This is a genomic window from Vibrio sp. 10N.247.311.47 (assembly GCF_041467535.1).
Classification (GTDB): Bacteria; Pseudomonadota; Gammaproteobacteria; order Enterobacterales; family Vibrionaceae; genus Vibrio; species Vibrio crassostreae_C.
The window spans coordinates 1-57,041 of the sequence record NZ_JBFSUR010000030.1 but is presented as its reverse complement, the minus strand read 5'-3'; the positions used below and the strand labels follow the sequence as shown (position 1 = coordinate 57,041).

The following is a 57,041-nucleotide window of genomic DNA, read 5'->3' as shown; positions in this document are numbered from 1 at the left end:
TCTTCCGTACTTACTGAGCCTTCACACATCGCTAAAATTTCAGTGATCTCTTCGTCGCTCAGGTAGCGCCATTTGCCGTTAGGAATACCGTCTAGTGAGATATTCATAATACGAACACGACGCAGTTTAAATACTTCATAACCGAGCGCTTCACACATACGGCGAATTTGGCGGTTAAGGCCTTGTGTTAGCGTAATTCGGAATGAGAACTTAGTCTCTTTCTCTACTTTACATGGCAAAGTGACTGTATCGAGAATGTGAACGCCAGCGCCCATTTGCTTCAAGAATTCCGTCGTAATCGGCTTATCTACACGCACCACGTATTCTTTCTCGTGGTTGTTACCTGCACGTAGGATCTTGTTTACGATGTCGCCGTCATTGGTTAGGAAGATAAGGCCATCAGAAGGCTTATCTAGACGACCAATCGGGAAAATGCGCTTGTGGTGGCCAATAAAGTCGACGATGTTGCCAGGAATATCACGCTCAGTCGTACAGGTGATACCTGTTGGTTTATTGAGAGCAATGTAAATCGGCTTCTCTTTTGAGCGAACAGGCTTATTGTCGATCTCAACATCATCACCTGGCAAGACTTTAGTACCCATTTCAGGGATCTTACCGTTAATAGTAACTCGGCCTGCATCAATCAGTTTATCGGCTTCGCGGCGTGAGCAAAAACCAGTTTCACTGATGTATTTATTAAGGCGTTTAGCTTGGGATTCTTGTGACATGATATTCTCTTAGCGTTTCACAACGGAAATGTAGATAAACAAAAAGCAACCTTTGGATAGTTGCTTTGAGTTGAAATTCGTTAACCGAGGTAATTTTAGCACTTGGTGTGAGTCTAGGCACGAAATATCGATCTTGATGCAAAATCGTTACTAGTCCATTTATCTATCTCAACCTATTAACTGGTGCGTTTTTGATGGCGCTCTCTGTTCTCTAGCTTTTTCTCATTACTCTTTCTGAGCATTACGTAGACTGCGCCCGTACCACCATGAAATTGCTGAGCAGAATGAACACATTGAACGTCGTTGATTTGCGTAAGCCAATTTGCCACGTAGCTTTTCATCATTGCAGGTGGATTCGAACGCTCACCCTTACCATGAACAATGATGGCGGTACGAACATCCATTCTTAAACACTGACGCAAAAATGAAAGCACTTCGTTACGTGCGTCTTTCAGTGTTTTCCTATGAAGGTCGAGCTTGGCTTGAATAGGGTATTTTCCTAGGCGCAGCTTTTTGTATACGCCTTCTTGTACACCGTCTTTTTTATAAGCAACAACATCGTCTGGCTTGATCATTGGCGAATAGTCTAATGATAAGTAGTCTTTCTCGTCGTCAGACAGCCACATAGCGGCTTCACGCTTAGCAAGGTGAGATTCGGTGACTCGGTGTACTTTCTGGTGTTCAGCGGTGTCATGGTCGATACGTTTAACATCGCCCATCATTTCTTGGAATAGATCTAAGTCATCATCATGAGACATAGTGTGTATCTCAAGTTGGAGAAGGATAGGGTAAGTATACCTAAGTTGAGGTTAGGTTTAAAAATGAAAAAACCGGAGAAGACAATAAGTCTGCTCCGGTGCAAAGCGTTTTGACATTTACTTATAAAGTAAAAGAATACTTAAAAGTAAATGATTTAGGCAGAGCGATTCTAGTGAGGAGATTTTTCAGTCATAACTTTGTATATGAAGAAGCCTCCATAAAACATCATGAGACCCAGAGCCCCGAAGATTACTATCATTGAAGATAGTCCCACCGCATTACCAAATAGGAGATCTAGCCAAAAGTCCATGTGTATACCTCAAAGTTATATGACATGGCTTAGTGTATTAACAAGCATTATCAATTCACTGATCTGGATCAATCCTGTTTCATAAGTTAAATACTTGTTGGTAACTGTGTGTTTTTCGTCACATCATGCTCGTTGTTGTATGTCTTTTGTTCGAACGATTCAAAATCGCAATAAATATGAGAAAAAGCCCTTGCGGATAAATTCAGAACCCGTATTATACGCTCCATCGACAGGCAATGAGCCAGTTAGATATCTCGGTGAATAGCGCAGCTTGGTAGCGCATCTGGTTTGGGACCAGAGGGTCGGGGGTTCGAATCCCTCTTCACCGACCACATTAAAGAAAGCCGTAGCAGAGATGCTACGGCTTTTTTGTATTTGGGATTTCTACATTCTAACTGCATTGACTGTTTATGGTTGAGGGCAGAGAGTTAGGTCTATTGGACAAACTCATTTGTCGCAACGTTGTTCTTAACCCAGATCAAAGCTTGTAAGCGATTCTTCACCTTGATCTTTTTGAATGTATTGTGAAGGTGTGCTTTAACTGTATTCTCACTGACATAGAGTGTGTCCGCAATTTGCGTGTTAGATGCGCCATCACCGAGTAGTTTGATGATCTGCTGTTCGCGTTTGGTCAGCTTGAGGTAATAAGGACTGGTTTTCGCGCACTGCCTCTCTCTGTAGAAGCTAATGTACTGGTAAATGAGCTTTCTACTCATCCACATCTCGCCTTGCAAAATGCAGTTAAAGCCGGCCACGAGCTTTTCAAGCGTGTCCGACGTATAAAAAATGCCGACAAGATACTGCCATTTAAGCATTTCAGAGTGCGGGAAATCGCCTGGTGTATTGAGTAGCACTTCATGGACATCACTTGCTACGTCATCTCTGAGCTCCTGGTATTTCTCAATGTATTGCTTACTCATTGTCGGGAAATCAATAATAATCAGAACTAAGTCATCGTTTTTTAGGGATTTAGCACTGAGCCTTTCCGGTGATATGAGTTTTATGTTCAGGTTAACTTTCTGTTCTATAGACTCTTTTAGTAGTATCGATTGTAAATTGTTCTCCGCAAGTAAAATGGCGTTATGAGCCTCCAGTTTAGCCATGTGGAACTCCTTTTCTTAACTCATTACTTGAACTTTAGGTGTTTTAGTTTAAAGCACGTATTGTTATTTTGCTAATTTTTAAAGCTAATTATTCATCAAATTTATGAAATTAATTTAATAGTATTGTCGAAGGTAAAATAATACTTAAGTAGAAAGAGGGAATTACCGAGATTTATGGTTTTATTTTATTGATTGTACAGTCTTTATGAATTTTCCAGATCCCCTTGTTTGGGTGAAGTTTTATAGTGGCAGGAAACTGATTTATATTAATAATCAACGTTGTAATACCACTATTCGTATTCTGGTTGAAATTAGAGTTGGTGTTCGTACTCAACGTTAATGAAGATGCCACACTGTTATTTATGGTCAGAATAAGACTTTTATTTTTTATCAGGCACTGTACTGAATTTAAATCAGAAGAAAATCCATTAAAATGGAAAGAAATAAATAAAACGGCGATCAACGCCGTTTTAATATATGCACTCTTTATCATATTAATTCTGATAAATTATACCGACATTACCAATTGCGCCATTACCTGAAACGAGAGCAGTATCATAAGAGGTTTGTTCAATCATAAATTGGTTTGAACTGCTGTTTGTTAAGCTAACAATGGCATCTGAATGAGATCCTGTTTGTAACGTGAATACTCGGTTATCGCTACTGCTCACGAGATCGATATCGACATAGTTATCGTCGCCACCACCAACATCGGTGTTGACTATCGTTTGAACATAGTTATTATCGCCGCTGATATCGATGTCTACATCATTATTATCAACACTCGCGTTACTAAACTCGGTATAGGTTGTATTGGAGTTACCAGAGACATTCACATCAGCTTCATTGTAGTCAGCACCACCTAGAGCATTGACGACAGAGATGTTCTCGTTACCCACTTGTGTAACTCGTAAATCATTGCTTCGACCATAAGGTTGAACTGTAATTTGGGCTTGGTTACTAACACCATCTTGATCAACCCAGGCGTTGTTGTTTACATAGCGTAACTTAACGTGAGCTTCATTGAGATTGCCATCTTGTTGAACCACTACGTCAGAGTTATAGCTAGCATGTGTGTCAACTAGTGCAACATGCCCATCAGTAACACCAGACGTGTTCTGGTTAATGGTGACATTGGCATTATCGCCACTACCCATTTGCCAAACGGCAGTATTATCCATCGCTAAAGGTTGAATACCGGCTACTGTCGATGATATGCCAAGATCGGTTGTTCCTTCTATTGTCCCCAACGCTGGCTCAGAGGCTGGAAAAGGAGCAGGTAAATTATCTGCGTATGCTGCATTAAAGCCCAGAATAGCACCGACTATAATTCCAATTTGTGTAACTTTCATAAGTTGTATCCTTATACATTTCCATGTCGACTATGTTGTTACTTCATCGAGAAGCAACGGTGAATCAAGCTTTCCATACTGCGCGCTAATTGGCTTGATTGATGTGAATTCTCATTGAGCTAGACGCTTTCACTAAAGCAAAGTCGTTGCCGTCTTGAGAAATTCCTAAATTACTTCTTCCAGAACCAACCAAATAAGCAGTATTGCCATTGCCTTTTTGGTCAATGCTCAGCTGACTACTCTGTCTTGAGAAGTTAGCTTGTCCGATAACTGCTAAATTGTTATTCCCGTCTTGGGAAATAAGCGCTTCAGAATTTACTCCGAGTTGCCCAATTGCGGCATCGTTATTTGAACCATTCTGGTCTATTAAGGCGGTATTATTGCGCCCTGTTTGACCAATGTATGCGGAGTTAGAACTTCCGCTTTGCGTTATCTTCGCTCTGTTGTTCGCGGTAATACCAGGACTGCGTTGCTTTATTATTGCTATTGAATCAGTAGCATTAGATATATTTAATTCTGAATAATTATCTAAATCTCCAGAAGAGAAGCTTTCTAAATAATTATAATCATTGACTATATCTTGATTAACATTATGTAAAAAATCCCCTTCTATATCTGACGCGATAGCATTATTAAAACCTCCTGATAAAAAATATAAACAAGTTAAGCTGATAAGTGATGCTTTCCCAATTACCATCATCTTTACCTTAAAGTGTTCGTGATTATGATCCCTACGAAAATAAACTGCGTAGGGAATGAGTGAACCTTTGTCTTATCGAAATCCTAGGCCTTGAATTTACGAACAGCTATAAACTTAAAGTTGAAAATATTTAGTTGTTCATATGAAATTTAATTAGTATTTGACCGAATCCTACCAACCTTAGTTAATCAATTCCCTTCAGTAATTAATTCGAAAGTTTATATATGCCACTGTAAGCATGAATTACGCTTTATTCAGTTTCAACGAATCACATTCTCATTTTGTAAATAGACTTTGAATGGGAGCACATATGAAAATCAAGCTGCTTACAATAACTCTGCTTTCCTTTGCTCTTCATGCAGAAGAAAAGAGTCATGGTCTTGAAAATGCTGCTCCTTTAGAAAATGGACAAAAACTTGAGGACTCGACAAATAATCTTAAGGAAAAATTCAATGACTTCAGTGAAGTCGATGGAATCATTGTGGACAGAACCATTACGCGGTTGGGAGAGGATTTCTATTTTTTCTTCTCGCAATCGCTCAATGATAGTTATCCCGACCTTAAGGAAAATTTGACGGTAAAAGAAAGGCCAACGGCGTTATCAGGAAGCATCATAGAGGTTCAACACTCTAGAAAACCGATCTTCCGTACGGCGTTGTCCCCTGGTCGTAGACAAGCGAAAGAACGCGCTGCCGATGCAACACGAGTGGTTGGGAATTACATCATCCGATGGCAAGCGGAACGGATCTTTCAGGACACTTACGATCTAGACCATGATGAATTTTAAGGAGCCAAGGATGTCGATATTTTTCAGAAAGGCCGCGCTCATTGCGCTGATAGTTTCGCCTTCGGTTTACTCAAGCGAATTAGTTTATACGCCCGTAAATCCAAGTTTTGGCGGAAACGCTTTAAACAGTTCTCACCTTTTTAATCACGCTAATGCTATCAATGATTATGAAGACCCAAGTGCAAGGGATATCTTTGATGAGCAAGAATCAGCCTTAGATCGTTTAGCGTCTAGTTTAGAGTCCCGTTTAATTAGCCAATTGCTTGCTGACGTGGGTAATGGAAACACGGGGCAGTTGGAAACTGATGATTTTTTCCTGAATATTGTGGATGATTCCGGGACTTTGTTGGTTCAAATCGTCGATAAAGAGACTGGGGAATCAACAGAAATCAGTGTTTCGGGACTAAACCCAGACCTCTAATCACAAGGATTGTGTTATGAAATCGATCATTATCGTCTTCTTGACCTTTGTGTTGGGAGGGTGCACTTACTCTATGCAAATTCCAGAGACTTCTGAAACGCCAAAACTGATGCCGAGAGGATCGACTTATACCGATCTTATCTCATTACCTCAGCCTCGCGGGAAAATATTGGTCTCAGTTTATGACTTTAGAGATCAAACAGGCCAATACAAGCCTCAGCCAAACAGTAACTTTTCCACAGCAGTGCCACAGGGTGGGACGTCTTTATTGACGACAGCACTTATCGACTCTCAGTGGTTTGTACCTCTGGAGCGTGAAGGGCTCCAAAACTTATTGACTGAACGTAAGATCATTCGAGCGGCTCAGAAAAAAGATAAGGTCGTAAATAATCATGGGGCAGACTTGTCGTCTTTGAGTTCCGCTAACATCGTCATCGAAGGCGGGATTGTGGCTTATGACTCGAATATCGTGACAGGCGGTGCGGGTGCTAAGTATCTTGGGATCGGTGGTTCTGGACAATATAGAACGGATCAAGTCACTGTGAATTTAAGAGCCGTTGACGTTAGAACCGGGCAAGTTCTATTGAGTGTCACCACCACTAAAACTATCTCTTCACACGAGATTGGGTTCGGCGCATTTCGATTTGTTGATTACAAAGAACTGTTGGAAGTTGAAATGGGCTATAGCCAAAATGAACCGGTCAATATTGCTGTGATGTCTGCTATTGATGCCGCGGTGATTCATTTGATTGTGAAAGGAATGAAGCGTGGAATGTGGTCGCCGGGCGATCCGAATGCATTAGAAAATCCGATTATCGCACGTTATTCCGAAGCGAGTACAGACATACTTTAAGCTACCGAGTAAGCAGCAAAATAGGGCTATGCGGAAAACGGACCTTTCCCTTAGCCCTGTTTTTTTCTTCAAGCAACTCAATGATCAATTCACATCGCACGTAATATCTTTTATCGGTGTTTCCGAGGTAACAAAACAAACATACGCTTCCGCTGGCTTATTCGGGCCTATTCGAATGTAACCTGCCTTTATTTCATCTTCATCAAACGTCACCGAGTGAGAACTTCCCGTTTGGTTGTCGTAAAAGTTTGCTTCAAAATTGTTGTTCATTTGGCTTGCGATACGGTTTCGTGTTGTAGATGTTGTGAACGTAATATTGGCGCAGCGCATCGGTGGTTTCTCTGTAATGAGAAATTGCCCACTTTCTTTATCTATCACGCCCCCCCTTTGTATCTGGCTGAATGTCGATAGCTTGAAATTGTTCTACCGTACAAGTTTCTTTGGCTGAGGCTATTGAGGGCATCAGCATCGTGAGGGCTAAAGGGAAAGCAAAAAGTACTGGTTTCATTAGAACAACGCCATAGGTAAAAAGAGCGAAAGATAATAGCACTGCAATGGTGCTATTAAATGTAAAGATTCTGTTATTAAGGAAATGCTTTTATAACGAAAACAAAATGAGGTTGAGCATCGTTAGCTTTTTTAGCTAGTCTCAAATTGACATTGGGCTGATTGGCTTTGTGATTGCTGAATGACACTGAAGCCTTTCTTTTCTAATAACTGTATAAGGTTACCTTCTCCAATTAGGTGCAAGGTACCAACTACTATCATGTAGTTCCCTTTAGTCTTAAGCTTCCAATCATTGGAGGATAGTTTGTTTGCCCAGTCTATGTTGCGATCGGTTAAGAATGCTTTCTCAAGTTCAGGCGACATCTCTGACAGTTCTGAGAAGGCTTCCAGCTTCGCTAAATCACCCGCTTTCCAGCTTTCAATCAGGCAATGAACCACGCGATCAGTTTGGTCAAATTCTTCAAGGCTACTGACTAACCACTCTTTACCGTCGTCCTTTTGTTTTGTCATCAGGTCTATTTGGAATTGCAGAGGCTCCAAACTGATAACCGGAACATCTTGGGTAGTCGCTTTGTTCGCTAGCGTCGCATCAACGCCGCTGGCGGAGCCATAACCAAGGTTTTTTAACTGCTGCATTTGTATGGAGAGAGAAGTTGCCCAAGGCGGTGAGCGAAGCAGTTGTTGCGTCGGCATGCCCAATGATTTTGATATGTCGGTTAATAATTGCAGCTGTTCTGTATTGAGTACATCGGCAGTCGTGAGTTTGTTGCGGGGATATACAACGCCATCAGACTTTCTGATATCCGTTTCGATAATTAAGCCATCACTGTTTTTTAGCGCGTCGGTGATCGCCGAAGGAAGGGGGTACATACTCTCGTCTCCAACGTGCACTGAACCTAAGATAGTGAGTGTCAGATCATCCTTTTGTGCTTGCCAATAAAGGGGCTCGGCGACCGCTTGCCTAGCTGAAAAAGCGAGAACGAATAAAACCATGTACCAGAGTGGACGCAAAGGGAGCTCCTTAAGGAAGTATTAAACTCGTTAAAATCGATTTTGACGATGTTTTTTAACGGTTTTTTTTGAGAACAATGTCACGTTGTTTGTACGAAAAGTATAACAATACGCTGAAACTCTAAATCCTTTCTGACTACCAATGACACGATTTTATGAAATCGGTAAAAAAGATTGTGATTCATTTCTCAAATTTTACGTCAAAATTAAAATGACGGAAGTGCCGTTGCTTGTAACTTGATGATTTTATTTAAATTAAATTTATCAATATTTTTGAGATTTGAAGCCGATCACTTTATTAGCTCGATTTAATTCACGGTAAAAAATAAGCCCATATAGTTTATCTAACTTTCGAAGCGCTCCATTTTGCTTCTTACTCAATTTTTAATTTATGGGTGAATACGATGTTGAAGAGAAACTTACTATCTGTAGCGGTATTGGCTGGCCTAACAGGTTGTGCAGTAACGCAAGCACCAGAACAAAAAGTAGTGAATGCACTGGCTGATAATCTTGATGTTCAGTACGAAATTCTAACTAATCATGGTGCGAATGAAGGCTTGGCTTGTCAGGACCTAGGTGCTGAATGGGCGTCATGTAATAAAGTGAACATGACGCTAACCAATGACGGTGAAGCGATTGACTCTAAAGATTGGAGCATCTACTTCCACAGTATTCGTCTTATTTTAGATGTTGATAATGAGCAATTTAAGATCACTCGCGTTACTGGTGACCTTCACAAGCTAGAACCTACTGAAAAATTTGACGGCTTTGCGGCTGGTGAAGAAGTGATTCTTCCATTAACCAGTGAATACTGGCAACTGTTTGAAACTGACTTTATGCCAGGTGCATTCGTGACGGCGCCAAACGCAGAACCTAAGATGATTGCATCATTGAATACAGAAGATGTTGCATCGTTCGTAACTGGTCTAGAGGGTAATAACCTTAAGCGTACGCCTGATGATAATAACGTAATGGCGACAGCGGTGACGCGTTTTGAAAAGAATGCTGATCTAGCAACTCAAGATGTATCAACAACGCTATTGCCAACGCCAATGTCGGTAGAAGCGGGTGAAGGTTCTGTAAGTATTGCTGGTGGTATTGCTTTACCAAACGACGCATTCGACGCTGATCAGTTCGCTGCAATTGAAGAACGTGCAGATGTGGTAAACGTAGATGTGAGTGGTGACCTTCCTGTAAGTGTTGCCGTTGTTCCTACTCAGTTTACGGGTGATTTAGCAAAATCTGGCGCTTATGAACTAAGCATCTCGGAAGAGGGGATTGCAATTAAAGCGTTTGATAAAACGGGTGCTTTCTACGCAGTTCAGTCTATTTTTGGCCTAATAGATAGTCAGAACGCTGAATCATTACCACAACTGTCAATTAAAGATGCGCCGCGCTTTGATTATCGTGGTGTGATGGTGGACGTTGCTCGAAACTTCCACTCAAAAGATGCCATCCTAGCAACGCTAGATCAAATGGCGGCATACAAGATGAATAAACTGCACCTTCACCTAACGGATGATGAAGGTTGGCGTTTAGAAATTCCAGGTTTACCAGAGCTAACGGATGTAGGGTCTAATCGTTGTTTTGATTTGGATGAACAAAGCTGCTTACTGCCTCAGCTAGGTTCTGGTCCAACAACAGACAACTTTGGCTCTGGTTTCTTTAGTAAAGCGGATTACGTCGAGCTCCTAAGCTACGCTAAAGCGCGCAGCATCGAAGTTATCCCTGAAATTGATATGCCAGCACACGCTCGTTCTGCTGTGGTATCAATGGAAGCACGTTACACTCGCCTAATGGCGGAAGGTAAAGAAGCGGAAGCGAACGAATACCGTCTGATGGATCCACAAGATACATCGAACGTGACGACCGTTCAGTTCTACGACAAGCAAAGCTTCATTAACCCATGTATGGAATCGTCGACTCACTTTGTTGATAAAGTGATCTCTGAAGTGGCAGCAATGCACCAAGAAGCGGGTGTTCCGCTAACGACTTGGCACTTTGGTGGCGATGAAGCGAAAAACATTAAGTTAGGCGCTGGCTTACAAGATATTAATGCAGAAGACAAAGTGGCATGGAAAGGTAACATTGATTTATCTAAGCAAGATCAGCCGTTCCAACAATCTCCACAATGTCAGTCATTGATCGCTGATGGTACTGTAAGCGATTTCGGTCATCTACCAAGCCACTTCGCAGAACAGGTTTCTAAGATTGTTGCTGAGAAGGGTATTCCCCACTTCCAAGCATGGCAAGATGGTCTGAAATACAGCGAAGGCGAGGAAGCATTTGCGACCGAAAGTACACGCGTGAACTTCTGGGACGTTCTTTACTGGGGCGGAACTTCATCAGTATACGATTGGTCAGCAAAAGGGTATGACGTTATTGTCTCTAACCCAGACTACGTATACATGGATATGCCATACGAAGTTGATGCAGCTGAGCGTGGTTACTACTGGGCAACACGTGCAACCGATACTCGTAAGATGTTTGGCTTCGCACCAGAAAACATGCCACAAAACGCAGAAACATCATTAGACCGTGATGGCAATGGTTTTACTGGTAAAGGTGAGGTTGAAGCGAAACCTTTCTACGGTCTGTCAGCTCAACTTTGGTCAGAAACAGTACGTACTGACGAGCAATATGAATACATGGTGTTCCCTCGCGTATTGGCAGCAGCAGAGCGCGCATGGCACCGAGCAGATTGGGAAAACGACTACAAGGTTGGTGTTGAATACTCTCAAGAAACTAACTTAGTGAATAAGCAAGCGTTGAACAGCGACTTTAATCGCTTCGCGAATATTCTTGGTCAACGTGAGCTAGCTAAGCTAGAAAAAGCGGGTATTGATTACCGACTACCAGTTCCAGGTGCGAAGGTTGTTGACGGTAAGCTAGCGATGAACGTTCAATTCCCAGGTGTAGAGCTGCAATACTCTGCTGATGGCGAAAACTGGCTAACATACGATGAGCAACAACGTCCATCAGTTTCTGGTGAGACTTACATCCGCTCTATTTCAGAAAGTGGTGAGAAAGTAAGTCGAGTGACCTCAGTTAAATAATCGATAAGCACTATTAGTAGAAGAGCTCCTGACCTTTATCTTATTCAAGATAAAACGGGAGCTCTTTTTGTTTACTGCGAATTAGGTGCATATCCAAAATTGAAACATATAGAAATCGCCTTTGGTCATATCATCAACAATGCACATAAGGTGACTTTAATCCCAAAAGTGACGCGCTTCTCATTATTCTCTTCAAAAAATAAGCCCCCTGTAAAAAACTCTAAATCAGATGTGATTCAACTATCTAGATCTAATTTTTCTTCGTGAAATAACGTGATCCCGATCTGTATATTTTTCCATCTTAAGTTTTTTATCAATTTTTATGTTTTTAAGTTGTTGATTTTAAAGTTTTAAATAACTTGTCTTTTTTTGATAGTGAGAGGGATCACTCTGCTGTCCCTTTTATTTTTAAACGCGAATTAATTCGAGCAACATAGATTTCATGCCAGGGAGGCTACCAACTACTCAAGCGGTGAAGGTGAATGATGTACCGAAGATGTGCCGCTGAAAAAATTAAACTAAGGCAGTTTACTATGAAAAAAATTATCGCTCTAAGTGCTCTTTCTCTTGCTTTCGCTTCTAGTGCTTTTGCTGGTTCTTCTTACGTAACGGGTAACATCCAAATTCATGACGATGGCCGTATCCACGGTTCTGACATGACTTCTACGCTAGAAGCTGGTCACACGTTTGATAACTCTCTAGGCGGTTTCACGGTTTATTCTGAGTTTGATGGTATCCAACTGGGCAAACTTGAATCTGAAAATGGCGGTGCAGGTAATACTACTCCAGGCATCACTGTAGGTGGTGAGCAATCTTTCAACATCACTGACAACCTATGGGTTGCTGCGGGTTACCAACATCTATTCTCTGCGGGTGAAAGCATTCAGTTCCGTCCACTAGTTAAGATCGGTTACAACTTCGACAACGGCATCTCTATTAGTAACCGTACTCGTGCACACATCGATGATACTTCAGCTAATGCTGACACAGACTACCGCATGGATAACCGCATTGCTTACACAGTGAATGCTGACCTAGCGCTTAGCTACAACAACGTATACATGATTGATGCTGAAGCGATGGACCACGAGTTACGTGCAACATGGACTCGTCAAGGCGTTCAACCTTACTTTGAGTTCCGTAGCCAAGCTAACGGTGTAGATTTCGCAAACGGCGATTCTAAGCAGAACAACGCATTCGTATTCGGTGCTTCTTACGGCTTCTAAGCTGATTCGCTTGGTTGCTTAGTCTATTAGATTATTAGCCGAGTGAGCTTCTTCGCTAAATAGCTTGCTAGCTAATTAGCGAGGGGAACATAGCGGTACTAACAGCCCGGTTGGTGCCGCGACAAGATTTGCTTTACTGTCCAAAAGCAAAGAGCCTAGCAAGTAAACCACAGTCTTGGGATTACTGAATGCTAGGCTCTATTTTTATGACTTCTTTTTATTGCTGTGTGTTGGTCTGTTTAGGTTCTATTTCCCGTTGTAGTGACGGTATTCAAACACCTGACCTTTTTCATTAAACGCATACACAGAATACTCGTCTTTCTTATCGCCATATTCCATGCCTGGCGAACCCATTGGCATACCCGGAACCGCTAAACCAATCGCATTACGTGGTGGGTTTTCTAGAAAGGCTTTAATGTCATCTGCTGGAATGTGTCCTTCAAATACGTATCCGTCGATCTCTGCAGTGTGGCAAGAGGCTAGCTCTTGTGTTATCCCTAGTTTCTGCTTGATTGGGTTCATATCATCGTGGAGCTTCTCAGTAACATCGAACCCAGCATCTCGCATATGTTCAGTCCATTCTGTGCAGCAGCCGCAGTATGGAGATTTGTGGTTTAGAACATCAGTAGCTAAAGCTTGTCCTGAGATTGCAGCGAGTGCAGTAAGAGTCATAATTTTACGAATCATGGTTAACCTCATGAATATGGTTTTTATTAATATTAGAATGAGTTGGTTTGAACAATCTCAGCCTGTTGGCATTGCTTACTACAGTAATTGACGACATCGCCATCGCTGCCCCTGCAACTACTGGACTAAGCAGAAATCCGAAAAATGGGTAAAGCACACCGGCCGCGATAGGAATACCAAGCGAGTTGTAGATGAAGGCACCAAATAGGTTTTGCTTCATATTTCTCACGGTCGCTTGAGATAGCTCGATCGCGTTGCTTACTGATAATGGCGATGAGTTGAGTAGCGTCATTTGCGCACTTTCAATCGCGACATCACTGCCACTGCCCATTGCTATGCCTATATCTGCTTGAGCAAGTGCAGGCGCGTCGTTAATACCGTCTCCGACCATGGCAACACTCTTATATTGCTGTTGCAGCTGAACAATGTGTTGAGCTTTCTGCTCTGGAAGCACTTCTGAAATCACTTCGTCGATACCGACGTTTTTACCTATAGCTTGAGCTACAGAGTCGTTGTCGCCCGTTAATAGCACAGTGTGAATTCCGGCGGATTTTAGTTGAGCAATGGCTTGTGTGCTATCTATTTTTAATGCGTCTGAAATGCCTAATATGCCTACCAGTTTTTGGTCGATGACTACGAAGATTGGCGTCCATGCTTGTGTACGGCAAAGTTCGATAAAGTCACGGCCTATTTGAGTATCAACACCAAGTTGGGTTAGGTATTTAAGAGAGCCGACTTGGACGTGTTTTCCGTTAATGTTGGCTTGTACTCCAAGGCCTCGGCGGTTTTCAAAGTCGCTGTGTGGGAGTGCTGAAACTTCTAGGTTTTCGGCATACTGACAAACGGCTTTCGCAAGTGGGTGTTCTGAACCGACTTCAACCGAATAGGCGTAAGCCAGCAGTTCTTGTTCTGATAGGTTGTGATAAAACGCCTGCTGAACGCTTGGTTTGCCTTGGGTTAGAGTGCCTGTTTTATCAAACACGACAGCATCGATTTTGCTGGCTGATTGCAACACATCGGCGTCTTTGATTAGAACACCAAGCTCAGCGGCTTTACCTACGCCGACGGTAATAGAAAGCGGAGTCGCTAGGCCTAAGGCACACGGACAAGCGATGATCAGCACGGTAGTCGATACCACAAGCATATAACTTGCACTTGGTTGTGGGCCAACAAAAAACCAAACTAGGGCGGCAACAGCTGCGATCGCGACCACAACGGGTACGAACACGGCAGAAATAGAGTCGGCTAGTTTCGCAATCGCAGGTTTGCTGCTTTGTGCTTGGCGAACCATTTGAATGATGCGTGCCAACATAGTGCTTGAGCCAATTCCTGTCGCTTCAATAACTAAGCTGCCATCACCATTGATAGTGCCCGCTGAAACGCCATCACTCATCGATTTAACGTTGGGAAGTGGTTCACCGGTCAACATGGATTCATCGATGTAAGACTCACCCGATACCACAACACCATCAACTGGCACTTTCTCACCCGGTTTGACGCGTACTTGCATGCCTACTTGGATAGCTTCTACAGCAATAGTTTGTTCTTTGCCATCGACAATCACCACCGCTTTTTGAGGTTGTAGGTTAATCAAAGCTTGTAGCGATTTTGTAGTGCGAGCTTTGGCTTTGGCCTCGATGTAGTGACCCAAAGAAATAAGGCCAATGATCATCGCGCTCGCCTCAAAGTAGACGTGGCGAGATGGTTCTGGAAACCATGATGGAATCAGCACAACCAACATTGAATAGAACCATGCTGCGCCTGTACCTAGAGCGACTAAGGTATCCATGGTCGCGCGCTTATGCATGAGAGACTGCCAAGCATTGGTGAAGAAGCTACGACCTGAGGTAGCAAGCAGTATCAAACAAACGACACCAACCAAGCCCCAAGCCAGTTGATCGTTAAATGTGGCAATGGTCATGCTGCCACCGAACACACCCCATGCCATCAGCGGCGCACCGATTACCAACGCGCTTACTGAGTTTCTAAGGAAGGCTTGTTGAGTACGAAGTTGCTGTTCTTGTTGTTTTTGCTGTTGAGTCGCTGCATCGTCGACAAACTCAGCGCCATAACCAGCAGCTTTCACCGATTCTATTAGAGCGTTTTCAATGATGTCTCTTGTTTGAGAGGTGAAAACCAAGGCAGTTTGTTCGGCAAGGTTGATCTGAGCTTGGTCGACAAACTCATTCTTTTTCAGTGCTTTCTCTACCGAAGAGACACAACTCGCACAAGTCATCCCCTCAAGAACAAGGTGATAGGTATATTGGCTAGCTGCGGTTTTATCTTCACTCTTTTTATCTGCTTGTTCGTCTTCTAAATCTGAACTCGATGAAAGGTCATTCGTTTCTGAGTAGGGAGCTGCGTGGTAACCCAGGCTTTCGACCAGCTTAATCACCTCAGACTCAGAAAGCAGAGTAACCAGTGATAATTCCTGTTTGCTGACTTCTAGGTTTAAGGCTTGCTCAGTTTGTTCAAGCGCTTTAGTCAGTTTGCTCACACACTTGCCGCAACTCAGACCGGATAGCGAAAGGTGCAGCTGATTACCCATAGAATAGCCAAGCGTTGCTAACTGTTCGTTGAGCTGAATGTAACTAAATGGAGTCGAAATATCGATGTAGGTCGGCGATATGTCATTAATCATCGTGCTGTCGAGATCGCTAAACAGTGTGCGAACTTTCTTCGCGCAACCCATGCAATTTAGGCCGTTGAGCGCCGTTGTGTAGTAGTTCATATCGATACTCCAATTCTCATCTACGCCTAACATAAACCTTCCCGTAAGGGTAAGGTCAAACATAAATTCAAGAATTTGATCTTAGTGGTGCATTAGCTGGTGGATTCAATTTGGGAATGAGAGAGGGGAATAAAGAATGTGCGACTATAACCTACAGGCTAATTAATACCATCGATTTGCTACTTTGAAGACGTAATTAGTCTTTCAATAACAGCTTTCGTACAACAACAGTGCATTAATCATTCACTACTGATTGTAGATTTAAGCGGTGGTGATAAAATAGCGCCCAAAATTTAGTGATATTTTTCTATTACAGACTTTGTATTAGACCCCACTAAAAGAATCACCTACATAATCAAGGTATTTAAATGACGGTTAAAACTCGTTTTGCTCCTAGCCCAACTGGCTATCTTCACGTTGGTGGTGCACGTACTGCACTTTACTCTTGGCTATTCGCTAAGAACCAAGGTGGTGAATTCGTTCTACGTATCGAAGACACGGACCTTGAGCGTAACTCTCAAGAAGCGGTTGATGCAATTCTAGAAGGCATGCAATGGATGGGTATGGAATGGGATGAAGGTCCTTACTACCAATCTAAGCGTTTTGACCGTTACAACGAAATGGTTGATAAGCTACTTGCTGAAGACAAAGCATTCAAATGTTACGCGTCTAAAGAGTTGCTTGACGAAATTCGTACAGAGCAAGAAGAAAACAAGGAAATGGCTCGTTACGATGCGAACCACCCTAAAATTGTTGCAGCAAACAAAGCAGCAAAAGAAGGTGATGCGTGCGTTATCCGTTTCCGTAACCCTAAAGAAGGCAGCGTAGTATTTGATGACCAAATTCGTGGTCGCATTGAAATTTCTAACAGCCAACTTGATGACCTAATCATTCGTCGTACAGACGGCGCTCCAACTTACAACTTCGTAGTTGTAGTGGATGACTGGGATATGGGTATTACACACGTTGTTCGTGGTGAAGATCACATCAACAACACACCTCGTCAAATCAACATCTACGAAGCACTAGGCGCGCCAGTTCCAACTTTCGCTCACTGTGCAATGATTCTTGGTGATGACGGTGCGAAACTTTCTAAGCGTCACGGTGCTGTTTCTGTAATGCAATACCGCGATGAAGGTTACCTACCAAATGCACTGAACAACTACCTAGTTCGTTTAGGTTGGTCTCACGGTGACCAAGAGATCTTCTCTCAAGAAGAGATGATTGAGTTCTTCAGCCTTAAAGCAATCAGCAAGTCTGCATCTGCATTCAACACTGAAAAGCTACTTTGGTTGAACAACCACTACATCAAGACTTCTGAGCCTGAGTACGTTGCAAAATATCTGCAATGGCACCTAGACGCACAGAAGATCGATACAACAAATGGCCCAGCGATCACTGAAGTGATCAAGCTAGTTGGCGAGCGTTGTAACACGCTTATCGAACTTGCTGAGCAATCTCGTTACTTCTACGAAGATTTCTCTGAGTTTGAAGCTGGCGCAGCGAAGAAGCACCTACGTGGTGTTGCTAAAGGCCCACTAGAGCTTGCGCTTGCTAAGGTTGAAGCGCTTGAAGATTTCACGACTGCAAACATCAAAGACGGTGTTATCGCAGCAGTATGTGAAGAGCTAGAGATCGGCATGGGTAAAATCGGTATGCCACTTCGCGTAGCAGTAACAGGCGGCGGTCAGTCTCCTTCTGTTGATGCAGTGATGGAGCTTGTTGGTAAAGAGCGCGTAATCGCTCGTATCAAGATGGCTCTTGAGTTCATCGCTGAGCGTGAAGCTAACGCTTAATTTGAGCGATTGATAGAATCAAAAAAGGGTCAGTAACTTGGTTACTGGCCCTTTTTATTTACTTAGCGTTTTATGTAGCTAAGCTTAGACTTTCTTGAAGATGATAGAGGTGTTGATTCCACCAAAAGCAAAGTTGTTGCTCATCAAGTATTCAACATCCAATTCGCGACCTGAGCCCGTGATGTAATCGAGCTTGCCGCAGCGTTCGTCGATGTTCTCAAGGTTTAAGGTTGGGCTGAACCAGCCGGAATGCATCATCTCCAAGCTTAACCAAGCTTCAATTGCACCACACGCACCAAGCGTATGGCCAAAGTAACTCTTAAGAGAGCTGATTGGTACTTCACCAAAGATATTCGCTGTCGCGTTACTCTCTGCAATATCACCTTTTTCAGTCGCAGTACCGTGCGCAGAAACATAGCCAATCTTCTCAGCTGGAAGTTGTGCGTCTCTCAATGCTTTCTCCATACAGATTTGCATGGTTTCCATCTGAGGTTGAGTCACATGAGCCGCATCACAGTTGCTCGCAAAACCTATGATTTCTGCGTAGATCTTTGCGCCACGAGCAACAGCATGTTCGTACTCTTCAAGGATCAGGGTTCCAGCGCCTTCGCCGATAACCAAGCCATCACGCTCGCTGTCGTATGGGCTAGGGGATTTCTTGGGTGTGTCGTTTTTTAAACTGGTAGCGAAAAGGGTATCGAAAACGGCAGACTCAGTTGGGCATAACTCTTCACCACCACCGGCAACCATTACGGTTTGGTAACCATGCTTGATCGCTTCATAGGCGTAACCAATGGCTTGGCTTCCTGAAGTACAGGCGCTGCTGGTGGGAATCACGCGGCCACGCAGACCAAAGAACAGACCTACGTTTACCGCGGCTGTGTGTGGCATCATCTGAACGTAAGTCGTTGCGGTGATCGCTCGTGTCGACTTCTCGTTCAGCATTACTCCGAAAGCACCAACCGCATCGGTACTGCCAGTTGAAGAGCCGTAAGCGATACCAGTTTCGCCATTGGTCAATACATCGTGACCAATTAAGCCGGCTTGCTCCAATGCATTCTCAGTCGCAACGGTAGCTAGGCGTGATACACGGCCCATGCCACGCACTTGCTTACGCTTGTAGTGTTTAGGCAGTTGGAAGTCATCAATAGGCGCGGCAAGTTTTGTGTTGAGACCATCATATTGCTCGAAGCTTGGCATATATTGAGTCGCATTTTCACAGGCCTTTAGCTTAGGCTCTATCTGTTGCCAGTCGTTACCAAAAGCAGTAACACCAGACATTCCAGTTACAACAACGCGGCGGGTCATACTAAGCCTCCATTTACTGAAATCACTTGGCGAGTTACGTAGCCTGCAATATCAGACATTAGGTAGCTGACTAGGCCGGCTACTTCTTCCGGCTCACCCATACGGCGCAGTGGTACTTGAGGAAGTGCATGATCTTTCACGTGCTCGTCAACCATACCTGTGTCAATTAAGCCAGGAGCGACACAGTTTACCGTGATCTTGCGTTTTGCGAGTTCTAGAGCAAGAGACTTAGTTGCGCCAATCACCCCCGCTTTTGCTGCAGCATAGTTAGTTTGACCACGGTTACCCATAATGCCGGATACCGACGCTAGAGTGACGATACGGCCACCTTTACGCTTTTGAACCATAGGCATTACACAAGGGTGAAGTACGTTGTAGAAGCTATCTAGGTTGGTATGGATCACACCATCCCACTCTTCTTCCGTCATCGCGGGGAATGCAGTGTCACGAGTAATGCCCGCGTTGTTCACTACACCATAGTAAGCACCATGTTCAGCGATATCAGACTCAAGCTTTTCGCGACACTCGCTTCGTTTGCTGATATCAAATTGAATAAGACGTCCAGCGCCACCCAGTTCGGTGATCGACTTTAGCGTCTCTTCAGCACCTTGCTTGTCACCCATGTAATGAACGGCGATTTCAAACCCGTCTTTCGCGAGTTGAATAGCGATCGCTTTACCAATACCTTTACTGGCACCAGTGACTAAAACCTGACGGCTCATGATGGGCTCCTAGTTTTCATTTCTTGTAATTTTTGTTCGGTCGGCACGTAGACGTTGAGTTGGCATTGAGCCACTAACTCACCTCGGTCTTCGACTCTTGCGGTAAACACAGCCATACCGCTGTCTTCCATCATCTGTTCGGCGTAGATATCAAGGGTCTGACCTTGAGTAAACTCATCACACAGTGATTTATAGCGACGAGAGCCGAGTAAGAATCCGATTGGGGGCGTGGTGCCGTTTTTAAGTGCGTGATATCCAGACCATGCCGCTACAGACTGCGCCATAAACTCGATTCCAACATATGCTGGTACCGTTTGAGATTCGGCGTCAAAGAACAGATTATGGTCACCAATATCGACCTGACAGTGGATCGACAACGCCTCTACGCTGATAGCACGATCGATTAATATCATCGGATCATCGTGAGGGAGAAGTTGGTCTACAGAAGGGATATCAGTCATTTACTACACCAAAAATCAGGCTAATGTTGTTGCCACCAAAAGCAAACGAGTTGCTTAAGATGTTCTTTGCTTTAAGTTTCTGTGAACAGTTTACCAAATCAATCTCAATATCTTCAGCTTTATCCTGACATTTTTGTAAGGGAAGCGGTAAGTCATATTTCAAAATATGCCACGCAATTGCAGCCTCAATCGCACTTGCTGCGCCTAGAGTATGCCCGGTCAGCGGTTTGGTAGAACTGACGGGAACCTTGTTTGCAAAAATACGATGAATGGCTTTACTTTCCATCGAGTCATTGAGTGGCGTTGCTGTACCATGTGCATTGATATAACCAATGTCTTCTGCGTTTAACTGTGCAGAATGTAACGCTTTTTTCATTGCTTGTTCAGCACCATTGCCTTCAGGGTGAGGCGCTGAAATGTGGTGTGCATCAGAGCTGTCACCACAGCCCAATAAGGCAATGTTTGACGTGTCTTGTGCTGCATTAACACTGGCTAGTTTTGTTCTGCTGAGCAACATAAATGCCGCCGCTTCGCCGATATTGATACCATCACGAGAGGCGCTAAACGGCTTACAATGTGTTGTTGAGAGTGCTTCTAGGCCATGAAAACCGTTGAGTGTCAGCTTACATAAGGTGTCCACACCACCGACTAATACAGCATCAGCCATGCCTGAATCTAGCAAACGTTGTGCAGTGAGAAACACACGACCACTGGATGAGCAAGCCGTAGATATGACGTAGTTTGGCCCCGTTAATGCGCAATACTGGCTAACGAACTCTGAGGTATCACCAAGCTCTTGTTTTGAGTAATGGTAATCTGCTGGAAACTCGCCGTTTGCCAATTTTTGTTTGAAGACTGCTTCACCATCGGAGATCCCAGATGTGCTGGTGCCAATAACAACAGCAATTCTATCTGCGCCAAACTGAGATTTGGCTTGCTCGATAGAATCTTCAATTTGGTGAAGAGCCGACAGCGCCAGTTGATTGTTGCGAGTGGCGTATTGCGTAAGATCTGAAGGAATCGGTGGTAGTTCACCCGCGATCTGACCAACGACAGTGTGTTTACCATCGTTCAGCATATCGTGCACTTCGACCATATTTGATTCACGCTCGTCTTTTAGACAGCCATGAATATCGGCAATCTCTGAGCCTAGCGCTGAGTGGAAACCACAGTCTTGGATGTAAATAGGCATAGTGTTCAACTCTTACTTGGATTGTCGACAATCGTTGAGTTCAACGTTTGTATGGTGATGTTGTAGCCCAGGGTCAAATGTTTGAAAACAATGTCGCCTGCCGTTTTGTGTGTACCAGGATCTGTTTGGTAATCAATTTGAATGATTGCCTGTTGGTTTTCATCAAATACGGTTCTTGTTTTGTCGGTATCGACTAGGTGCCAACCTATGCTTTGTAAAGGCTGAGCCCATGCTTCAGCCGGCCATAAGGTAAGCATTAAATTAAATAGCACCTGTTCAGGTTGTGGCAAAGTTGCGCCAAGCCCAGACAAAACCTGCGTATCAATTACTTGATTCTGGTATTGCAGCGATAGAATGCGAGTACCCCAAGAGGAGAACCCCGCCAAAACCACTTTACCTGGTGTGACTTCGACTTGAACCGGAAGCTGCTGTGTATCATTTTCCCATGTAGCGCTAATCAACTGACTGGCTGTTAATGAGTATCCCAGTTCAGCTGGCAGTGGTAGTGCTAGATCGGTGTCTTGATCGATAGACACGCTCGCACCACTTGGCTGCTGAGAAACCATCGAGCAGGCACTCATTAGAATGCCCACTAGTATGGCGAAGGTTACCTTTAATGTCTGGATCATCTAAAAGCCTCTCGAGTAATTGGTCCTTCTACGTTTTTACTACTGTTGATCGCGAGTGGAGAAAGCAGCCAAGCGACAAAGATCCCTGTCAGAACCGTCACCCCGAAGCTATGAATAGCATGAGTCTGGCTCAGCGACAGTAAGCCGAATGAAAGTAGTGTTGTGAGACCTGACAAGGTGATCGCTAATAAGGTGCTCAGCGATTTCTTTTGCTCAGCAAAGAACAGGGTGTAGTCTATGCCAATCCCTAAAATCAGAATCAAACCAAGCAGGTTAAATAGGTTCAGTGTCGAGCCTAAAATGCCCGTGACCGCCAAACCTGCTACGCCTGCAATCAATGAAGGCAACAGCATTAACAGGCTTTGCTTCACACCATAGCGCCAGCCTAACAGCATGCCAATAGCTGCCAATGCTATCAATAACAGCTCGGTAATCTTGACGCGGTACTCAGCAAAAAGAGAGGAGATTTCATCCGCTTTATTGAGGTGTTTCACACCTTGCTTCTGAGCAAAATCTGACTCCAACCACTGTGAGAACAGCTCAGCATCAGTGACGTCTTTTATCAAAATGACCGACGCTGCTTGCCCGTCGATAGGTTTTAACCAAAGTGGTCGAACAGGCTCTGAGACTGGAGACTCCAAAAATCCAGATACCGTGATTGGTTCGAATTTTGGTAGTTCTGGAAACGTAGACCAACCGAGAGAGCTTTGTAATATATGGCTTTGTTGACTATAGAGTTGTTCAACCAACTGATAGTTATCATGCTGTTCTTGTTTACTTAACAAGTGTTGATTGATGCTGCGATACCCGGAGATACCTTGGCTATTGACCAGCGAATCTAAGCTTGTGGTGATTTCTGTCAATTTTTTGAGTAGCTTTTGGTCGCTCTGAGCTGTGACCAAAAGCATATTTTGACCACTGCCTAACCCTGATATCTCAGTAATGGCTTGCTCTTGTTGTTTGAGTTGTTCGGGCATAGCCTGAAGCTGGCGAATATCGTCGTCGTAACGAATTTGACTGAGTGACATCAAGCTAACGACAGTCACTGTTAACGGTAAGCCAATTCTAAATTTTTGGTTGCTCCAAAGGCTTAACCAAGTATGCCAAAGTTTCGACAGGGGAAGAGGGCGCTCTTGGCCTGGTTTTACCGCTAAAACGGGGTACCAGCACACCACACTGGCGTAAGCTGCGATCAGTCCAATCGACGAAAACAGAGCCAGTTGCTGCAAGCCTGGGAATGGCGCAACCAGTAGCCCTAAGTATCCGATTAAGCTGGTGATTAAACCTAGAGTGATGGCAATGAAAATATGCTTTAGGCCTTTATCGCTCTGCCAGTGGCTTCCTGCGGCCAAACGGTCAGTGAGATAGTGAAAAGAGTAATCGATGGATACGCCAATCAAGCTAGCGCCAAACACCAAGCTGAATAGATGCACCTTACCAAAGATAGCGACAGTGCTTGCCAGTGCAACCAATAATCCTGTACTGATTGAGAGTAAAGATAAGGCAAGTGGTAGCGCACTACGAAATGTCAGCCACACCAATAAAATAACGCCTGCCAATGAGCCCAAACCAATGGTACTGATTTCTGATTTCGCGCTTTCGGTACCGTAATTGGCGTAGAACACCACACCAGTATGCTGCACCTTGACGCCAAATTGTTTTTCGACCTCGCGCTCAATTGAATCAAGATCTGGAAGTTGTTCTTGAATCGCCAAGCTATAAGGTGAGTCCGCCAGAGTAGCCGTGACTAAAATATGAGTTTGCTCATTCGACTGGGCCGTGAGATAGCCCTCTTTCAGAACAAAGTTACTTGATTGGACGCCAATAGCACTGATGTAGTCGCGAAATAACAAGAATGGGTCGAGAGATAACTCTGCTGCAGTGACGCCTGAGAATGGATTGTACAGAGACTGAATGACATATTGAGCTCGCGAATCAGGCGAGTGTGTCAGCGTCTCTTTTTGTTGTTGGGTCAGCAGTTGAGATCGGTGACGAAAATAGAAATCGCTCCACTGGCTTTGAGTGCTGGCGTTGATTTTACCTTGAACTTGCTTAAACAGAGTTGGCTGACTTGAAAAAGTTCTTTGGTTGAGAGCTTTTTCAAAAGCGTCGGTCGCAACCATGGTTTGTTCGATATCGGGAGCGCTTATGATAAATACCACTTGCTCGCTCATCGAGCTGGATATCTGCTGAAAGGCTTGCTCTACCATTGGGTCTTGCTGGTTTTCGGGCAGTAACTTTAGAATGTTGCTTTCAATCGGTACCGACGAAGAAAAAGCGAATTGTTTGGTCAACAACCCGCTAAACAGCATTACAACAACAAGCCAAACAAGGGCAAGACTAGAGTTGGAATTGTTTCGCTTCAGCATCTGATAATACTTCCGGTAGATGGCTTAACTGACTGAATTCGATCACTGTGCTATCTCCACGAATCTCTTTCAACTCAATACGTTCAATATCGCTGTTGCCTTGCAGCGTGATAGCCTCAAACACCGCATTCATCGGTGCATTTTTGGGCTTTAGAGTCAGTGTCCATGCTTGTACATTTTCATCAGAGCTGGTGTTAGTTGCGGGCTCAAAATTGAGTGCGAACTGTTCCTGAAGTTTTTGCGTGTCCCCATGAAACACTGACAAGAAGATATGGCTGAAATAAAACGCCATTGGATTTTCTTTGTCGGTGATGATTTTTGCGGGTTGATCGGCAAACCTTTGGCTCAGTTTGTTATCGGTGAGCACTAAGTTCACGGGAAACGGAGTGGTTTGTGTCCAGAGTAAGCCACTTGATTTGTCTAACAGAAATGTACCTTGTGACGTTAAAGGCTGGGCGAACATCTCCATATTGCGTGTTTGAGTGAACTCACCACGCACAATACTATTTTCGCTGAGCACCGTCTGCAGCTCTGAAATAGAATTGACAGCAGCAGAGTTTTCTTTGGCGCTTACAAGGCCGCTTGCCATCATCGCAGTAAGTCCAATTAGCGTGATATTGATGTATTTGCGACTGCGTTTAAACAGATTCATGGTTCACCTGCTGTGGGTTAGAGGTTTGTGTTTGATGTTCAGTTGCTAGAGGTAAGCAACCAAATTGGTGCCAGTGTTCGACTTTGTCAGTAAACACTTTGGGTGAGGCAAAGCACATCTCTTGTTCTTCGATGGTGACGGCGACCTGCATTGTGTGCGCTCGAGTCATGCGAGCACCGGTTAGGGCATCATGAATTTCATAATCGACGCGCAGGCGGTTTTCCCACTCAGTCAACTTAGCCGTGACCTTGATCTGATGATTAAATGGTATCGCTTTGATGTACTTTACGCGCGTGTCGATGATAGGCCACATGTAGCCAGAATCCTTCATCTCATGGTAGTTGTACTCAATCTTATCCATCATGATGCGCCTAACTTCTTCAAAGAATCGGAAGTAGTTGCCGTGATAGATCACGCCCATTGGGTCGGCATCTTGGAATGAGGTGATAAGCGTCACCTCAGATTGTAATGGGTGAAGGATTTCAGACATAAATCGCTCTCAACAATATTGCGTAAAGGGTTGGCTACTTTATGAGTAAAGTGACCAGTGCTGACTTTGAATACGAGCAATGAAGTGGCGTAGATCGCCTTCAAGTGGTCGATCTTCTACGATAAATTCAAACTCCTTAAGCACTTCGTCGCGAATGTGCTTGAGGTTCTCACTCATGTGGTGCTCATCAAGCTCATTGTGGCGCTTACGAAGTTCGAGTGCTTGTGTCCCCGCCAGTAGTGACGCTGCTGCCACTTGTTCGGTTAGCTCTAGAACGCGTAAACAGTCACGAGCTGCGATGGTGCCCATACTCACTTTATCTTGGTTGTGACACTCAGTTGAGCGAGAGAATACGCTTGCTGGCATGGTGTGTTTCAATGCTTCTGCTGTCCAAGCTGAAACGCCAATCTGTACTGCTTTAAAGCCGTGGTTGATTGGCTTACGTTCGCCTTCAGCACCCGTTAGGTTGAATGGCAAACCGTTGTTGAACTTGTAGTCCATCAGCTGAGCCATTTGACGGTCAAGCAGATCAGCAAGGTTCGCAACTGCAGTTTTTAACGTATCCATCGCCATTGCAATGTGTCCACCGTAGAAGTGTCCACCGTGCAGTACGCGCTCATTATCACCATCGATAATTGGGTTGTCGTTGGCACTGTTTAGCTCGTTCTCGATCATTTGGCGTAGCCAAGGCAGAGAGTCTTGAACCACGCCGATAACATGTGGAGCACAGCGCAGAGAGTAACGATCTTGGAGGCGATCACTGTTACGTGGCGGGCGATCCGCTTGCAGATCATCACGCAGCCATGCAGCAACTTGTTGTTGACCAGGATGAGGTTTGACTGCAAACAGCGCTTCATCGAAATGGAAGTCATTGCCGTGCATACCGACTGATACCATAGCGGTGATCTTAGTTGATAGCTGAGCTAGATATTCCGCACGCTTGTAAGCGATACAAGCTAATGCCGTCATTACAGACGTACCATTCATCAACGCCAAGCCTTCTTTTGGCTTAAGTTTGATAGGGCTAATTCCTAACTCTTTGTAGACGTCACTGGTTGGGCGCACTTCACCTTTGTAGATTACATCACGCTCACCAATCAGTGCTGCGGCTAAGTAAGACAGAGGTGTTAAGTCGCCACTGGCACCCACCGATCCTTCTTGAGGAATGCGTGGTGAGATGTCTTGGTTGATTAGGGTAACGATCTGGTTGAGTAGATCGTGAGTCACACCAGAGACACCTTGTGATAACGAACAAAGACGAGTTGCAAGGACTGCACGAGCTTGTTCGTGAGACAATATTTCACCTAAACCACAGCCGTGAAAACGTGTTAAATGCAGTGGTAGCTCGTCAACTAGGTTTGGCGGAATCGCAACCGTACATGAGTCACCGTAACCCGTCGTTACACCGTAAATCACACCTTCTTCTTTCAATAGGCGTTCTAAGAAAGCGACACCACGGTCGATCTTAGATGTGAATGCTTCACTTGTGTTCATCGAGGCTTTTGCGCCTTGTGAGATAGCGACAACATCCTCAATCGTGAGGCGCTCGGCACCAAAGGTGATGCTATTTGGATTCTTTTTCGTCATGGTGCTTGCTCAATGTCCAAAAATTAAAAAAGTTGTACCACTGAAGCGGTGCTTGCAGTGTGTAGTGCTGAAGTCGATTTGCGTATTTTTGCACGACTTGCTGTAAAGATTGTTCGCGAGTCTTTCTTGGTAGCTCGATCTTGTTGCTAAAATGCTCGAAATAGACATTAAAATGCGGCTTAGATTGTGAGTCGTCACGTAACCCAAACAGCAAAAATACGGGTGCTTTGAGAACCGAGGCTAACATAAATGGACCTTGAGGGAATGGAGCTTCCTTACCTAAGAACTCAGCCCATACTGAGCGGCTCTCTTTGCTGGTGGAAGTTCGATCGCCAACAATCACGATCCATTCGCCTTGCTCTAGTTTCTGTTGTAACAAGATAGCGGTATCAGGCCCCATCGATGTCACCTGAATCAGATTTAAATCAGACTGCGGGTTAACCGCTTTCATCACGGAATTAAAACGTTCGGCGTGTTCTGTAAAAACCAGGGCGTTGATTTTGATGTTCGAGTGTCTGCGACCTAAAGCTCGGCACAGCTCAATATTGCCAAGGTGAGATCCAAGGATTAGCACACCTTGCTTATTTGCCACCATGCTCTCGAACTGGTCTTGGCCATGAATAGTCAGGTTATCTGCCGAGAAATCACCTTTCCATGCCGCGAGCTTGTCGAGCATGGTATGGCCAAATGAAAGCAGATGGTTGTAACTGGTTAGTTCTCCGGGGAGCTCAATATTTTGCTGTTCCGCATAGGCTTTTAATTGGAATAGATATTGTTCGGAAGCGTTTCGCGCACGCTGGCCCGTCAAGTGGTAGTAACGCATCACACCACGCAGAATGAGGTTGAACACACCGCGACCTAACAAGGTATAAATGGCTAATAACAGCTTAATGCCTAATACTGTGCCGCGTTCTTGAGTGCGGGACCAGTGTGGTTGTTCAGAAGCTTGCGGCTCTGAATCAGTCGATAAATTTGGGTTATTATCAGCTGAATCGGATTTGAAATGGCGAGCAATCAGTTTTGGTGCTCTTGGCAGCATGCTGAAGAATAGACGTGTATGCATCCAACTGATTTTGACGTTATCCCACAACGCATCGAAATGAGAGATGCCGTTCTCAGGATAGATAACGCGCGTTTCAACGAAGTCTATGTCGCAACCTTCCCAATACAGGCGAACCAAAATCTCGATATCGAAGTCCATTCTCGAACCAACATCGTACTTATTCAACACAGTTTGAGTTTGGTTGATAGGATACGCTCTAAAGCCACACATGCTGTCTTTAATTGATAAAGAAAGGGTTTCTATCCATACCCAGATATGTGTCGCGTAGCGCCCATAGAGCCTTGCTTTGGGTACGCTGTCGTCGTAGATAGGCTGGCCTGATATCAGACGTTGTGGCTTAGCTTGTGAGGCCTCAATCAATGTTGGCAAGGCTTCCAGGTCGTGTTGCCCATCAGCATCTATCTGAATAGCGTGGCTAAAGCCTAGTTGCTGCGCTTTTTTGATTCCGGCTTTTACTGCGCCGCCTTTACCTTGGTTCTGTTCAAGCGTCACCAAGGTTACGTTTGAATTCTCTGCTAGGGGAGACAGAAACTGTTTTGTTGTGAGTTCACTGCCATCGTCAACGATGATGATCGGTAACTCAAAATGATGAAGTGACGACACCACAGCCGGCATGGTTGCGCCATGGTTAAAGCACGGGATAAGGAAGCAAGCCTTGTAGCTGCTTTCTTTTGTGTGGTGTTGAGAAGTAGCCTCGACGGGAGCGCTATTCACTTTTTTCTCCCAGCTTCATTTTGCCTGAAGAGTGGGTCTGTTCACCGTTGTTTGATGTGTAACTAAAGCTCAGCTTGTCTTTGTCAGCATCCCATTTGAGTGATAGCTGGATTGTAGCGTCAGGCAGGATAGGCTCTTGGAACTTAATGACTTCCATTCCTTTAAAGAAACCAGGAACGCCTAACTCTTGGACTGCGTAGTGAAGTGCCCAATCAATTTGCGTGACGCCCGGTAGAATAGGGAAGCTCTTGAAGTGCCCATTAAAGTCGGTGATATCTCCGCTAACATGAAGTGTCAGGGTCGATTCATTTTCTACCGTGTCTACAGCAATGATGTTTGGTTTTCTTTTATCCATAGGGCGTGCTTAGAATCCTTGGGCAAATATTGGTTCTTTGACAAAAATATAAAAAGATAATCTCAGTGTAAAATACGATCAGCGGTTTCTATGATTTTATTAGCTGTTCTATGTGAGATGTTAATCGCTTACCTTGGCTGTTGAGGGGGATCTCATCGACAACACGGTATTTTCTCGGGATTGCGATTGGCTCTAACCACTTTCTGAGTTCTGTACGCAGCATCAACCAGAATTTACCTTTGCTCATGGTCGATAGAGCGGCTTGGCCTTCATCTGATAATACCAAAACAGAGGCTAATATTAATCGCTCAGGCTCCTCAAATGGAATAACCACGCACTCACTTATCCAAGGCAGTTGCTCCAGTCGCTTTTCCACTTCAACCAGTGATACTCGCTTTTCTTCTATCTTGATCACTCGGTCCGTTCGGCCCTTCAATATGAATTGATTCTCCGAGACCATCTCGCACTCATCAGAGGTTTGATACCAGTTATTCTTATCGATGTACGGCGACAATAACTTAATGCAATTCTCACTGTTGAGACTAGCCTCAATACAGGCAAAAAGTTGCCAAGGCGTTTGAGCGCTCTCTTGCTGACGAAATGCGATGCCACCGGTTTCTGTGCTACCAAAGACTTCAATCGGTAAATGACCAAGCAGATCTCGTGACTGGTGAGCCGACTCGGTAGGCAATGGACCACCCGAAGAGAAGATTCCTGCAAGTTGTACCTTGTTGGTCTCATGTTTTAATCGTTTAAGTAGCGCTGGGCTGCTGATCAGTACACAGTTTTTATTGGCATGAGACAGAATTTGTTCTGGGTACTCAAGGTTGTTTCGAGCAAATGGCACACCAGAACAGAGCGGCCATAAGATTCTAAACAGCAGGCCATAGATGTGTTGGTGGGAAACGGTGCTTTGGATTCGGTTTCCCTTGAGTAAAGCATCCCAGTTCTTGTGTAACTGAGCGGTCTCAATATCGAGGTGCTCTAACGTTTTATCTATCGCTTTTGGCGTGCCACTTGAACCTGAAGTGAACAGAGTTAATGGGACTGTTGCCAAATCAATGGTCGTAAGATTCTCGGTTAGAGGTTTTTGTGCTTCAGTGTTTGAATCCAATAAGGTTTGGATATTACGAACGTCATTCACCTCAACTTCGCCAATCGAGTTATCAACTAGCAGGCAAGCAAACTGCTTACTTAACTCAGCAAGCGCACATGGCTGGTAGTTGCCCGGTAAGATGATGTGTTTGTTGACTGCTGCACATGCCAAAAAGGCCACCGTAAATAGGTAGCTGTCTTGGGTACAAATCGCGATTCGTTGAAAAGGGGATAAAGACAAAAATTGTACGAGTTGAGATAAGTCGTCGTTAAATGTTTGCCACGTAATCTCGCTATTGTCGTCAAAGCAGACAATAGATTCAGGGGTTCTGTCCTGGCTGAGAAGCTCAGACAACGAGGTGTAAGATACGGTTTGGGTCATAACAATTTAACTCTGACGAATGCGCTGTCTTACTACCCACTCTCCTGCAAAGAGTAACCCTGCAAACAGATAGCTGAGTAAGCCATTGTATAGGGTCCATACTTCTAGCGGTTGGAAGCAGGTGTAAAGGGCTATAGAGCCATTGATAACAAAGAACAAGCACCACACTTTGGTGACTTGTCGTGTGTAATCAACGCCACTTTGCGGAAGTTCAGGCTCTTGAAGGCGAGCAAGACGTTCGATAATCGTTTGTGGTTGCCATAGGCTCGAAGCGAATACAACCAGCATACAAACATTAACGATAACGGGATAATAGGTTAGCCAGCCGTGTTGCTTAAAGGCTAAGCCTAAAGCCAGCAGAACAATACCGGCACTTCCACTGATCCAAGCTAGGTGTTTTAGCTCTTTGATTTTAGCCTGACCGCCGGTGAAAATGCGTACAGCAAAGATAGCGGCTAAGGCAATACCAACGGTTTGTAAGCCAAACTTGTTGAGTCCAAAGTAAACCGCTATTGGATAAGTGAAAAGTATAATTGCCGACAGTAAAGTCAGCAGAGGACGCATTAGGCGTCCTTCAATAGTTCAACCACAGATTCGACAACGTCATTAACGGTGCGCACTGCTTTGAACTCTTCAGGTTTGATCTTCTTACCTGTGACGTTCTGTAGGTGAACGACCAAATCAACGGCATCAATGCTGTCTAGGTCTAGATCAAGATAGAGATGAGCTTCAGGGGTGATATCTTCAGCATCAAGCTCGAACAGCTCAATAAGCGCATCTTTAACCTGGTTGTATACTTCTTGTTGGTTAGCTTGTGTCATAAAGATCTGTCTAGTTATTCGTTTGAGAAGAGATGTAGTTCGCTAGATTTTCAACTGACGCAAAGTGCTGTCGAGTGTTTGAATCATCTGCATCGATAACAATGTTGTACTTTTTCTTGATAGCAAGGCCAAGCTCAAGGGCATCGATAGAGTCTAGTCCAAGTCCATCACCAAATAGTGGAGCTTCCGTTTCAATCTCATCAATGCTCATGTCTTCAAGGTTCAATGCGTCGATGATCAGTTGTTTCAGTTCGTTGTGTAATGTTTCCACTTTGGCCTACTTAATGCTTTATCTGAATGCTGCTTTAAGGGGGCGATTCTACATTATATGAGGTATTTTCGAAATGCCGATATCGCCTGTTATGTTATTGATACGCTAAATGTTTTCTTCGGAAGGGAAAATTGTTTGTGCAAGATGATGATTAAGGCGCCTTGCTGCCGAAGTTAAATTATTTGAGCCTTCAATAAATGGTTCGACTTCTATTTTACCTTTCACCGCGACATGAAAAAAGGGCTTCGACGCAGGAACTTGATACCATTTTTTCTCTTTCGTTAAGAATGTCGGAGAAACCGTAATATGAATCACGCGTAAATCGGTTTGTGTTCGAGTCGCGATTTGTGCCGCCCCACGCTGTAAGGATGGTTCAATTCCTGGCGTTGTGCGAGTTCCTTCGGGAAAAATCAGCATGACATTGCCACGTGAGAAGCGTTCTTCACAGCGCTCTAAAAGATCGTCAGGGGCTTGGTTCGGTATATAACCTGCCGCTTTGACAATCCTTTTCATAAAAGGGTTTTCCCAAATGGCCGCTTTGACGAGGCAATCACATTGAGGAAGTTGAGAGGCGATCAGCACATAGTCAATCAAACTTGGGTGGTTGGCGACGATAATGCAGTTACGGTCGTTACGCAGTAGTTCTGCACCATCAATTCGGTAATCGATTGCTCCGGTGAACTTCATGATCTGGCAAAACGCATTGAATGAGAAACGGATTAATCGCTGTGCTTTAAGCTCTCTTTTAATGGTATTGGGATTGGTTAGCGCGATAGTCGGTAAGATTAAGAAGCTCAATACTAAGCCACCCAAACCAAAGATGGTAAAGCAGAGGCCTGTCGCGAATACTCGCCAATACTGGTCTACTCTGCTCATTACGCTGTACCTGTCTCGGTGTTATTTACCCAAGACCAAGTTTGGTGCTTGCCAGCAATAGCCCACCTATTTGTACCTAATAAGATATGTTGGAGCGTTTGTAACCCTTGTGGTAACACGGAAGGTGCTTGGTTGGTCTCTACTGTCCTAGTAATAGAGTATTCACTGCCAGCGGTGAGCACTAAGCCCAGCGCATAATCAGCAAAGTTCTGTGTTTCGTACTCTTGGTAGAGCTCGGGCAGAGGTTGGTCGAAATCGATAACTAACACTCGATGCGACGGATATTGATGAAGGTAAAGATAAGCTTCGATCAGAGCGTTATGGAAAGTATCTTGCCCTGCGGCTATTGAAGTCAGTGGAATCGGTGCTTTGGCGGCAATGGTGGTTAGACCAGCTGCGGTATTATGTACCGACTGCGAGAACGCCATTGGTGAGGCATCGTCACCTTCTAATATCGACTGAATTAAAGTGGCGGTTCGATGCAACTCACCATGTCGGCTAGCAAAGACCAGATAATCAATCGAGGTGTCTTTTAATAGGGTTAACGCGGTTTGGACAGCAAGTTTGCTTTGCACACTCATTCGGCGGCGCATCATCGGTGGGATCGCTTTAAATTCAGTTGAGCCATCTTGTGGCCAATCTAAATTAGTGCTCCACGCTTGCCATTGGGCAACAGAATTGAGACCAGCCGAATTTGCAGACCATTTCTCAATATTAAACGACATTAATTGGGATTGATTTGACATAGAGTATTGATTTGCTTTGAGTCTAACTAAATACTATGCGCGCTTATAAATAAACACAGATAAGGAATTTAAATGAAATTACTAAAAATAGCAGTTTCAATGTTATTCATATTCGTTCTTGCAGGATGTGGACGCGTCCAACCTGTAATGAATGTTGAGGATACTCCAGTTGCACTGAATCTTCAAAGTAAACAGGTTAAATCAGCTATTTCTGAATCTGCTGAAAATCGAGGCTGGTTGGTTTCAGAAATAAAGCCTGGTTTGATCCGCGCTGAATTGTATGTTCGTTCGCACCACGCTGTGGTTGAAATTCCTTATAGTGATAAGTTTTACTCTATTCTTTACGTTGAATCAGAGAATTTGAAGTACGACGATGGTGAAATACACCGTAATTACAACCGTTGGGTTAATAACTTAAACGTTGATATTAAACGTAAGCTTGCGCAAATGGCAGCTGAGTAACTCTCTATTATTTAAAGTTAGGTTTTTCGTGTCGGAATATAAATTAGATCCATTCAACGCATTAGAAGCAAAAACAGAAGCGCAGAAATTGTCTTTCGCTCCGATTGTTTTTCATACTGCTCGTACACTTCGTGATTTAGGCATTTTGAAAGCGTTAGATGACGCGGGCAACGAGGGTTTACCAGCAGAGTCTATCTCTGAATCGACCGGTGTCTCTGAGTACGGCGTGAAAGTCCTGCTCGATATGGCGTTAAGTGCTCATATTGTGACTTGGGAAAAGCCTAACTACAAAATGGCTAACCTTGGTTTCTACCTTCTGCATGATGGTATGACTAACGCAAACATGGATTTCACAGCCGATGTTTGTTATGCCGCGATGATGCATCTAACAGAAGCGATTGAAGAAGGCACACCTGCAGGCTTGAAAGAGTTGGGTGATTGGGAAACCATTTACCAAGGCTTGTCTCAATTGCCAGAAAAAGCAAAAGAGAGTTGGTTCAAGTTTGATCACTTCTATTCGGATCGCTCGTTCCCTGTGTTACTTGAAAAAGTCTTCAGCAAGAAACCTAAGTCGCTGGTGGATATCGGCGGCAACACGGGTAAGTGGGCGATGCAATGCTGCAACCATGATGCGGACGTTGAGGTGACGATTGTTGATTTGCCACAGCAGCTAGAAATGGCAATGGCAAACGCGGCAAAGCATGGTCATCAAGAGCGAGTCACGCCATTCCCAGCGAATATGCTCGATAAACAGCAAACTCTGCCAACGGGCGCGGATGTTTGGTGGATGAGTCAGTTCCTTGATTGTTTCTCGCCAATGGAGATTCTGAGCATATTAAAGCGCGTTCGCTCTCATATGTCAGAAGATGCGACTGTCTATATCCTTGAACTGTTTTGGGATTCACAGAAATACGATGCGGCTTCTTATAGCTTAAACGCGACGTCTCTCTACTTTACCTGCTTGGCCAATGGCAACAGTCGTTTTTACCGCAGTGAAGATTTCTTAGAGATCGTTGAAGAAGCGGGCTTTGAAGTGGTAACGCGTACCGACGATATCGGTCTTGGTCACACGCTTCTAGAATTGAAAGCTGGCGCGCAATAAAAATAACAAACATGGCTTAAATAATGAAAAAACTATCAACTCAAGTGGTGATCATCGGAGCTGGGCCATCAGGGTCTATTGCTGCGTCTTTACTTCATAAAAAAGGCATCGATGTTCGAGTGATTGAAAAGAGCGTATTCCCTCGCTTTTCTATTGGTGAAAGCCTATTACCCGCTTGCATGGAAGTGATTGAACAGGCTGGGATGACCGACGCAGTTACCAACGCCAACTTCCAATACAAAGATGGCGCAGCCTTTCGCAAAAATGGCGTTTATACGGCGTTCAATTTTGAAGACAAGTTCTCTTCTGGTCCAGGAACCACGTTTCAGGTTCAGCGAGGTGCCTTTGATAAGGTTTTGGCGGATACGGCTGAGGCGCAGGGTGTCTGCATTGATTACCAACATGAGTTGATGGGCATTAATTTCACCGACGACAGCACCATTTTAGATGTGCAAGTGTTGGGTGGAGAACGCTATCAGCTAGAAGCGCAATACGTTTTAGATGGCAGTGGTTTTGGCCGAGTGCTACCGAAAATGCTTAACTTGGAAGAGCCGTCATCACTTCCTCCACGCAAAGCTATTTTTACGCACATTAACGATCATATTGCAGAGGTTGATACCAACCTCGAATATGACCGCAATAAAATCCTGATCTCAGTGCACCCAAGTAACCCTGATGTTTGGTATTGGTTGATCCCGTTTAGCAACGGTGTCTCTTCGTTTGGTGTGGTAGGAGAGCCTAAGTTCTTTGAGTCCTATCCAGAAGACAAGATTGTAGCCATTAAACAGCTAGCGGCAGAAGAGCCGGGCTTAGCCGAAATTCTGGCAAATGCCGAATATCCAAACCCTGCAGGTGAAATTGGTGGCTATTCTGCCAATGTAAAACATCTGGCGACGGATAAGTACGCGTTGCTTGGCAATGCTGGTGAGTTCCTGGATCCGGTATTTTCATCTGGCGTGACGATTGCGATGAAGTCGGCTCAGTTTGCGGTTGAGTGTGTGGAAAAGCAGCTTAACGGTGAACACGTCGATTGGGAGCGTGATTATGCTGATCCGTTGATGGTGGGTGTAAACACCTTTAGAACGTATGTTGAGGGGTGGTACTCAGGTACTTTGCAGGACGTGATTTTCTATCAAGATCCAAACCCAAAGATTAAGCAGATGGTGTGCTCAATTCTGGCGGGTTACGCATGGGATCAAACCAACCCTTATGTGAAAGAGTCTAAGCGCAGACTCACGACATTGGCAGAGATATGCCGAAGCTAGGTGGTCTATTTAGTGTAGACAACACGCTAAAGCGTCAAGATGCCTAGCCTAAAAATAAAAATAGCCGCAATGTGCGGCTGTTTTTGTATGTGAACAATACAGGTAATCAACCTAATTGCATTCTAGATTACTTCAGATCGATGCTGTTCAATCGTCCCATAAAGACAAGTAGATCAATCACGTCTTTGTGGGCATCAAGCAGGGCGCGTTTGGTTTGGCTATAGGCGGCAAGTCGGCCGTGCTTTCTGATGGAGCACACCTTGGTTTTGTATTTGTAGTCGCCGTTTTCTGAGAATACACGCCACTTAGCGATGTAGCATTCGTCGCGGTGTTCGGGATCACTCTGAGTTGGATTTGGTTTGAATACAATTTTGGGTTCTAGACTATGAGGCAGGCGCGTCATCAGGTAGGGCTCTTTGAGGACTTTGGGCCAAAATTTGCCCCATAGCTGTCTGCCCAGTTCATCTCTTAATTTAATGGTTTTCTTTAGTGCTTTGTCTTCACCCATACGAACAAAACCGACCGACCGATGCAGCACCGTATCTTCGGGAGTATGGATGTGGATCTTAAAAGCGGTTTTACCTTTCGAGATAAAGCGGTAACCGGTAGCACCAATTAGATTATTCTGACTCATAGTTTGCTAAGTGATGATTATGTTATCAATAAGATTACGCCAAATACTGCAAAACCGAAACTAATACCCATGAAAAAAATAAAGCCTTAGCATCTTTGCTAAGGCTTTATTAGAAACTCTGAGACGAGAGTGTCGCTAACTACATGATTTTCTGCATCACATCACCAATTTGAATGCTTCCCGCAAGGCTTGGCTGATCAATCGTGAGTTCCGCTTCGTTTTCGTAAACGCGAGAAACCGTTAGGGTGATGTCGCTTTGAGAAACCTTGTTGCGTGGCAAACCGCGTTGGTCGATAAACGAACCTGTGTGCCACAGTTGCAACTTGTCACCTTGTTGTACGCCATGCATTCGACCTAAATCAATGGTCACAGTGTTACCAAATACCGCTGCCACCTCTGGAAGGGTGATCTTACATGACACTTCCGATTCTAAGTCCAACATAATATTACGGCTAACACGCAGCATCATGCTGCCGTAGGTTGATGCCCAGAAACGGGCACTGCGGGTGTCGACTTCACTGGTCTTAGCAAATGGCCACTTTGCCACTTCACGATAGCTACGGTTGTAAACCTGATGCCCTGTTTTACCATCGAAGACTTGCATCTCTAACGCAAACTGGCGATTGATGATGTCGTCTTTCAACAGTTTGGACTCGATGGTCGCGGTTAAATCGGTAATGTCGCCACCAATGATGTATTGTGCGCCAGTGTCTTGGGCGATCATCTTGATCACTTCAGGTCGACGTTTGTCGATGTCGTAATTGGTCGTGCCAACGGAAACAAAGCTGCGAGACTCTTGCGCCAGCTGTCGATCTACGACATGACCAAAATCATCACCGATGTTATAGATTCTGCCCATTACAGCTTGCTGTGGGGAAGTTACATCGATGTTGCCGACCAAAAATGTCTTCTTATATTGGCTCTCATGGCAAGCATTTGCCGAAGGATAGATATCGATCCTTGCGGTGATCATTATATTGCCACTGCGTTTTTTCTCTTTTTCTACCAAGATGTAGCGCACTTCATGATTGGTAAATTGAAACTCTTTTTTGTTTGCGTCGAGGTACGGCGTGAGGTTGGAGATACTACCAATATCAGCACCTGAGAACTGGATCGCTTTATATACCGCGTCTTCCAGAGCATGAACCCTTGCCGTTTCCTCTGAGGATACGATGGCTGCGGTACCGGTAACTTCATACCAAGAGGCATGAGCACTGAAGCTTATGGTTATCAGTGAACTTATTGAAAATAAGTAAGAAATTATTTTTTTCATCTATTCGTTACCAGTTGGGTATAAATATTGCTTAACAAATAACTATAAGCTTGAAGCTGACTTAAGTGCGTTTTTCTTAATCTGAACCATTAATGAAAAGCAAAGACTGTTCCAACATTGTAATCCATTGAAAAGAATAATGGTGAGAACATATTGGAACAGGGAGCACTAAACCTATCTGGAGATAAGAGAATGAAAAAATGGCTCGTAGTAATGAGTGTCATGTTGTTGACCTCATGCGCTTATTCGCCAATCTATAACGGCAAGTCTGAATATTCAGGCAGTCAGTTTATGTTGATGGATAGCCCTCGTCATACCATGGATTTCTTCGTGGAAAGTATGACCGAAGATCTGATCATTTCGAATACGAGTATCTCAGCAAGAACTCCGATAGCGATTACGTCGTTTGTTGACCTGCAACACATGGACACAACGAACTGGCTAGGAAACTCGGTATCAGAAGGTTTCATTCATCAGTTTCAGCGTCGTGGCTTCAAGGTTGTTGATTTCAAAACAACAGGTTCTATTCAAGTGACTCATCAAGGTGACTTTGCGTTAAGCCGCGATTGGAAAGACTTAGCTCAAGAACAAGACGTACAGTACGTACTGACAGGCACTATGCTTCGCCAAGAAGGTGGTGTGTTAGTCAATGCTCGTGTTGTTGGCATGCAAACTCGCATTGTCGTGGCGACGGCACAAGGCTTCTTGCCTGCAGACCGTATTGGTCGTGACCTAGATACTCTAAACAGTATTCGAACTCAAGATGGCGTTATCATTCGTTCTGACCCAACGATCAGCCAGCCTTATACTGTTATTCTTCGCCCTTAGGAGTTCGAGATGAAGAAGTTAATATTTGTTGTTGCCGCTTTACTGCTTGTTGGCTGTCAGCCACTGCAAAACATGAGGCCAGACGACTACTTAGTTGCCGTTGGCTACGCGAGTATCAGTGAGCAGAAAGGACGTAACGATGAAGAAAGACGTATCCGTGCGATGAGAGCTTCTAAGATCGACGCCTATCGTGAACTTGCAGAACAAGTTTACGGTATGCGAGTGAGTGGTCGGGCAGAGCTTGAAGATCAACGCCTTGGTACGGAACGTACTTCTGGTGCGGTTGATGGCGTAATCCGCGGTGCAGAAGTGGTACGCAGCTACCCTGTGGGCGATAGCTATGTTACTGAGCTTCAGCTTGATATCCGTAAGATGGAACAGTTACGTAATTACGGTGAAGTTCAACCTGTACCTGAAAAGAGACAACAAACGCTGTTCTAGCCCAAGGGGCGTCTAGCGATAGGACTATCCAGTTATATTGGCTGCTTTCGTTTTCCAGATGGCGTATCGGCAACCAATAACTAATATGAATGTAAAAGCGGCAAGTATGAAAATACTTGCCGCTTTTTTGTTTATCGATTTTGTCAGGGCGTTCAAAGGCTGATTAGGTGTTTTAATAAAAGATAACGACAGGAATAGTCTGAGATACAGATAAACGGTTAACAAGGGGTATTACTGAAGAGGAAGAGTTAACTTAACTAGGCTTTTACGTTGGTTCCCAGCGTAGAGATAGTATGCGTTTGACCACCGGCATTGTAGGTCATGCCAATTTTTCCGTGACTTTGCTGCATCATATTGCTGAGTTTTTTGAAGCTAAGGTGCGCTCGATTTAAGGCTTCGCCATTCACAAGGTTCGCTTGCTGGCAATCGTGCACTATGGACTGGATCTTAGTGACTAACTGAGCAAGTTCAGGGTTCTCGGTCAGTTCTGAGATATTGGTATGGGCTGCGATTCGCTGATCGGTTGATCTTAGTTGTTCAACTAGGACCACTTTTTCTTTGGCGATTCGCTCAATATCGTTTGATTGTCGGCTCGTAATAGCGGTTTTCTCTGAACTTAGTAATTCAGATAAGGCTTTGGCATTTTGAAGTTGAAAATTAACTAAATCTGCTAGTGCCGCCATAACGTAAACCTATTCATAATCTCGTGTACTTTAAGACAATAACTTCAATGAAAAGTTAGTGTTTTCTTAAAGGCCTTTTAATTCATCTTCGAACTTGATCATGTTGTCAGCCAGTTTCTCTGGATCGACAGTGTATGAACCATTCGCAATTGCTTCTTTGATCGCTGCTACTTTCACAGAATCAAAGCTTGGCTGTGCTGCCATATCTTGGTGGAGCTGACCAATCGCTTTGCCTTGTTGGCTCAGTGAAACCGCATCTTTGCTTGCTGGTGATTTAGTTGATACATCAGAGCGTGATGCCTCAGAACTAGAATCAGAGCGTACTGCTGATCGGTTAGTGGTCGTTAGGGTTTGCCCTGAACGAATATTATCAATGCCTGCCATAGTTAAGCCTTTTTCTTCAAAAATGGGAACCTGTACAGTCAATATCGACCAAGGGTTCGAATACTTTAGCAATTTTTAGCTCAATAGTCGAAAAGGGACAAAACACCGCCGCCGTTATATTTGGCGTTAGAGTTGAGGGTGAAATCGCTAACGATACCGTCAATTTAGAAGTAAAGAGTTAAAAGTAAACCGTGACTTCAGACATGCTGGTAACAATCCCTTCAATTATACGCTGTGATTTATCATTTTTCACTCTTACTTGATCACCCATAGAGCCATCGGTAAGCGCAGTTCCTTTGGTGGTAATGGTCATGCCACCTTTTACTGCCTGTATGATAACCTTCTCGTTTCGGCACACGACACAGATATCACCTCTTTCTACAACATCGCCCGGTCTTAGGTTCTTTTTTACCTTAGCGCCGATGACCTGATGTGGAGCTGTGAAGCCTTGGCGACGAAACTTGTTAAGAGAAATCATAGCGGTGGTGACATCGTATTGACCGACGATTTCGCCTCTCGCGAGTGAGCGAGTGGTGGTGACAAGAGGCACCGACATCGAAAGGCGCACCGGTACATAAACTCGCCACTCATCAGGAACACATTGAACTAAAACCGTAATACTGCTGCGGGTATTGGTGGTCGTTGAAGCGCTGGTCTCTAAAGGCACTGGGCAGTCTGTCGCTTTGATTCTTGAGTCAACATTTGCTGAATTAACAAAGAGTTCGCCACCTTGTGGCTGCTCAACTGTATCAAGGATATGTTGCTCCGCTGCAGACTGAATCATCTCAATTTGTTCTGGGGTCGCAGCTTGTACAAAAAAACTAAACAATATTGATAAAATGCCGATAAACTTAGCGACAGTTTTAAAAGTAGCTCTACACATTGCTATGGAAAGAGGTGGCAAATTTGTTTTATAATACGTCATTCCGTTTCTCTGGTGGTTCGTAGCCTGCAGTAGACTAACACTTTTTATACAAAAAAGTTTGATATGGAGATGAGCTCATGACGGGTATTCTTGATTCGGTGAATCAGCGTACGCAACTCGTCGGTCAAAACCGATTAGAATTACTAACCTTTCGCCTAATGGGGCGTCAGCGTTACGGCATTAATGTCTTTAAAGTAAAAGAAGTGCTGCAATGCCCTAAGCTGACAAAGATGCCAAACTTGAACCCACTGGTTAAAGGTGTAGCACACATTCGTGGCCAAACGATCTCTGTGATCGACTTGAGCTTAGCGATTGGTGGCCGTCCTACAACGGATATTGAAAAGTGTTTTGTGGTTATCTCTGAGTTTAACCGAACCATTCAAGGTTTCTTGGTAAGTTCAGTTGAGCGCATTATTAACATGCACTGGGAATCGATTCTTCCGCCGCCAGATGGCGCAGGTAGAGCTAACTACCTGACAGCGGTAACCAACATTGATAATGAATTGGTAGAAATTCTTGATGTTGAGAAGATCCTTGCAGAAATTTCTCCTGTTGATGAAACAATGGACAGCAAGATTGCTGAAGATATTGCGAAAGTAGAACAAGAGAAAGAACTGGTTCGCCGCATCTTGATTGCTGATGACTCGACCGTTGCTCGTAAGCAGGTTCAACGTGCTATTGAGTCGATTGGTTTTGAAGTTATCTCGGTGAAGGATGGTAAAGAAGCCTACGAGAAGCTGATACAGATGTCATCAGAAGGCAGTATTTACGATCAGATTTCATTGGTGATTTCTGATATCGAAATGCCAGAAATGGATGGATACACGCTGACTGCTGAGATTCGTCGTCACGCCGAACTTAAAGATTTATACGTAATTTTACACTCATCTTTGAGTGGTGTATTTAACCAAGCCATGGTTGAGCGTGTTGGAGCTAACTCCTTCATCGCTAAATTCAACCCAGATGAGCTTGGTGCAGCTGTAAAAGCTGCGTTAACTAACTAAAAGAGACATTAATGACTGCTATAACAATAAGTGATCAAGAGTATCGCGATTTCAGCCGTTTCTTAGAATCTCAATGTGGCATTGTATTAGGTGACAGCAAGCAGTATTTAGTGCGCAGTCGTCTAAGCCCATTAGTAACGAAGTTTAAGTTAGCTTCTTTGTCTGATTTGTTGAGAGATGTAGTAACAGGTCGAAACCGTGAGCTGCGTGTGGCTGCTGTCGATGCCATGACGACGAACGAGACACTTTGGTTCCGTGATACTTACCCGTTTGTTGTGCTTGCGGATAAGCTTCTACCGGAAATAGCGGCAAATAAACGTCCTATTAAGATTTGGTCTGCGGCAAGCTCTTCAGGCCAAGAAGCATACTCAATGGCAATGACGATTCTTGAAACTCAAGCTCGTAAGCCAGGTATGCTGCCAAATGTATCGATTACCGCAACTGACATCTCAGCAAGTATGTTGGATATGTGCCGCACTGGCGCTTACGACAACCTTGCATTGGGACGTGGACTTTCTCCAGAGCGCCGTCGTACTTTCTTTGAAGATGCGGGCGATGGCCGTATGAAAGTGAAAGATAACGTCAAGCGCATGGTGAACTTCCGCCCTCAGAACCTGATGGACAGCTATGCATTGTTAGGCAAGTTCGACATTATTTTCTGTCGTAACGTGCTGATTTACTTCTCGCCTGATATGAAGTCAAAGGTACTTAACCAGATGGCAAATAGCCTGAACCCTGGTGGGTACTTACTATTGGGCGCGTCTGAATCGTTAACAGGCTTAACCGATCGTTTTGAAATGGTTCGCTGTAATCCAGGCATCATCTACAAATTAAAGTAACGAGCGGCACCGATATTAGGTGTAAGGTTACCGTCTAAATTTAAAACCCAGCCAAGTGCTGGGTTTTCTTTTTCCTGCTTAAGCTATATCTTTAAGTCAGAGTGACATTCCAATTTACTCTATTTTTTGGCTTGTTTATTGCAAGTTTACCCACGAGTAACCTGTAAAAGCATTGATAGACCGCCTTGTTTCAAAAGTTGGTATATATATTGCTTTGGTTATTTCATAACAGTCAGTTCTTGAGTTGAGGTTTACATGGCTATTTCTTTTGACAATGCTTTGGGCATTCACCAGCACACAGTTGGTGTACGTGAGCGTAACGCTGAGGTGCTTTCCACCAATATCGCGCAAGCAAACACGCCTGGGTATAAAGCAAAGGGATTAGACTTTAAGAAATCACTGCAAGCGGCAAGTTCTGGGGCAAGCATTGGTCTTAGCCGTACAGATGGTCGGCACATTTCTGCCTCAACAACGGTGAACGGGGAAACGAAGTATCGCATTCCTACCCAACCTGATACAGGAGATGGCAACACGGTTGATTTGGATTTGGAAAGAAACCTTTTCATGCAAAACCAAATTAGGCATCAAGCCTCTCTCGACTTCTTAGGAAGTAAGTTCAAGAATTTAACTAAAGCGATTAAAGGGGAATAATTAGATGAGTTTATTCAATGTATTCAATGTGACTGGTTCTGCGATGAGTGCTGAATCTGTTCGTCTAAATACGACCTCGAGCAACCTTGCGAACGCGGACAGTGTAAGTAGTTCTGCTGAAGAAACTTACAAGGCTCGTCACGCAGTGTTCGGCGCTGAGTTAAATAAAGCACGCAACAGTGGTCACACTGTGCCTGTGAAAGTATTAGGTATTGTGGAAAGCGATAAGCCGCTAAGCGCGGAGTACAACCCGGATCACCCATTAGCGAACAACGAAGGCTATATCTACAAGCCTAATGTCAACGTTATGGAAGAAATGGCAAACATGATTTCGGCATCACGTGCGTACCAAACAAACGTACAGGTTGCTGACTCGAGTAAACAAATGCTGCTGCGTACGCTGCAGATGGGTCAATAAGGATAAGGAGGTAGCACATGGCTGGAATCAACAACAATGTTGGTCAAAGCGGCTTGTCCTATGTTGACCAGCTGAAGAGTCTTCAAGATGGCGCTAAAAAGCCCGACGAAACAACAGGTAAGCAGGATCTTAAACAAGAAGACTTCTTATCTTTGTTGACTAAGCAACTAGCACAACAAGACCCTTTCAAGCCGGTTAGCAATGACCAGATGATTGCGCAAATGGCTTCATTTGCGACCGTAGATGGCATTGGCAAAATGAATACACAGTTTGAAAGCTTGAATTCATCAATGACCTCTAACCAAGCTCTTCAGGCCTCCTCTTTAGTTGGGCGTGATGTATTGGTTCCTGGTGCGGCAGGTGTAAAACCCGGTGATGGCGGTATGGCGGCAATGGTTAAGCTTCCTCAGGCAATGGACAATGTAATGGTCCGTGTTGAGAACGAAGTTGGCCAATTGGTTCGCACATTTGATATCGGCTCTAAACCATCTGGTGATACACGTGTTGAATGGGACGGAAAAGACGAAGACGGTAACCCATTGCCGGCCGGTAAATACAACGTGAAAGCGTCGGGTTTGCTGGATGGCGAGAACACAGAGTTCCAAGTTTCCAGTTATGCGAACGTGAACAGTGTGCTTCTTGGTAAGGGCGATGGCAACGTACTACTCAATCTGGCTGGTTTCACATCGCCAGTACGACTTGCTGAAGTACTAGAAGTTGGTAAAGCGTAGCTCTTTATTGAGTGACTATGCTAGCTAGATAGATTAGGAGAATAATGGAATGTCATATGTAGCTTTAAGCGGCCTATCCGCTGCACAATTAGACCTTAATACAACCAGTAACAACATTGCGAACGCAAACACATTTGGCTTTAAAGAGTCTCGTGCCGAGTTCGGTGATGTTTATTCAAGCTCGTTGTTCACTAACGCAAAAACGACGGCAGGTGGCGGTGCGCAAGCTAGCCAAGTGGCGCAACAGTTCCACGAAGGTTCAAGTATTTATACGAACAACCCAATGGACTTACGTGTAAGTGGTACAGGTTTCTTTGCAGTATCGAAAGACCGCATGGTGCCAGAGATTAACGAATTAACGCGTAATGGTGCATTTCACCTAAACAAAGACAACTACATGGTTACCGCTAACGATGAGTTTCTTTTAGGTTACGATGTTGATCCAAACTCGGGTGAAGTTCTTTCTTACGCGCCAAAGCCTCTCGACATTCCTGCTGAGTTTGGTAAGCCAAAACAGACAGAAAACATTGAAGTAGGGGTTAACCTTCCTGCAAACGGTGATCTTAAAGACCCGGCTGCATTTAACTTCAAAGATGCTGATACTTATAACCGTGCAACGTCTTCGACGGTATACGATTCTATGGGTCAGTCTTACAAGTTAACGACTTACTACCTCAAAGATCAGACTCAACCAAACACTTGGCAAACGTACTACACCATGTCAGATGAGAACGGTGAAAAGCCGGTCAACATTACTGGTGGTGATGCGACGAATGCACAAGGTCATGTTGGTCACACAATGAAGTTCAACAATGACGGTACGTTAGCAAGCCTAAACAATGGTCAGCCGATTAACTCGGAACCACTGGGTGCTGGCGCGAACCCAATTGACTTGAACGGTGCTGATCCAACTCAAGTGCTTAAGTTTGGTCTAGATTCGTCAACTCAGTTTGCCGCTCCGTTTGAATTGACTAAGTTTGATGAAGATGGCGCGACAACAGGTTTCTTAACAAAAATCGATTTCGATGAGTACGGCAGTGTTCTAGGTACTTACTCAAATGGTGAAAACGTGATGCTTGGCCGTGTAGGCTTGGTTCGTGTACCAAATGAGCAAGGTCTGGATAAGAAAGGCGGTACTCAATGGGATTCTACCAACGACTCTGGTGACAAGATCTGGGGTGAATCGAACAAAGGTTCATTTGGTAGCATCAACAACGGCTCACTAGAGCAGTCGAACATCGATATGACTCAAGAACTGGTTGATTTGATTTCTGCTCAACGTAACTTCCAGGCGAACTCGCGTTCTCTAGAAGTACACAACCAGCTACAACAGAATATTCTTCAGATTCGTTAATCGTTTAAAGCGTTTGAATCATCTGCGAATACCCAATTCAATGTTATTGAATTGGGTATTGTTGTTTGTCTTTTTATTTGCCGCCCCTATTGCCGCCCGGTAATGCCACTGGCAACAATTCTTCCTCAATGATCCTTTGATGATCACCCTTCTTGTTCGTTTTCTATTTAAATTATTGATAAATAACAGTTAAAAATATTGGCACAGGGTTTGCTTTATTAGCCCCAGAAGATGATTTTTGGAGCAAAATTATGGATCGCGCACTGTTTCTTGCCATGAGTGGCGCTAAGCAAAATATGCAAGCTTTGCAGCTACGTGCAAACAACCTTGCCAACGTAAGTACAACGGGTTTCCGTGCTGATTTAGCACAGGCACGTTCAATGCAAGCGTATGGCGAAGGCATGCCTACTCGTGTTTTCAGCATGACAGAGCGTCCGGGTCATAATTTCGCTCAGGGTAGTGTGGTTACTACTGGCCGAGATCTAGACGTTACCATTCAAGGTGATGGTTGGATTTCAGTGATGGACAATACTGGCCGTGAAGGTTTAACACGTAACGGTAACCTAAGGGTTGACCAAAACGGTTTACTAACCAACGCAAGCGGTCACTTAGTGCTTGGTGAAAACGATGCACCAATCACGCTGCCAATCCCAATCAGCAAAGTAGAAATTGGTACAGACGGTACGATCTCTGTCATTCCTCAAGGCGCTCCAGCTGAAGAATTGGCCGTGGTTGATCGTATTAAGCTTGTACGTCCAGACAACCAAAGTTTGTTTAAAGACACGAATGGTCTATTCCGTTCGAAAAACCCAGATCAGGCATACGAAGCAGATGCAGCGGTAACGTTGCTAAAAGGTGCTATCGAAGGCAGTAACGTAAATGCCGTAGGTGAAATGACCAGCCTAATTGACTTACAACGTCAGTTTGAAATGCAGGTCAAAATGATGAGCACAGCAGAGGAAATGGACAAGTCGTCTGATTCACTGCTTCGTATGAGCTAATAGAATTTAAAGGACATTGCTATGCATCCAGCATTATGGGTAAGTAAAACGGGTTTAGACGCCCAACAAACCAATATCTCAACGATTTCGAACAACCTTGCCAACGCCTCAACCATTGGTTTTAAAAAGAGCCGCGCGGTATTTGAAGATCTGTTCTACCAGAATATTAATCAACCGGGTGGTCAATCGTCTCAGAATACTGAGCTGCCAAGTGGTTTGATGCTGGGTGCCGGTTCTAAGGTCGTCGCGACTCAAAAAGTGCACACTCACGGTAACGCACAAACGACATCTAACAGCCTAGACATGATGATTGAAGGCGACGGTTTCTTCCAAGTTGAAATGCCAGACGGTGAAACAGGTTACAGCCGCAATGGTCAGTTCACACTGAACGGTGAAGGCGCGATCGTAACGTCGGGCCAAGGTTATCCTCTACAACCAGAAATTGTGATTCCTGAAGACGCGATCTCGGTAACGGTTGGTAACGACGGTGAAGTATCGGTTCGTCTACGTGGCGAGCAAAACAACGTCGTGGTTGGTCAAATTACCATTACTGACTTTGTAAACCCAGGTGGTCTAGAGCCAGTAGGTCAAAACCTTTATTTGCCAACTGGCGCGAGTGGCGACCCACAAGAGGGTGTACCGGGTTTTGATGGCCTGGGTAACATCCGCCAATCGATGCTAGAAACATCGAACGTAAACGTAACCGAAGAGCTGGTAAACATGATTGAAGCTCAGCGTGTATACGAAATGAATTCGAAAGTTATCTCGTCAGTAGACAAGATGATGAGCTTTGTTAACCAACAGCTGTAATTGGTTTATTCGCCGTTTACTTTTTTAATTAATCTATCTGTTTTTGCTAATTGACCCATTTACCACTGCCTGCTGAGAGTATATCGCCATGAAACGTATTTTTTGTTTAGCCCTGTTAGCTTCGATGACTGGTTGTACAGTACTGGATCCAATTGAGACGCCAGCACAAGAGAACGCGACCACAGTGGTTGATGCGGTTGAAGGCGATAAGTCGGCAGAAGAAAGTTCAGGAATTATCGACACGCTTCGTGGGCGAACCGATCCAATTGCTGGTGACCCTGCATGGGCGCCAATCAACCCCAAGCAGAAGCCAGAGCATTATGCAGCGGCAACGGGCTCACTGTTTAATGTGAACCACATTGGCAGCATGTATGACGACTCAAAGCCTCGTGGTATTGGTGACATCATCACTGTAGCGCTAGATGAGAATACTCGAGCGACCAAAAAAGCCAACGCAGACATGTCTAAGTCGAATGATGCATCGATGGAGCCGCTGGCTGTTGGTGGTCAAGAGCTGACGATCGATAAGTACAACTTCTCTTACGATCTGAGCAACACCAATACCTTCGCTGGTGATGCGTCAGCCAACCAAAGTAACAGCATCAGCGGCTATATCACCGTAGAAGTGATCGAAGTATTAGCCAATGGCAACCTAGTGGTTCGTGGTGAGAAGTGGATGACACTGAACACAGGCGATGAGTATATCCGCCTAAGCGGCACCATCCGTCCTGATGATATTGATTTTGAAAATACCATCGCTTCAAACCGTGTTTCTAACGCACGAATTCAGTACTCGGGCACGGGCGTGCAGAAAGATATGCAAGAGCCTGGATTCTTGGCACGATTCTTTAATGTATCTCTGTAGAGCTTGATAGGACGACGACATACTGACAGCCTCTATCACTGAGCCACATTTAGCTAAGCTATTATAAATTAAAGCAATACAGACAGGTTACTCAATGAAAAAACTGACACTCGTACTATTCGGCATGCTATTTCTTGCCACCAGTGCCCATGCTGCGCGAATCAAAGACGTGGCAAAAGTGGCGGGTGTTCGTAGTAACCAACTTGTCGGTTATGGTTTGGTCACGGGCTTGCCGGGTACTGGTGAGACAACTCCCTTTACCGATCAAACATTTAACGCAATGCTGCAAAATTTTGGCATCCAATTGCCGCCCGGCACTAAGCCAAAAACCAAAAACGTCGCGGCTGTTATTGTGACTGCTGAACTGCCAGCATTCTCTAAGCAAGGCCAAGAAGTTGACGTAACCGTTTCTTCTATCGGTTCAGCAAAAAGCCTTCGTGGTGGTACCTTGCTACAGACCTTCTTGAAAGGTCTAGACGGTCAAGTGTATGCGGTCGCGCAGGGTAACTTGGTGGTAAGTGGCTTTAGTGCACAAGGTAACGACGGTTCTAAGATTGTCGGTAACAACCCTAACGTTGGTATCATCTCTAGCGGTGCGACGGTTGAACAAGAGATCCCAACGCCATTCGGTCGTGGTGACTACATCACCTTCAACCTAATCCAATCAGATTTCACAACGGCTCAGCGTATGGCTGATGCGGTTAATAATTTCCTAGGCCCACAAATGGCTTCAGCGGTAGACGCAACTTCAGTAAAAGTTCGTGCACCGCGTGAAATCAGCCAGCGTGTAGCATTCTTGTCGGCTATCGAAAACATCGAGTTCGACCCTGCTGAAGGCTCTGCAAAAATCATCGTCAACTCTCGTACAGGTACGATTGTGGTTGGTAAGCACGTTCGCCTAAAAGCGGCGGCGGTCACCCACGGTGGTATGACGGTTGCAATTAAAGAAAATCTAAACGTAAGCCAACCGAATGCATTCTCTGGTGGCCAAACGGTAGTGGTCCCTGATTCTGATATCGAAATCACGGAAGGCGATGGTAAGATGTTCAAATTTGAACCTGGCCTAACGCTGGACGATTTGGTACGCGCAGTCAATGAAGTGGGCGCTGCACCTTCTGATTTAATGGCAATCCTTCAAGCACTGAAACAAGCGGGTGCGATTGAAGGCCAATTGATCATTATCTAAGGAATAAAGCATGATTAAGAATAACAATGACATCGGCTTTATTCACGACATCGGTAGTTTAGACCGTCTTCGTCAACAAGCGGTAAACGGTGAAGAAGGTAGCGAGAAAGAAGCATTAACCGCGGCGGCAAAACAGTTTGAATCGATTTTCACCTCGATGTTGTTTAAGTCAATGCGCGATGCTAACTCGAGCTTTAAGTCGGATATGTTGAACAGCCAGAACGAGCAGTTCTATCGTCAGATGCAAGATGACCAAATGGCGAGTGAGTTAAGCGCTTCAGGTTCATTAGGTCTTGCAGATATGATCGTGGCTCAACTAAGCGCTGGCCAAGCAAGCGATACGTCTGAAGAGAAGGTTCGCAGTGAAGGCTTTGATGCTTCATTGCAAAGACCGCAATATTCAGGCCGTTCGGAAGAGCGAGCGTCAGACGTTCAACCTGCGCAAGCAGCAAAACAGCCAGTATCCTTTGATTCTCCAGAATCGTTTGTGACCTCAATGAAGCCTTACGCGGAAAAAGCGGCAAGTGCGCTTGGTGTGGACTCGTCTCTTCTATTGGCACAAGCTGCCCTTGAAACGGGTTGGGGTTCTAAAATGGTTAAGAACTCTTTGGGCAACAGCAATAACTTATTTAACATCAAAGCAGATAGAAGTTGGAAGGGCGATAAGGTCGCGACTCAAACTCTTGAGTTCCATGGCAAAACCGCCGTTAAAGAGTCAGCTTCCTTCCGTTCTTACTCTAATTTCGAAGATAGCTTTAATGATTACGTGAAGTTCTTGAACGAAAATCCAAGATACGAAACGGCGCTACAGCATCAAGGCAATTCAGAGAATTTCATCAAAGGTATTCATCAGGCTGGTTACGCAACTGACCCTAACTATGCAGACAAGGTTTTACGAGTTAAAGCCAAGATTGATGAGATGAACTAGCGTCATAAATCAACATAGAGAGCTTGCTACTGGCAGGCTCTTTTCTTCTCCGCCCCTTCAGTTCTTACGCGTAATCCATAGTTATCTCCTTACACTTCAATAAATTATCGTCTTTTAATTTCCTATTGTTTTTGTTGGCACATATATTGCAATTATCTTAGTAATATACGGTTGTAGTTAATCAGTTCATTCTGGTTTTGTTAAGTTTTTTGGGGGCATTATGGCGTCGGATCTTCTGAATGTAGGGGCACAAAGTGTTCTTACGGCTCAGAGACAGCTCAACACCACAGGTCATAACATTTCTAACGCTAACACAGAGGGCTATAGCCGCCAGTCTGTGATTCAAGGTGTGAATGACCCGCGCCAGTATGGTGGGCAATCCTACGGTATGGGGGTACATGTGGAAAATGTTCGCCGCTCTTGGGATCAGTTTGCCGTCAAAGAACTTAACTTATCGACAACCAATGCCGCCAACAAAGGCGATACCGAAGCCAACCTCGATATGCTGTCGAGCATGTTGTCGTCGGTCGCTTCAAAGAAGATTCCAGAAAACCTCAACGAATGGTTTGATTCCGTTAAGACTCTGGCCGATACCCCAAATGATGTGGGTGCGCGTAAGGTCGTGTTAGAGAAAGCAGGGCTTGTAACTAAAACCTTGAATGAATTTCATGAAACAGTTCGTCAACAGTCTGATTCTACGAATAAAAAATTAGATATGGGTATCGAGCGAGTTAACCAACTTGCGTACGAGATCCGTGATGTTCAGCGTTTAATGATGCGAACTCCTGGGCCTCATAATGACCTACGAGATCAGCATGAAAAGTTGATTAATGAGCTTTCTGGTTACACCAAAGTTACGGTGACACCACGCTCAAATGCCGAAGGGTTTAATGTCCATATTGGTAATGGCCATACCTTGGTCTCTGGTAGTGAAGCGAGTCAGCTGAAGATGGTTGATGGCTTACCCGATGCACATCAGCGCCGCCTAGCGATTGTTGAAGGTAAGTCTTTAAAACCGATCACCAGCAGTGATATCGACGGAAAAATCGGCGCCATGCTAGACATGCGTGACGAACATATCCCAGCAATCATGGATGAGCTTGGTCGTTTGGCGACCGCGTTTTCATATGAGGTCAATAGTCTTCAAGAACAAGGTTTGGATCTTAACGGCAACGTAGGTAAGGACTTGTTTACCGACGTGAACTCAGAGCTGGTGGCAAAATCTCGTGTCACGGCTAGCGGGCAATCGAAAGCCGATGTTGCGGTATACATTGATGATACTTCTGCCTTAAAAGGCGGTGAGTATGGACTGAAATACGATGGCAGTGATTATGTCGTGACTAAGCCGAACGGTGAGACCGTTAAGATGGCGACCGACTCTAGCGGTAGTGCTTTTTATCTTGATGGCATGCGAGTGGAAGTACGTAACCCTCCTGAACTAGGAGAGAAACTGTTACTGCGTCCAACGCGTAATTTTGCTGCGCAGATTCATATGGAAACCAAAGACCCGAAAGACATTGCTGCGCAAAGTTATGAGGCATCGACCACGTTTGCCAAGGGTACAGCGGGATTTAAAATCCTAGAAGCAGGTCAACTGCGTGAGTTTGAAGTGATTGTCTCACCAAAAGGTGAGCAGTTTGCTGTGACGGATCCGAAGGGTAACATTTTAATGCAGCCTCAACCGTATCCGCCACAAGGGCCAGTGACCATCAACGGTACAACGTTTGAGCTCACACCTGGTGCGGTGGCAAATGATAAGTTTACGGCAAACCTTGTCCCATCAGAAGGTGACAACGGTAACCTGCGTAAGCTACAAGATCTTCAAAAAGGAAAGCTGTTGAATGATGGTGAGTCTACGATTTTAGACCTTTACCACAACTTGAATACTAATACGGGCTTGAAGTCTTCAACGGCAAATCGCCTGAGTGATATTGCGACATTAGAAAAACAGTCGGCTCAAGAACGTATTGCTTCTATCTCGGGAGTAAACCTCGATGAAGAAGCGGCAAACATGATGAAATTTCAGCAAGCGTATATGGCTTCTTCACGTATCATGCAAGCAGCCAACGATACGTTTAACACTATTTTGGCTCTGAGATAGGAAGGTATAAATGTTGAATCGTATCTCTAGCTTCCATAATTATCAGTCAGTACAAAACGACTTGCGCCGTCAAGAGAACAAGGTGCATCACAACCAAGCACAACTTGCTTCGGGTAAGAAGTTACAGTCGCCAAGTGATGACCCATTAGCGACGCACTATTTACAGAACATTGGTCAGCAGTCAGAACAGCTTAAACAGTATGTCGATGCGATTACTCTAGTCAGAAACCGTCTTGAGCATCATGAAGTATTGGTTTCTAACACTGAAGGCTTTGCTGATGAAGCAAAACGAACCGTGATGGAAATGATCAACGGTGCGCTTTCTCCGGAAGACCGTTTAGCTAAGAAGCGTGAAATTCAAGAACTGGCGAATAACTTCCTGCATTTAGCCAACTCTCAAGATGAGTCGGGTAACTACACGTTTGCAGGCACTAAGCCGAAAAATCAGCCTTTCTTTCGAGATAACGAAGGGAATGTGACATATCAAGGTGATGACTACCAACGCAAGATGCGTGTGGCAAGCAGCTTTGAAATGGCAATGAATGATCCGGGCAGCAAGATGTTTATGGAAATAGACAACCCGTTCGGTGACTACGAACCTCAGTACGAGCTTGAACCTGCGTCTGAGTTATTGCTCGGGCGTGCGACCAACAGCGATGAAGATGGGTCTACTTATAAAGTGACGTTTGTCGACATGCAGACGGGCAATTTCGCTTATCAGCTTGAAAAAGACGGCGCAGTGGTTGCGGCAGAAGATTTTGATCCTTCGACAGGCATTGTTTATGAAGGGCTGAATATTCAAATCAAAGGCCAAATCACTAAAGGTGATTCGATCACCTTAGAACCACGAGAGACTTTCTCTATCTTTGATACGTTCAAAGAGGCTGCTGAGCAGGCTGAAAACCCGGTATCGGATGCATCAGCAACAGCGAAACTGCACCAAGTAACTGAAGAGTTCCACGCTGCGTTTATCCATTTGACCAAGGCAAGAACCGATGTTGGTGCACGCTTGAGTACTTTGGATATTCAAGAGCAACAACATGAAGATTTCAAGTTGTCTTTAGCAAAAGCAAAAAGCAACTTTGAAGACTTGGATTACTCGAAAGCGATCATTGAGTTCAATGAAAACTCTCGAGCACTACAAGCTTCTCAACAAGCGTTTGGCAAAACCAAAGACCTGACCTTGTTTAACTATATTTAATGATCAATCGGTATTTAATGGTGGCTTGTCGATCACCATGGCGTTGATTCCTTGCCGTATGTGCTATGCCATACGTGCGAATGACGCCACAGTTTGCCGCTTTTTTGTACGAAGCATGATGTTTCTAGAATAGCGGCAAAAAACGGCAATAAGGAAGGTGAATGTTTTTCATCTTCTAATAGTAGAAAATCATAATTGCGCAGTGTTGTTTGTAAGCTTCTGATTTTTAGATAATTAAAAAATTATTTATATGATATTAAACTTGGCATACAACTTGTATCTGTGTTGGTTATAAATGATTAATACAGATCTTAAACCTTGTATAGGGTTTATCGAGTAATACACGGTCAGTGCTTATCCATATGAGAGTAAAGCTGGCCGCTTCGCAGAAACTTTGCGAACTCATAAGGAGAGCAAAATGGCTATCAATGTAAGCACTAACGTATCTGCTATGACAGCACAGCGTTACCTGAATAAAGCATCTAATGACTTAGCGACTTCTATGGAGCGTTTGTCATCTGGTCACAAGATCAACAGCGCGAAAGATGATGCGGCAGGTCTGCAAATCTCGAACCGTCTAACCGCTCAGTCTCGTGGTCTTGATGTGGCAATGCGTAATGCCAACGACGGTATTTCGATTGCTCAAACAGCAGAAGGCGCGATGAACGAATCGACTAACGTACTACAACGTATGCGTGATCTAGCGATTCAATCATCAAACGGCACTAACTCGCCGGCAGAGCGTACTGCACTGAACGAAGAGTCAATGGCACTTCAAGATGAGCTTAACCGTATTGCGGAAACCACATCGTTTGGTGGTCGTCGTCTACTGAACGGTTCATTCGGTGAAGCTTCATTCCAGATCGGTTCTAACTCTGGTGAAGCAATGATCATGGCTCTGACAAGTATCCGTGCAGATGACTACCGTATGGGTGGTACTACGTTCGATTCAGAAAACGCGAAAGATAAGAACTGGGAAGTGCCGCCAACAGCGAGCGATCTTAAGTTCGAATTCAAAACCAAAGCGGGTGAAGACATCGTTTTAGATATCAATACCAAAGCGGGCGATGATATCGAAGAGCTTGCGACTTACATTAATGGTCAGTCTGATCTTGTGAACGCATCGGTTACTGATGATGGTCGCATTCAACTGTTCGTTGCTGAACCTGACCTTGACGGCCCAATGTCTATCTCTGGTGGTCTAGCGTCTGAGCTAGGTATTAAGAGTGAAGGCCGCGCAACCTCGGTTCAAGATGTTAGCTTAACCAGCGTTGCGGGTTCACAGAACGCGATCAGCGTGATTGATTCTGCAATGAAGTACGTGGATTCACAGCGTGCTGATTTGGGTGCAAAACAGAACCGTCTAAGCCACAGTATTAATAACTTGGCAAACGTACAAGAGAACGTAGACGCTTCAAACAGCCGAATCAAAGATACGGACTTTGCGAAAGAGACGACGCAAATGACCAAATCACAAATTCTGCAACAAGCAGGTACTTCAATACTTGCTCAAGCAAAACAGTTGCCTAACTCTGCAATGTCATTATTGCAATAGTTATTGGTTGAACTTGCTGCTCGTGTTCAGACGTGAGCCATGCAGCAAGGGAAACTGGCAAGCATACTTACTATTGAATGTTTAGCTCTCTCATCTCTCACCTGCTATCCATTTTTGCAGTAAGAATGCAACGGCAAGTCGGAAATGTGTTCATTTCTCGATGATCTCCACACAGGCTCTGACGCGCCAACTAGCCCCGGTTCTCTCAAAGGAAAAGGGGCTTTTTCCTTTCTGTATTTCTTGTTTTTGCTATTTATTTTCCTGTGAACTTTCTCGCACTACCTTTTCCAAATCTCTATTTGATGGTTCTTCTTCACGACAAATAATGTCATCTATTACACAAGATTTGCGTAAGTCAGAGATCTTTGGCGATTGATCATTTCTCGACCTTGAGCCATTTAGACGGCGGTTCGTACGCTTTCTGAACAGATTAAGATCTTTTTCCAATTGAAATCTATCGCTGTATTAGAAAATGATTAAAATTAAGTTGTTGATAAATATTAGATTAATATTTTTTTTGTGGTTTTTTGAAAGTTTTTCTAAAGCTTCTGATTTTCGCGCCGTTATTAAAAGTAACTTTGAGAGAACTACTTGGTTTTCCGAGACGTCGGAAACCGCTATACCGGAAAATCAATTGGAG

Annotated in this window: 56 protein-coding genes, 1 tRNA gene and 1 pseudogene (1 of these 58 running past the window's edge); 26 read left to right on the top strand and 32 right to left on the bottom strand. The window is 44.4% G+C overall.

Going from position 1 to position 57,041, the window contains the following annotated elements; all coding sequences use genetic code 11:
* The 3 genes from rluF to AB6E51_RS18465 all read right to left on the bottom strand — a co-directional run.
* Positions 1 to 728, bottom strand: partial view of a 23S rRNA pseudouridine(2604) synthase RluF gene (rluF, locus tag AB6E51_RS18475; RefSeq protein WP_017064161.1) — the 5' portion only. Its footprint begins 406 nt before the window's first position; 728 of the gene's 1,134 nt are visible here — the first part of the coding sequence; its start codon is at positions 726 to 728; the stop codon falls past the left edge of the window.
* Positions 729 to 904: 176 nt separating this feature from the next.
* Positions 905 to 1,486: a DNA endonuclease SmrA gene (gene smrA / locus AB6E51_RS18470; protein ID WP_372058794.1), complete on the bottom strand. Its 582-nt coding sequence runs from the start codon at positions 1,484 to 1,486 to the stop codon at positions 905 to 907.
* Positions 1,487 to 1,656: 170 nt separating this feature from the next.
* On the bottom strand, positions 1,657 to 1,797 hold the full coding sequence (locus AB6E51_RS18465; protein WP_017062321.1) for a DUF3149 domain-containing protein: 141 nt from the start codon (positions 1,795 to 1,797) through the stop codon (positions 1,657 to 1,659).
* A gap of 255 nt (positions 1,798 to 2,052) precedes the next feature.
* Between AB6E51_RS18465 and AB6E51_RS18460 the strand changes: the two genes are divergently transcribed.
* Positions 2,053 to 2,129 (top strand) — tRNA-Pro (locus AB6E51_RS18460).
* Between the two features lie 102 nt (positions 2,130 to 2,231).
* Here AB6E51_RS18460 and AB6E51_RS18455 read toward each other — a convergent pair.
* The 3 genes from AB6E51_RS18455 to AB6E51_RS18445 all read right to left on the bottom strand — a co-directional run bounded on the left by AB6E51_RS18455 (position 2,232) and on the right by AB6E51_RS18445 (position 4,949).
* The gene (locus AB6E51_RS18455; RefSeq protein WP_017064159.1) at positions 2,232 to 2,900 is read right to left on the bottom strand and encodes a LuxR C-terminal-related transcriptional regulator; all 669 of its coding nucleotides are present in this window, start codon (positions 2,898 to 2,900) and stop codon (positions 2,232 to 2,234) included.
* 494 nt (positions 2,901 to 3,394) lie between these two features.
* Entirely contained in the window at positions 3,395 to 4,252 is an 858-nt protein-coding gene (locus AB6E51_RS18450; RefSeq protein WP_102333664.1) for a curlin, read from the bottom strand.
* Positions 4,253 to 4,337: 85 nt separating this feature from the next.
* Complete coding sequence (locus AB6E51_RS18445) at positions 4,338 to 4,949, bottom strand: hypothetical protein (protein WP_017064156.1); 612 nt, start codon at positions 4,947 to 4,949, stop codon at positions 4,338 to 4,340.
* A gap of 313 nt (positions 4,950 to 5,262) precedes the next feature.
* On the opposite strand from AB6E51_RS18445, the gene AB6E51_RS18440 reads away from it, so the two are divergent.
* From AB6E51_RS18440 to AB6E51_RS18430, 3 genes are read left to right on the top strand one after another with little or no spacing between them, the layout of a single operon-like run.
* On the top strand, positions 5,263 to 5,739 hold the full coding sequence (locus AB6E51_RS18440) for a curli production assembly/transport protein CsgE (protein ID WP_017064155.1): 477 nt from the start codon (positions 5,263 to 5,265) through the stop codon (positions 5,737 to 5,739).
* 10 nt (positions 5,740 to 5,749) lie between these two features.
* Positions 5,750 to 6,160: a curli assembly protein CsgF gene (locus tag AB6E51_RS18435; RefSeq protein ID WP_102333662.1), complete on the top strand. Its 411-nt coding sequence runs from the start codon at positions 5,750 to 5,752 to the stop codon at positions 6,158 to 6,160.
* A 16-nt stretch (positions 6,161 to 6,176) separates the two neighbouring features.
* Entirely contained in the window at positions 6,177 to 7,013 is an 837-nt protein-coding gene (locus AB6E51_RS18430; RefSeq protein WP_050646260.1) for a CsgG/HfaB family protein, read from the top strand.
* An 84-nt stretch (positions 7,014 to 7,097) separates the two neighbouring features.
* On the opposite strand, the pseudogene AB6E51_RS18425 reads toward AB6E51_RS18430, so the two are convergent.
* A pseudogene (locus tag AB6E51_RS18425) lies at positions 7,098 to 7,521 on the bottom strand (hypothetical protein).
* A gap of 131 nt (positions 7,522 to 7,652) precedes the next feature.
* Positions 7,653 to 8,531: a TraB/GumN family protein gene (locus tag AB6E51_RS18420; protein WP_029235194.1), complete on the bottom strand. Its 879-nt coding sequence runs from the start codon at positions 8,529 to 8,531 to the stop codon at positions 7,653 to 7,655.
* Between the two features lie 404 nt (positions 8,532 to 8,935).
* Here AB6E51_RS18420 and AB6E51_RS18415 point away from each other — a divergent pair, with 404 nt between their 5' ends.
* Positions 8,936 to 11,587, top strand: a complete 2,652-nt coding sequence (locus AB6E51_RS18415) for a beta-N-acetylhexosaminidase (protein WP_372058793.1) — start codon at positions 8,936 to 8,938, stop codon at positions 11,585 to 11,587.
* Positions 11,588 to 12,120: 533 nt separating this feature from the next.
* The gene (locus AB6E51_RS18410; RefSeq protein ID WP_017064150.1) at positions 12,121 to 12,813 is read left to right on the top strand and encodes an oligogalacturonate-specific porin KdgM family protein; all 693 of its coding nucleotides are present in this window, start codon (positions 12,121 to 12,123) and stop codon (positions 12,811 to 12,813) included.
* Between the two features lie 246 nt (positions 12,814 to 13,059).
* Here AB6E51_RS18410 and AB6E51_RS18405 read toward each other — a convergent pair whose 3' ends face one another.
* Entirely contained in the window at positions 13,060 to 13,500 is a 441-nt protein-coding gene (locus AB6E51_RS18405; RefSeq protein WP_017064149.1) for a DUF411 domain-containing protein, read from the bottom strand.
* Entirely contained in the window at positions 13,490 to 16,294 is a 2,805-nt protein-coding gene (locus AB6E51_RS18400) for a copper-translocating P-type ATPase (protein ID WP_372058792.1), read from the bottom strand. Before AB6E51_RS18400 ends, AB6E51_RS18405 begins: the two co-directional genes overlap by 11 nt.
* 305 nt (positions 16,295 to 16,599) lie before the next feature.
* Between AB6E51_RS18400 and gltX the strand changes: the two genes are divergently transcribed.
* Entirely contained in the window at positions 16,600 to 18,027 is a 1,428-nt protein-coding gene (gene gltX, locus AB6E51_RS18395) for a glutamate--tRNA ligase (protein WP_372058790.1), read from the top strand.
* 84 nt (positions 18,028 to 18,111) lie between these two features.
* On the opposite strand, the gene AB6E51_RS18390 is transcribed toward gltX, so the two are convergent.
* From AB6E51_RS18390 to AB6E51_RS18310, 17 genes are all read right to left on the bottom strand, one after another.
* A complete protein-coding gene (locus AB6E51_RS18390) occupies positions 18,112 to 19,335 on the bottom strand; it encodes a beta-ketoacyl-ACP synthase (protein WP_372058789.1) in 1,224 nt (407 codons plus the stop codon).
* Entirely contained in the window at positions 19,332 to 20,057 is a 726-nt protein-coding gene (locus AB6E51_RS18385) for a 3-ketoacyl-ACP reductase FabG2 (protein ID WP_017062285.1), read from the bottom strand. The genes AB6E51_RS18390 and AB6E51_RS18385 overlap by 4 nt, the downstream gene beginning before the upstream one ends.
* Positions 20,054 to 20,518 (bottom strand): hotdog family protein, encoded by a 465-nt coding sequence (locus tag AB6E51_RS18380; RefSeq protein ID WP_017062284.1) that lies wholly within the window; start codon positions 20,516 to 20,518, stop codon positions 20,054 to 20,056. Before AB6E51_RS18380 ends, AB6E51_RS18385 begins: the two co-directional genes overlap by 4 nt.
* Complete coding sequence (locus tag AB6E51_RS18375) at positions 20,511 to 21,710, bottom strand: beta-ketoacyl-[acyl-carrier-protein] synthase family protein (RefSeq protein WP_229647681.1); 1,200 nt, start codon at positions 21,708 to 21,710, stop codon at positions 20,511 to 20,513. The genes AB6E51_RS18380 and AB6E51_RS18375 overlap by 8 nt, the downstream gene beginning before the upstream one ends.
* Positions 21,711 to 21,715: 5 nt before the next feature.
* A complete protein-coding gene (locus AB6E51_RS18370; protein WP_029235193.1) occupies positions 21,716 to 22,339 on the bottom strand; it encodes a DUF3261 domain-containing protein in 624 nt (207 codons plus the stop codon).
* Positions 22,336 to 24,708, bottom strand: a complete 2,373-nt coding sequence (locus AB6E51_RS18365; protein ID WP_048659798.1) for an MMPL family transporter — start codon at positions 24,706 to 24,708, stop codon at positions 22,336 to 22,338. The genes AB6E51_RS18370 and AB6E51_RS18365 overlap by 4 nt, the downstream gene beginning before the upstream one ends.
* On the bottom strand, positions 24,680 to 25,360 hold the full coding sequence (locus AB6E51_RS18360; RefSeq protein ID WP_372058787.1) for an outer membrane lipoprotein carrier protein LolA: 681 nt from the start codon (positions 25,358 to 25,360) through the stop codon (positions 24,680 to 24,682). The genes AB6E51_RS18365 and AB6E51_RS18360 overlap by 29 nt, the downstream gene beginning before the upstream one ends.
* Complete coding sequence (locus AB6E51_RS18355; RefSeq protein ID WP_136982904.1) at positions 25,347 to 25,850, bottom strand: thioesterase family protein; 504 nt, start codon at positions 25,848 to 25,850, stop codon at positions 25,347 to 25,349. Before AB6E51_RS18355 ends, AB6E51_RS18360 begins: the two co-directional genes overlap by 14 nt.
* Positions 25,851 to 25,889: 39 nt before the next feature.
* Entirely contained in the window at positions 25,890 to 27,437 is a 1,548-nt protein-coding gene (hutH, locus tag AB6E51_RS18350; protein ID WP_017062278.1) for a histidine ammonia-lyase, read from the bottom strand.
* Complete coding sequence (locus AB6E51_RS18345; RefSeq protein ID WP_017062277.1) at positions 27,415 to 29,214, bottom strand: glycosyltransferase; 1,800 nt, start codon at positions 29,212 to 29,214, stop codon at positions 27,415 to 27,417. Before AB6E51_RS18345 ends, hutH begins: the two co-directional genes overlap by 23 nt.
* Positions 29,207 to 29,569, bottom strand: coding sequence for a 3-hydroxyacyl-ACP dehydratase (locus tag AB6E51_RS18340; protein WP_017062276.1), 363 nt, complete (start codon positions 29,567 to 29,569; stop codon positions 29,207 to 29,209). Before AB6E51_RS18340 ends, AB6E51_RS18345 begins: the two co-directional genes overlap by 8 nt.
* A gap of 88 nt (positions 29,570 to 29,657) precedes the next feature.
* On the bottom strand, positions 29,658 to 31,046 hold the full coding sequence (locus AB6E51_RS18335) for an AMP-binding protein (protein ID WP_372058785.1): 1,389 nt from the start codon (positions 31,044 to 31,046) through the stop codon (positions 29,658 to 29,660).
* Positions 31,047 to 31,052: 6 nt separating this feature from the next.
* On the bottom strand, positions 31,053 to 31,610 hold the full coding sequence (locus AB6E51_RS18330; RefSeq protein ID WP_048669155.1) for a septation protein IspZ: 558 nt from the start codon (positions 31,608 to 31,610) through the stop codon (positions 31,053 to 31,055).
* Complete coding sequence (locus AB6E51_RS18325) at positions 31,610 to 31,867, bottom strand: acyl carrier protein (protein ID WP_004739745.1); 258 nt, start codon at positions 31,865 to 31,867, stop codon at positions 31,610 to 31,612. The genes AB6E51_RS18330 and AB6E51_RS18325 overlap by 1 nt, the downstream gene beginning before the upstream one ends.
* Positions 31,868 to 31,877: 10 nt before the next feature.
* Positions 31,878 to 32,138, bottom strand: a complete 261-nt coding sequence (locus AB6E51_RS18320; protein ID WP_004736154.1) for a phosphopantetheine-binding protein — start codon at positions 32,136 to 32,138, stop codon at positions 31,878 to 31,880.
* 105 nt (positions 32,139 to 32,243) lie between these two features.
* Positions 32,244 to 33,014 carry a 1-acyl-sn-glycerol-3-phosphate acyltransferase gene (locus AB6E51_RS18315; protein ID WP_017062273.1) on the bottom strand — a complete coding sequence of 257 codons (771 nt, stop codon included), beginning with the start codon at positions 33,012 to 33,014 and terminating at the stop codon, positions 32,244 to 32,246.
* Positions 33,014 to 33,760, bottom strand: coding sequence for a beta-ketoacyl synthase chain length factor (locus AB6E51_RS18310; RefSeq protein WP_170967444.1), 747 nt, complete (start codon positions 33,758 to 33,760; stop codon positions 33,014 to 33,016). Before AB6E51_RS18310 ends, AB6E51_RS18315 begins: the two co-directional genes overlap by 1 nt.
* A 72-nt stretch (positions 33,761 to 33,832) precedes the next feature.
* On the opposite strand from AB6E51_RS18310, the gene AB6E51_RS18305 reads away from it, so the two are divergent.
* From AB6E51_RS18305 to AB6E51_RS18295, 3 genes are read left to right on the top strand one after another with little or no spacing between them, the layout of a single operon-like run.
* Entirely contained in the window at positions 33,833 to 34,222 is a 390-nt protein-coding gene (locus AB6E51_RS18305; RefSeq protein ID WP_017062271.1) for a hypothetical protein, read from the top strand.
* Positions 34,223 to 34,250: 28 nt separating this feature from the next.
* Positions 34,251 to 35,324, top strand: coding sequence for a methyltransferase (locus AB6E51_RS18300; protein ID WP_017062270.1), 1,074 nt, complete (start codon positions 34,251 to 34,253; stop codon positions 35,322 to 35,324).
* Between the two features lie 23 nt (positions 35,325 to 35,347).
* Positions 35,348 to 36,589, top strand: coding sequence for an NAD(P)/FAD-dependent oxidoreductase (locus AB6E51_RS18295; protein ID WP_372058783.1), 1,242 nt, complete (start codon positions 35,348 to 35,350; stop codon positions 36,587 to 36,589).
* A gap of 127 nt (positions 36,590 to 36,716) precedes the next feature.
* Here the strand turns inward: AB6E51_RS18295 and AB6E51_RS18290 are convergent, their stop codons facing one another.
* A complete protein-coding gene (locus AB6E51_RS18290) occupies positions 36,717 to 37,223 on the bottom strand; it encodes a hypothetical protein (protein ID WP_048611319.1) in 507 nt (168 codons plus the stop codon).
* Between the two features lie 139 nt (positions 37,224 to 37,362).
* On the bottom strand, positions 37,363 to 38,496 hold the full coding sequence (locus AB6E51_RS18285; protein ID WP_017064138.1) for a flagellar assembly protein FlgT: 1,134 nt from the start codon (positions 38,494 to 38,496) through the stop codon (positions 37,363 to 37,365).
* A 192-nt stretch (positions 38,497 to 38,688) separates the two neighbouring features.
* Here AB6E51_RS18285 and AB6E51_RS18280 point away from each other — a divergent pair, with 192 nt between their 5' ends.
* Both AB6E51_RS18280 and flgP read left to right on the top strand, forming a co-directional pair.
* Complete coding sequence (locus AB6E51_RS18280) at positions 38,689 to 39,324, top strand: FlgO family outer membrane protein (RefSeq protein ID WP_017064137.1); 636 nt, start codon at positions 38,689 to 38,691, stop codon at positions 39,322 to 39,324.
* A 9-nt stretch (positions 39,325 to 39,333) separates the two neighbouring features.
* Positions 39,334 to 39,765, top strand: a complete 432-nt coding sequence (gene flgP, locus AB6E51_RS18275) for a flagellar assembly lipoprotein FlgP (RefSeq protein ID WP_017062265.1) — start codon at positions 39,334 to 39,336, stop codon at positions 39,763 to 39,765.
* A 257-nt stretch (positions 39,766 to 40,022) separates the two neighbouring features.
* Here the strand turns inward: flgP and AB6E51_RS18270 are convergent, their stop codons facing one another.
* From AB6E51_RS18270 to flgA, 3 genes are all read right to left on the bottom strand, one after another.
* Entirely contained in the window at positions 40,023 to 40,448 is a 426-nt protein-coding gene (locus tag AB6E51_RS18270) for a flagella synthesis protein FlgN (RefSeq protein WP_017064136.1), read from the bottom strand.
* Positions 40,449 to 40,514: 66 nt separating this feature from the next.
* Positions 40,515 to 40,832 carry a flagellar biosynthesis anti-sigma factor FlgM gene (gene flgM / locus AB6E51_RS18265; protein ID WP_017062263.1) on the bottom strand — a complete coding sequence of 106 codons (318 nt, stop codon included), beginning with the start codon at positions 40,830 to 40,832 and terminating at the stop codon, positions 40,515 to 40,517.
* Between the two features lie 178 nt (positions 40,833 to 41,010).
* Entirely contained in the window at positions 41,011 to 41,757 is a 747-nt protein-coding gene (flgA, locus tag AB6E51_RS18260; protein ID WP_017064135.1) for a flagellar basal body P-ring formation chaperone FlgA, read from the bottom strand.
* Between the two features lie 77 nt (positions 41,758 to 41,834).
* On the opposite strand from flgA, the gene AB6E51_RS18255 reads away from it, so the two are divergent.
* From AB6E51_RS18255 to AB6E51_RS18190, 14 genes are all read left to right on the top strand, one after another.
* Positions 41,835 to 42,761, top strand: a complete 927-nt coding sequence (locus AB6E51_RS18255; protein WP_017066180.1) for a chemotaxis protein CheV — start codon at positions 41,835 to 41,837, stop codon at positions 42,759 to 42,761.
* Between the two features lie 11 nt (positions 42,762 to 42,772).
* Entirely contained in the window at positions 42,773 to 43,600 is an 828-nt protein-coding gene (locus AB6E51_RS18250; RefSeq protein ID WP_229647685.1) for a protein-glutamate O-methyltransferase, read from the top strand.
* 255 nt (positions 43,601 to 43,855) lie between these two features.
* Positions 43,856 to 44,251, top strand: a complete 396-nt coding sequence (gene flgB / locus AB6E51_RS18245) for a flagellar basal body rod protein FlgB (RefSeq protein ID WP_004736175.1) — start codon at positions 43,856 to 43,858, stop codon at positions 44,249 to 44,251.
* Positions 44,252 to 44,255: 4 nt separating this feature from the next.
* On the top strand, positions 44,256 to 44,669 hold the full coding sequence (gene flgC, locus AB6E51_RS18240; RefSeq protein WP_004736176.1) for a flagellar basal body rod protein FlgC: 414 nt from the start codon (positions 44,256 to 44,258) through the stop codon (positions 44,667 to 44,669).
* A 17-nt stretch (positions 44,670 to 44,686) separates the two neighbouring features.
* Complete coding sequence (gene flgD / locus AB6E51_RS18235; protein ID WP_010439286.1) at positions 44,687 to 45,400, top strand: flagellar hook assembly protein FlgD; 714 nt, start codon at positions 44,687 to 44,689, stop codon at positions 45,398 to 45,400.
* A gap of 49 nt (positions 45,401 to 45,449) precedes the next feature.
* Complete coding sequence (gene flgE, locus AB6E51_RS18230; protein ID WP_017062260.1) at positions 45,450 to 46,754, top strand: flagellar hook protein FlgE; 1,305 nt, start codon at positions 45,450 to 45,452, stop codon at positions 46,752 to 46,754.
* A gap of 251 nt (positions 46,755 to 47,005) precedes the next feature.
* Positions 47,006 to 47,755, top strand: coding sequence for a flagellar basal-body rod protein FlgF (gene flgF, locus AB6E51_RS18225; RefSeq protein ID WP_017056855.1), 750 nt, complete (start codon positions 47,006 to 47,008; stop codon positions 47,753 to 47,755).
* Positions 47,756 to 47,776: 21 nt separating this feature from the next.
* Complete coding sequence (gene flgG, locus AB6E51_RS18220; protein WP_017062259.1) at positions 47,777 to 48,565, top strand: flagellar basal-body rod protein FlgG; 789 nt, start codon at positions 47,777 to 47,779, stop codon at positions 48,563 to 48,565.
* A gap of 88 nt (positions 48,566 to 48,653) precedes the next feature.
* Positions 48,654 to 49,430, top strand: a complete 777-nt coding sequence (flgH, locus tag AB6E51_RS18215) for a flagellar basal body L-ring protein FlgH (protein ID WP_017062258.1) — start codon at positions 48,654 to 48,656, stop codon at positions 49,428 to 49,430.
* A gap of 94 nt (positions 49,431 to 49,524) precedes the next feature.
* On the top strand, positions 49,525 to 50,616 hold the full coding sequence (locus AB6E51_RS18210; RefSeq protein WP_017062257.1) for a flagellar basal body P-ring protein FlgI: 1,092 nt from the start codon (positions 49,525 to 49,527) through the stop codon (positions 50,614 to 50,616).
* Between the two features lie 10 nt (positions 50,617 to 50,626).
* Entirely contained in the window at positions 50,627 to 51,544 is a 918-nt protein-coding gene (flgJ, locus tag AB6E51_RS18205; RefSeq protein WP_017064131.1) for a flagellar assembly peptidoglycan hydrolase FlgJ, read from the top strand.
* A 220-nt stretch (positions 51,545 to 51,764) separates the two neighbouring features.
* Positions 51,765 to 53,645: a flagellar hook-associated protein FlgK gene (gene flgK, locus AB6E51_RS18200; protein WP_372058781.1), complete on the top strand. Its 1,881-nt coding sequence runs from the start codon at positions 51,765 to 51,767 to the stop codon at positions 53,643 to 53,645.
* Positions 53,646 to 53,655: 10 nt separating this feature from the next.
* Positions 53,656 to 54,846, top strand: coding sequence for a flagellar hook-associated protein FlgL (flgL, locus tag AB6E51_RS18195; protein WP_017064129.1), 1,191 nt, complete (start codon positions 53,656 to 53,658; stop codon positions 54,844 to 54,846).
* A 418-nt stretch (positions 54,847 to 55,264) separates the two neighbouring features.
* On the top strand, positions 55,265 to 56,401 hold the full coding sequence (locus tag AB6E51_RS18190) for a flagellin (protein ID WP_017064128.1): 1,137 nt from the start codon (positions 55,265 to 55,267) through the stop codon (positions 56,399 to 56,401).
* Positions 56,402 to 57,041 lie beyond the last annotated feature (640 nt).

Bases quoted from the DNA above. Each gene is read 5' to 3' on its own strand.
- smrA (WP_372058794.1), bottom strand. From the start codon at position 1,486: ATGTCTCATGATGATGACTTAGATCTATTCCAAGAAATGATGGGCGAT.
- AB6E51_RS18465 (WP_017062321.1), bottom strand. From the start codon at position 1,797: ATGGACTTTTGGCTAGATCTCCTATTTGGTAATGCGGTGGGACTATCT.
- AB6E51_RS18455 (WP_017064159.1), bottom strand. From the start codon at position 2,900: ATGGCTAAACTGGAGGCTCATAACGCCATTTTACTTGCGGAGAACAAT.
- AB6E51_RS18450 (WP_102333664.1), bottom strand. From the start codon at position 4,252: ATGAAAGTTACACAAATTGGAATTATAGTCGGTGCTATTCTGGGCTTT.
- AB6E51_RS18445 (WP_017064156.1), bottom strand. From the start codon at position 4,949: ATGGTAATTGGGAAAGCATCACTTATCAGCTTAACTTGTTTATATTTT.
- AB6E51_RS18440 (WP_017064155.1), top strand. From the start codon at position 5,263: ATGAAAATCAAGCTGCTTACAATAACTCTGCTTTCCTTTGCTCTTCAT.
- AB6E51_RS18435 (WP_102333662.1), top strand. From the start codon at position 5,750: ATGTCGATATTTTTCAGAAAGGCCGCGCTCATTGCGCTGATAGTTTCG.
- AB6E51_RS18430 (WP_050646260.1), top strand. From the start codon at position 6,177: ATGAAATCGATCATTATCGTCTTCTTGACCTTTGTGTTGGGAGGGTGC.
- AB6E51_RS18415 (WP_372058793.1), top strand. From the start codon at position 8,936: ATGTTGAAGAGAAACTTACTATCTGTAGCGGTATTGGCTGGCCTAACA.
- AB6E51_RS18410 (WP_017064150.1), top strand. From the start codon at position 12,121: ATGAAAAAAATTATCGCTCTAAGTGCTCTTTCTCTTGCTTTCGCTTCT.
- AB6E51_RS18405 (WP_017064149.1), bottom strand. From the start codon at position 13,500: ATGATTCGTAAAATTATGACTCTTACTGCACTCGCTGCAATCTCAGGA.
- AB6E51_RS18400 (WP_372058792.1), bottom strand. From the start codon at position 16,294: ATGTTTGACCTTACCCTTACGGGAAGGTTTATGTTAGGCGTAGATGAG.
- gltX (WP_372058790.1), top strand. From the start codon at position 16,600: ATGACGGTTAAAACTCGTTTTGCTCCTAGCCCAACTGGCTATCTTCAC.
- AB6E51_RS18390 (WP_372058789.1), bottom strand. From the start codon at position 19,335: ATGACCCGCCGCGTTGTTGTAACTGGAATGTCTGGTGTTACTGCTTTT.
- AB6E51_RS18385 (WP_017062285.1), bottom strand. From the start codon at position 20,057: ATGAGCCGTCAGGTTTTAGTCACTGGTGCCAGTAAAGGTATTGGTAAA.
- AB6E51_RS18380 (WP_017062284.1), bottom strand. From the start codon at position 20,518: ATGACTGATATCCCTTCTGTAGACCAACTTCTCCCTCACGATGATCCG.
- AB6E51_RS18375 (WP_229647681.1), bottom strand. From the start codon at position 21,710: ATGCCTATTTACATCCAAGACTGTGGTTTCCACTCAGCGCTAGGCTCA.
- AB6E51_RS18370 (WP_029235193.1), bottom strand. From the start codon at position 22,339: ATGATCCAGACATTAAAGGTAACCTTCGCCATACTAGTGGGCATTCTA.
- AB6E51_RS18365 (WP_048659798.1), bottom strand. From the start codon at position 24,708: ATGCTGAAGCGAAACAATTCCAACTCTAGTCTTGCCCTTGTTTGGCTT.
- AB6E51_RS18360 (WP_372058787.1), bottom strand. From the start codon at position 25,360: ATGAATCTGTTTAAACGCAGTCGCAAATACATCAATATCACGCTAATT.
- AB6E51_RS18355 (WP_136982904.1), bottom strand. From the start codon at position 25,850: ATGTCTGAAATCCTTCACCCATTACAATCTGAGGTGACGCTTATCACC.
- hutH (WP_017062278.1), bottom strand. From the start codon at position 27,437: ATGACGAAAAAGAATCCAAATAGCATCACCTTTGGTGCCGAGCGCCTC.
- AB6E51_RS18340 (WP_017062276.1), bottom strand. From the start codon at position 29,569: ATGGATAAAAGAAAACCAAACATCATTGCTGTAGACACGGTAGAAAAT.
- AB6E51_RS18335 (WP_372058785.1), bottom strand. From the start codon at position 31,046: ATGACCCAAACCGTATCTTACACCTCGTTGTCTGAGCTTCTCAGCCAG.
- AB6E51_RS18330 (WP_048669155.1), bottom strand. From the start codon at position 31,610: ATGCGTCCTCTGCTGACTTTACTGTCGGCAATTATACTTTTCACTTAT.
- AB6E51_RS18325 (WP_004739745.1), bottom strand. From the start codon at position 31,867: ATGACACAAGCTAACCAACAAGAAGTATACAACCAGGTTAAAGATGCG.
- AB6E51_RS18315 (WP_017062273.1), bottom strand. From the start codon at position 33,014: ATGAGCAGAGTAGACCAGTATTGGCGAGTATTCGCGACAGGCCTCTGC.
- AB6E51_RS18310 (WP_170967444.1), bottom strand. From the start codon at position 33,760: ATGTCAAATCAATCCCAATTAATGTCGTTTAATATTGAGAAATGGTCT.
- AB6E51_RS18305 (WP_017062271.1), top strand. From the start codon at position 33,833: ATGAAATTACTAAAAATAGCAGTTTCAATGTTATTCATATTCGTTCTT.
- AB6E51_RS18295 (WP_372058783.1), top strand. From the start codon at position 35,348: ATGAAAAAACTATCAACTCAAGTGGTGATCATCGGAGCTGGGCCATCA.
- AB6E51_RS18290 (WP_048611319.1), bottom strand. From the start codon at position 37,223: ATGAGTCAGAATAATCTAATTGGTGCTACCGGTTACCGCTTTATCTCG.
- AB6E51_RS18285 (WP_017064138.1), bottom strand. From the start codon at position 38,496: ATGAAAAAAATAATTTCTTACTTATTTTCAATAAGTTCACTGATAACC.
- AB6E51_RS18280 (WP_017064137.1), top strand. From the start codon at position 38,689: ATGAAAAAATGGCTCGTAGTAATGAGTGTCATGTTGTTGACCTCATGC.
- flgP (WP_017062265.1), top strand. From the start codon at position 39,334: ATGAAGAAGTTAATATTTGTTGTTGCCGCTTTACTGCTTGTTGGCTGT.
- AB6E51_RS18270 (WP_017064136.1), bottom strand. From the start codon at position 40,448: ATGGCGGCACTAGCAGATTTAGTTAATTTTCAACTTCAAAATGCCAAA.
- flgM (WP_017062263.1), bottom strand. From the start codon at position 40,832: ATGGCAGGCATTGATAATATTCGTTCAGGGCAAACCCTAACGACCACT.
- flgA (WP_017064135.1), bottom strand. From the start codon at position 41,757: ATGACGTATTATAAAACAAATTTGCCACCTCTTTCCATAGCAATGTGT.
- AB6E51_RS18255 (WP_017066180.1), top strand. From the start codon at position 41,835: ATGACGGGTATTCTTGATTCGGTGAATCAGCGTACGCAACTCGTCGGT.
- AB6E51_RS18250 (WP_229647685.1), top strand. From the start codon at position 42,773: ATGACTGCTATAACAATAAGTGATCAAGAGTATCGCGATTTCAGCCGT.
- flgB (WP_004736175.1), top strand. From the start codon at position 43,856: ATGGCTATTTCTTTTGACAATGCTTTGGGCATTCACCAGCACACAGTT.
- flgC (WP_004736176.1), top strand. From the start codon at position 44,256: ATGAGTTTATTCAATGTATTCAATGTGACTGGTTCTGCGATGAGTGCT.
- flgD (WP_010439286.1), top strand. From the start codon at position 44,687: ATGGCTGGAATCAACAACAATGTTGGTCAAAGCGGCTTGTCCTATGTT.
- flgE (WP_017062260.1), top strand. From the start codon at position 45,450: ATGTCATATGTAGCTTTAAGCGGCCTATCCGCTGCACAATTAGACCTT.
- flgF (WP_017056855.1), top strand. From the start codon at position 47,006: ATGGATCGCGCACTGTTTCTTGCCATGAGTGGCGCTAAGCAAAATATG.
- flgG (WP_017062259.1), top strand. From the start codon at position 47,777: ATGCATCCAGCATTATGGGTAAGTAAAACGGGTTTAGACGCCCAACAA.
- flgH (WP_017062258.1), top strand. From the start codon at position 48,654: ATGAAACGTATTTTTTGTTTAGCCCTGTTAGCTTCGATGACTGGTTGT.
- AB6E51_RS18210 (WP_017062257.1), top strand. From the start codon at position 49,525: ATGAAAAAACTGACACTCGTACTATTCGGCATGCTATTTCTTGCCACC.
- flgJ (WP_017064131.1), top strand. From the start codon at position 50,627: ATGATTAAGAATAACAATGACATCGGCTTTATTCACGACATCGGTAGT.
- flgK (WP_372058781.1), top strand. From the start codon at position 51,765: ATGGCGTCGGATCTTCTGAATGTAGGGGCACAAAGTGTTCTTACGGCT.
- flgL (WP_017064129.1), top strand. From the start codon at position 53,656: ATGTTGAATCGTATCTCTAGCTTCCATAATTATCAGTCAGTACAAAAC.
- AB6E51_RS18190 (WP_017064128.1), top strand. From the start codon at position 55,265: ATGGCTATCAATGTAAGCACTAACGTATCTGCTATGACAGCACAGCGT.